We start from the raw sequence: 56152 nt of genomic DNA, 5'->3' as shown, positions 1-56152 counted from the left end.
CTACCGCGACCTGTTCCCGCAAGCCCCGCCAGCCGGACTCGTTCCTTCCTGCGCAGAAGCGGGCGTCATCGGCGCGCTGACCGGCGTGATGGGCACCTTGCAGGCAATGGAAGCGATAAAGCTCATCACCGGCATTGGTGAGCCTTTGGTCGGTCGCCTCCTGCTTTACGATGGCTTGGCAGCACGGTTCGAAACCGTGCGCTACGCGCGAAAAACCCCGAAATGACACTCCTTACGGATGAAGAGCGCGCAATCACGGCAGGAACAGACGGCGCGGCCATGGCTATGCGCATCGTCGGCGAAAGCGCCCGGCTTTTGGGCGCGCCGCATCTGATCCCGATTAAATCCGCCCATATCGACGGGGCGCTCTACCACGGCGATTCCGGCACGCTTTTCGCCGAAAAGCTGGTCGAAGGCGGCGCGAAGGTCGCGGTCCGCGCGACGCTCAATGTCGGCGCGCTCGATCTGACCGGCTGCTCCAAAACCCGTCTCGCGCCTGCGGAACGGGAAATGGCACGCCGCATGATGCAGGCCTATCGCGCGCTTGGCTGCGAGCCAAGCTGGACCTGCGCGCCCTATCAAGCCGGTCACAGGCCGGAGTTCGGCTCGGATGTTGCCTGGGGCGAATCCAACGCGGTCGTTTTCTGCAATTCAGTTCTTGGTGCACGGACCAATCGATATGGCGATTTTCTGGACATTGCCTGCGCGATTTCTGGAAAAGCGCCTGCCTTCGGGCTGCATTTATCGGAAAACAGGCGCGCAAAGCTGATTTTTGACGTCAGCATGTTGCCGGATGACTTTCTGAACTCCGAAATCGCCTGGCCGGTCCTAGGCAGCCTTTTCGGCCGCGAAACCGGCACAACGATTGGCGTCGTCACCGGTATTTCGAAACATCCGGGCGAGGATGCGCTGAAGGCATTCGGAGCCGCGGCGGCATCGTCCGGCGCTGTCGGGCTTTTTCACATCGCAGGCGTCACGCCCGAAGCGCCCGACATTGAAACGGCGCTTGGCGGCTTCGAACCCGAAATGACGATCCGCGTCACGCGCGAAATGGCCGCGGACGCGCAGGCGCGGCTTTCGACGGCTTCCGCGACTGACAGGCTCGATGCCGTCGCAATCGGCAGCCCGCATCTTTCACTGGCCGAATTCGAAGCTCTTCAAAGAGCCTTGGCCGGGAGAAAACTGCGCGTACCGATCTACGCATGTACCGGTCGCCACGTTCTGACCCGGCTGGACGAGACAGGCTTACGCAAGGCACTTGAGCAGCTTGGCGTCGTGGTCGTGGCCGATACTTGCGTGGTGGTGACACCGATCATGCCGGAATTGTCCGGCGGCGTCCTGATGACGAATTCGGGAAAATTCGCGCATTATGCGCCGGGAAACACCGGATATGCGGTTCTTTATGCCTCGCTCAGCGACTGCGTGGAAAGCGCGGTCGCAGGCAGACCTATATTCAAGGTGCTTGCCGCATGAAGATGTCGGCATCCATTCTCGTTGAAGGCGAAGGCGGCTTCGGTCCGGCGCTCGTTCTCAGCGCGCCGATCAGTTTCTGGGGCGGCGTCGATCCCAAGACCGGGCACATCAGCGATGTAAGGCATCCCCAACTCGGTGAAAATATCGCCGGAAAAGTGCTTTTCCTGCCCGGAACAATCGGTTCGTCGTCTGCCTCCGCCGTGCTTCTCGAACTCATCCACAGCGGCAACGCGCCCGCGGCAATCGTGCTTCACGAACCGGATGCGATCCTGCTGCTCGGCTTGATCGTGGCCCGCGAAATGGGCTGGCAAACGCCCGTTGCGCTTCAGCTCGACCGCAAAGAATTCGCCTCGCTGACAGGACAGGTCGAAATATCCGCCGCTGGCGAAATCCGAACGCTTTCCTAAAGCATCGGACCGAAAAGTGGGCACCGGTTTTCGGATTATTCCGATGCTCACTTAAAGTGTTAGATGCGGTTCGGCAGGACGCGGTCCGGCGGACGGTGGCCGTCGAAAAAGGTGCGGATGTTGATGATGACCTTCTCGCCCATGTCGATGCGGCCTTCCATCGTCGCCGAACCCATATGGGGCAGAAGGACGACCTTTCCCTTGCCAGCCAGCTTCACCAGCTTGGGATTGACGGATGGCTCATGCTGGAAAACATCCAGCCCCGCACCCGCCAGCTTGTTGTCCTGCAACAGCTTAATCAGTGCGTCCTCGTCGATGATGTCGCCGCGCGCAATGTTCACGATGTAAGCGGATGGCTGCATCAGAGCGAGACGGCGCGCCGAAAGCAGATGGAAGGTCGCGGGCGTCGAGGGGCAGTTCACGGAAATGATGTCCATGCGCGCCAGCATCTGGTCGAGGCTTTCCCAATAGGTCGCCTCCAGCTCATCCTCGACGGCACGCGATACACGGTGGCGGTTGTGATAGTGAATGGACAGGCCGAAAGCCTTCGCGCGCCGCGCCAGCGCAGTGCCGATCCGTCCCATGCCGACGATACCCAGTCGCTTGCCCCAAATGCGCCGGCCAAGCATCCATGTGGGTGACCAGCCGGACCATTTGCCATCCGTCTTCAGCACGTTCGCGCCTTCGGTGAGACGGCGCGGCACAGCAAGAAGCAGCGCCATCGTCATGTCGGCCGTGTCTTCCGTCAGCACATTGGGCGTGTTTGTGACGGTTATGCCCTTCTTTGCGGCTTCGACGACGTCGATATTGTCCACGCCATTGCCGAAATTGGCGATCAGCTTCAGATTTTCGCCAGCCTGCGCGATCAGGGCCGCATCGATCCGGTCGGTAATCGTCGGCACGAGCACATTGGCTTCCTTGACCGCTGCAACCAGTTCGGGCTGCGTCATCGGCAAATCGTCGATGTTGAGGCGCGTGTCGAAAAGCTCGCGCATGCGTGTTTCCACAGGGTCCGGCAATTTGCGGGTGATAACGACGAGAGGCTTTTTCCTGCCGGTCATAATTTCCTCGAATCCGGATCCTGTTGAGACCTCTTTAACCAAGACGCGCGAAAGTAAGAACAGGTCTCGGCATCACCGACTGTGTATCAAGCGCGGTGGGCGAAGACAAAGAAAAAGGGGACGATCGGTCCCTGTCCAATGCAAGGCAAACAGAGGAACGAACGTGTCTGGTTTCGTGTCGCTTCGTCGAACCGTAAGTGTGGTTGTGCTCGGACTGGCTTTCCTGTCGGCTGCGGTCGTCAATGGCGACACTCAGGCAGCCTCAACACAGGATACGATGATGCGCGGTGCAAGCGGCCTGCCCTTGCCGCGCTTTGTCAGCCTCAAATCGGGCCGCGTGAATTCGCGCATCGGTCCCGGCGTCAATTACGCCGTCGACTGGATGTATGTGAAGCCGGGCCTGCCGATGGAAATCATCCAGGAATATGACAATTGGCGCCGCGTTCGCGACGCCGATGGTGCCGAAGGCTGGATCAACCAGTCGCTGCTTTCGGGCCGCCGCACGGCAATCACCGCGCCGTGGCAGCGTGGCAAGGAATCGCAGATTTCACTGCTGGCACGTCCGACCAATGATGCGTCGCCCATTGCGATGATCGAACCCGGCGTCATCGGGACCATACGCGCCTGCAATGGCGACTGGTGCCAGATGAGCTTTGGCGAGCATACGGGCTGGCTCAGGCAGACCCTTGTCTGGGGCGCCTATCCCGGCGAGCAGGTCAAGGACTGATAAGGCCGGTTAGCTGCGCTTCGGGCGCAGCCGCACCACGATATCGACATTGGCGATTTCCATGCCCTCGGGTGGCTCAGGCAGGTTCAGAACCTGCACGCCATCCGTAATGTCGAATACCGTGTTTTCACCTTCGATGAAAAAGTGATGGTGATCGGAGGTGTTCGTGTCGAAATAGGTTTTTGCACCTTCGATGGCCAGAATGCGCAGCAGACCGGCTTCGGTGAACTGGTGCAGCGCATTGTAGACGGTTGCCAGCGACACCGGCACGCCGGCGGCAAGCGCTTCCTCGTGCAGTTCCTCGGCGGACAGGTGACGATCCCCCTTGGCGAACAGCAGGTCGGCAAGCGCCAGACGCTGACGCGTCGGCCTAAGCCCCGCGTCGCGAACACGCTTGTCTACCGGGATCATCTTTTCGTCACAGGTCGAAATCATTTATCGGCCCAAATCCTTTCGCGGTGGAGCCCGCGGAAGCCGTCGCTATGCTTTTGCGACAAAATCGTTCAATCCAGAGATATATTCGCTCACAGCCCTTCGATCAATAGGGGCACATTGACCCCGGAAGGCGAGCGGGTTAAGCGCAAGTGCGGTTTCCGGCGCGAAACAGACTGTGTTAGTAAGATCAGAGAGTGCCGGTTACAGGCACGAAGGCAACGGGGAAGGTTTTATGGCTGAACAGAAATCCAGCTACGATTACGAGGATCTGCTGGCTTGCGGCCGCGGCGAGCTTTTCGGCGCAGGCAACGCGCAGCTTCCCGCCCCTCCGATGCTGATGTTCGACCGAATCACGGAAATTTCGGAAACCGGCGGCGAATTCGGCAAGGGCTTCGTGCGCGCCGAACTGGACATCAAGCCTGACCTCTGGTTCTTCCCATGCCATTTCATCGGCAACCCGATCATGCCCGGCTGCCTCGGCCTCGACGCCATGTGGCAGTTGACCGGCTTCTTCCTCGGCTGGCTCGGCGAACCCGGCAAGGGCATGGCGCTGTCGACCGGCGAAGTGAAATTCAAGGGAATGGTCACGCCCAAGGTCAAAAAAGTCGAATACGGCATCGATTTCAAGCGCGTGATGCGCGGACGCCTCGTGCTCGGCACAGCCGATGGCTGGCTAAAGGCCGATGGCGAGACTATCTATTGGGCGACAGACCTGCGGGTCGGCCTTTCCAAGCAGGAAGCGGCCTGACCGCAAGTGCAATCTGAAAGGAATTCACGATGAGAAGGGTCGTCGTTACTGGCCTCGGAATCGTATCGTCCATCGGCAACAATGCCGAGGAGGTGCAAGCGTCCCTTCGTGATGCCCGCTCGGGCATCAGTTTCTCGGAGGATTTTGCGGAACACGGCTTCAAGTGCCAGGTTTGGGGAGCGCCAACGCTCGACCCGAGCGATCTTGTCGACCGCCGCGCCGCACGTTTCCTCTCGCAAGGCGGCATGTGGAACCACGTCGCCATGAAGCAGGCGATTGCCGACTCAGGGCTGGAAGAGACCGACATTTCCGGCAATGAGCGCACCGGCATCATCATGGGTTCGGGCGGGCCATCGACGAAAACCATCGTGGAAGCGTCGGAAATCACGCTGAAAAACAACAGCCCGAAGCGAATCGGACCGTTCGCGGTGCCGAAAGCGATGTCCTCGACGGCATCTGCCACGCTCGCCACCTGGTTCAAGATTCACGGCGTGAACTATTCGATCTCGTCGGCCTGCTCGACTTCTGCGCATTGCATCGGCAATGCTGCGGAAATGATCCAGTGGGGCAAGCAGGACATCATGTTCGCTGGCGGCCATGAGGATCTCGACTGGACGATGTCGAATTTGTTCGACGCGATGGGCGCCATGTCTTCCAAATACAATGACCGCCCGACAGTCGCTTCGCGTGCCTACGACGTAAACCGCGACGGCTTCGTCATTGCGGGCGGTGCTGGCGTTCTGGTTCTTGAAGAGCTGGAGCATGCCAAGGCGCGCGGCGCAAAGATTTACGGCGAACTCGTCGGCTACGGCGCTACCTCGGACGGTTACGACATGGTCGCTCCGTCTGGTGAAGGCGCAATCCGCTGCATGCGACAGGCGCTTTCGACCGTCGAAGGCTCGGTCGATTACATAAACACCCATGGCACATCGACGCCGGTCGGCGATTCGAAGGAAATGGGCGCGATCCGCGAAGTTTTCGCAGACAAGATGCCGAACATCACCTCGACGAAATCGCTTACAGGCCATTCGCTGGGTGCGGCGGGCGTTCAGGAAGCGATCTATTCGATCCTCCAGATGGAAGGCGGCTTCATCGGCGAAAGCGCGCATATCGAAGAACTCGATCCCGAATTCGAGGGCATGCCGATCGTGCGCAAGCGCATCGACAATGCCAAGATCGACACGGTTCTTTCGAATTCGTTCGGTTTCGGCGGCACGAATGCGACGCTCGTCTTCCAGCGCTACAACGGCTGAGGTTCATAATGTCAGGTTTGATGCAGGGCAAACGCGGCCTCGTCATGGGCGTCGCGAACGACCATTCCATTGCATGGGGCATTGCGCGCCGCCTTTCCGAACAGGGCGCGGAACTCGCCTTCACCTATCAGGGCGATGCCTTCGGCCGCCGTGTGAAGCCACTGGCCGACAAGGTGGATGCAAAGCTCGTACTGCCTTGCGATGTGGAAGACAGCGCTTCCGTCGCGTCGGTTTTCGAGACGCTCGGCAATGAGTGGGGCGGGCTGGACTTCATCGTCCACGCCATCGGCTTCTCCGACAAGAACGAGCTCAAAGGGCTTTACGCCGACACGACGCGCGACAATTTCGTCCGCACCATGGTCATCTCCTGCTACTCCTTCACGGAAGTTGCGCGCCACGCCGCCGCGTTGATGAACAATGGCGGGTCGATGATTACGCTGACCTATGCGGGTTCTGTGCGCGTTATGCCGAACTACAACGTCATGGGCGTTGCAAAGGCCGGCCTGGAAGCCAGCGTGCGCTATCTCGCCAATGATTACGGCCCGCGCGGCATTCGCGTGAACGGCATCTCCGCAGGCCCTGTGCGTACGCTCGCGGGCGCCGGCATTTCCGATGCGCGGCACATGTTCTCCTACCAGCAGCGCAACTCCCCGCTGCGCCGCACCGTGACCATCGATGAAGTCGGCGGCTCGGCGCTTTATCTGCTGTCGGATTTGTCGTCAGGCGTGACTGGTGAAATCCACTATGTGGATTCCGGTTATCACATCGTATCGATGCCGACGCTGGATGAGTTGAAGAAGACGGATAGCGAGTAGGGTTTGTTTCTGAGGTTGGGGTGCGTCCTTCGAGAGCTCCCCACCACCTACTTCTTTGCAGCAAACACCTTGAACGCGCCATTGCCGGCAATCTCGGCATGGCTTGAAAACACACCTGCCAGAACCCGCTCGTAAGGCAACCTGCGATTGGCGACCATGAAAAGCCTGCCGCCGGGCTTCAGCGCCGCAGACGCCGCTCCGATCATCGCCTGTCCGATATCCGGCTCTGCCGCCCTGCCCTGATGGAAGGGCGGATTCATGAGAATTACGTCGTATTTTTTGGCCGGTTTCTCCGAAATCAGGTCGAACCAATGGAAATTCGGCGCCGGTGTTTTGAGGTTTTCGAGATTTCGGCGCGATGCCTCGACGGCTTCGTAATCAGCCTCATAAAGATCGAGCGTATTTATCTTGCTCCAGCGCGCGGCGGCTTCCCTGGCAAGATAGCCCCAGCCTGAGCAGAAATCCGCCACAGCGCCCTTCACATCCAAAGGCAGGCTCTCGACCAGCATGCGCGACGCAGTGTCGATCTTGTCGTGCGAAAACATTCCAGGCTTGGTGAGATATTCGCCTTCGACAATGGCGTCGTCATTGCCCTCTTTGAGAGCGGGAATTGCTGCAGCGTCGGCCGGGCGGCGGAACCAGAAGGCGACGCCGTGATATTTCGGTAGCTGGTCTTCGATCTCGATCAGGCTTGCAACGCGCTTCTTCAGGCTGGCGATGCCGTCATCTTTCGATCCGGCAACGACGATCAATCCACCAACGCTGACGCGCTCCAGCGCTTCTGCGACGCGCAGTTCGTTCTGGCCGCGGTGACGGCCGCAGAGCACCAGGGCGGAATCATAGCCCTCGCCCTCGGCGCGCGGCTTTACGTCATGACCTGCCGATTGCAGCCCAATAAATGATGACCGGAACCCCTGCACCATCGAAACCGTCCCATCAAAGCCCTCGGGAAATCGAAAGCCGGGCTCGGCACCAAGAAACAATACGCGGGTGCCCTTTTCGGGTGCAGACAGCGTGTCGGTCTCGAAGGGGTAGAAAAGGGTTTTCAGGGCTTCTCGTGACATTAATTAATTGATCCGAAATTCAGAGGGTGGTGCTACAAAACAAACAAAAACGGGCGCAGCCTTTCGGTGCGCCCGCTTTCAATTCAACTAGCCAAAATCAGGCGGCGTTTTCTTCGTCGTCCTTTTTCTCGCGGACGATTTCCTTGCCGGTTTCCTGATCGACGACCTTCATCGAGAGACGGACCTTGCCGCGCTCGTCGAAGCCCATCAGCTTGACCCAGACCTTCTGGCCTTCCTTAACGACGTCCGAGGTCTTCGCGACGCGGTCGTTTGCGAGCTGCGAGATGTGGACGAGGCCGTCGCGCGGGCCGAAGAAGTTCACGAACGCGCCGAAATCGGCGGTCTTGACGACCGTGCCTTCGTAGATTTCGCCGACTTCCGGCTCTGCAACGATGGTGTGGATCCACTTCTTGGCAGCTTCGATCTCTTTCGCGTTCGACGAAGCGATTTTCACCGTGCCGTCGTCTTCGATGTTGATCTTCGCGCCGGTCTTTTCGACGATTTCGCGGATGACCTTGCCGCCGGAACCGATGACTTCACGGATCTTGTCGGTCGGGATCTGCATGACTTCGATGCGCGGAGCAAATTCGCCCAGCTCGGAGCGGCCTTCGGTGATGGCATTGGCCATTTCGCCGAGGATGTGCAGACGTCCGTCCTTGGCCTGACCGAGAGCGACCTTCATGATCTCTTCGGTGATGCCGTCGATCTTGATGTCCATCTGCAGGGCGGTGATGCCACCATCAGTGCCGGCCACTTTGAAGTCCATGTCGCCGAGGTGATCTTCGTCGCCGAGGATGTCGGAAAGAACTGCGAAACGCTCGCCTTCCTTGATGAGGCCCATTGCGATACCGGCAACGGACTTGGTCAGCGGAACGCCGGCATCCATCAGAGCAAGCGAGGTGCCGCAGACGGTTGCCATCGACGAGGAACCGTTGGATTCCGTGATCTCGGAAACGACGCGCAGCGTGTAGGGGAACTGCTCGGCAGCAGGCAGCATCGGACGGATAGCGCGCCACGCGAGCTTGCCGTGGCCGATTTCGCGACGGCCGGGCGAACCCATACGGCCGGTTTCACCAACCGAATAGGGAGGGAAGTTGTAGTGAAGGAGGAACTTCTCCTTGTACATGCCGGTCAGGCTGTCGACATACTGCTCGTCCTCTCCGGTGCCGAGCGTGGCAACGACGATTGCCTGCGTCTCGCCGCGCGTGAAGAGCGCCGAGCCGTGGGTGCGCGGCAGAAGGCCGACTTCCGAAACGATCTTGCGGACCGTCGAGAGATCGCGGCCATCGATGCGTGAACCGGTGTCGAGGATGTTCCAGCGAACGATCTTCGCCTGAAGTTCCTTGAACACGGTGCCAACCTGCTCGGAAGACCACTTTGGAGCTTCGTCGCCTTCGGCTGCAAACGCTGCCTTGACCTTGGCCTTGACGGCGTCGACGGCGACGTAGCGTGCCTGCTTGTCGGTGATCTTGTAAGCGTCGCGAAGTTCGTTCTCGACGATCTTCAGCATTTCGCCTTCGAGCGCGGAGAGATCGACCGGGTTGTGAGCGCGGGGTTCCTTGGCGGCGAGTTCTGCGAGCTGGATGACAGCGTCGATGACCGGCTGGAAGCCCTTGTGGCCGAACATGACGGCGCCGAGCATGATGTCTTCGGAAAGTTCCTTGGCTTCGGACTCGACCATGAGAACGGCGTCGTTCGTGCCTGCAACGACGAGATCGAGCTTGGACTCCTGCATCTCATCGATATGCGGGTTCAGGACGTATTCGCCATTGATGTAGCCGACGCGCGCGCCGCCGATCGGGCCCATGAAAGGCACGCCGGAAAGCGTCAGTGCTGCGGAGGTCGCAACAATCGACAGAATGTCCGGATCGTTTTCAAGGTCGTGCTGGACGACGGTGATGACGACCTGCGTGTCGTTCTTGTAGCCGGCTGCGAAGAGCGGGCGGATCGGGCGGTCGATGAGACGCGAAACCAGGGTTTCCTTCTCGCTCGGGCGGCCTTCACGCTTGAAATAACCGCCGGGGATCTTGCCCGCAGCGTAGGTCTTTTCCTGATAGTTCACGGTAAGCGGGAAGAAGTCGAAGCCCGGCTTCGGCTCTTTCGCCGAAACGACGGTGGCGAGAACGACGGTTTCGCCGTAGGTCGCGAGCACCGCGCCATCAGCCTGACGAGCGATCTTGCCGGTTTCCAGAATGAGCGGACGACCGGCCCATTCGATTTCGACTTTGTGATGATTGAACATATCTTGTCCTTCAAATACGGGAAAGCCCGCGCGTCCATAGTGCGCGGTTTACTTTCCCCGGCCTCTTTGGGACGAGCCACGGGCAAGACAACGGGAGGTCTGGAATTTCGCATCGAAAAGACGCACCAGGCATCCTGCAATCCTGCCCCATGACCTATCCACGGAGCGGTTCCGGTTGTTGCCCTGTGCATGTTCCGGAACCATGAAGGCCGCTTGTTCGAGCGGCCCGAAATAAGCGATCGGCGGGTCTTTTTGCAAAAACCCGCCGGTCAGATCGTTAACGACGCAGGCCGAGCTTTTCGATCAGCGTCTGGTAGCGTGCCTCGTCCTTACCCTTGAGATAATCAAGGAGGCTACGGCGCTGCGAAACCAGAGCAAGAAGACCACGGCGGGAATGGTTATCCTTTTTGTGGTCCTTGAAATGTTCGGTCAGGTTCTTGATCCGCTCTGACAGAATTGCAACCTGAACTTCCGGCGAACCGGTGTCGTTCTTGACGGTGGCGAATTCGTTGAGCAATTCCTTTTTGCGTTCGGCAGTAATCGACATCGTGTTTTTCCTTTCAATTTTGAGGAAACGGGACGCCCAGAGCCGGGATGTCGTCCAGCAAGGGCCACTGCACATGGCGCTAAAAGCGCGATGTTGGGGCGCATATAGTGCAAAACGTACGAAAACACCAGAGATATTAACGGGACGCCGAAACCGGCGCCTCCGCAGTTACAACCATTTCTTCCAACGAAAGAAGATGATCAAACCAACAGCCACCAGCACCATTGAACCCAGCGCAATCGGATAGCCGTAGTAGGAAAGCAGTTCCGGCATGTTCCATGGCGAGGCGACAGGATCGAAATTCATGCCCCATATGCCAGCCAGAAAGGTCAGCGGAATGAATATCGACGACATGATCGTCAGGAACCGGATGATCTCGTTTATGCGGGCCTGCGAGAGCGAAATATGCATGTCAATCAGGCTGGTCAGCATGTCGCGATGCGTTTCCACGATCTCGATCAGCCTGATGAGATGATCCTGTGTATCGTTCAGATAAACTCTGGTTTCGGCGCCGAGTATTGGCGTTTCAGCGCGTATCAAACCGGCAACTGCATCGCGCAGCGGCCATAAGGCCCGCTTCAGCACGCTCATGCCGCGGCGCAGTTCGTGCAATTGCCGTACCTGCTCCTTTCTGACCGAGCGGACCATATCATCTTCCGTATGGTCTATCTTGTCGCCTGCCCCTTCAAGCACCGGGAAGTAGCTGTCGACGACAGAGTCGATCAGCGCATAGGCGAGATAATCGGCCTTGCGTGAGCGCAAGCGGTTGGGAGACGACGATTTGATACGCTTTCTGACGGGATCGAACGGATCGCCCGGCCGCTCCTGAAAAGACACGACGAAGTTCTCGCCGAAAAACACGGAAATCTGCTCATACCGGCTCAATTTCATGTCGTCGATCATGCTTAAAACGACGAAAGCATGGTTTTCGAAGAAATCCACCTTCGGGCGCTGGCCGGTATTGACCGTATCTTCCAGAGCCAAGGGGTGAAGCTTGAACAGTTCGCCGATCTCGGCAATCAGATCGACGCTTTGCAGGCCGACGCAATCCAGCCATATGACAGGCCAATGCCCCTGATGTTTCTTCACATCCTTGAGGGTGGCTCCGTCGATGAACTCGCATTTTTCCGGCGAGATCAGCGTGAGGTTGAGTGTGGAAGGCAGGGCGTGCGGATCAGCCAGAAGCGTGCCGGGCGACGCGCCGACAGGTGAGCGTTTGGCGTGTCTGCGCTTCATCTCACCGTCAGCCTTCATCCCCGGCCCCCCATAAAATGCCAGTCAGCGCGCGGATTTACCCCGCGAAAACGCGTCTTGGCTTGAACATGCCTGCCTCGATCGCACCAATCGCCACGAGCTTGCCGCGTGCCGTGGCGCATGCTTCGTCGGCTTCCAATGGTGCATCCCGGCCACGTATGATGACCGGATTTCCGAGCCTGATCTTTGCCGCCGCATCGTCCGTCAGCGCCACTTGCGGCAAGCAATCGAGCGCTGCCGACGTATCGACGAGCAGTGCATCCATGGCTGCGTAAAGCTCGCTGCCGCCTTCGGCATCGCGCGGAGGCTGTACGGCCTCGAGCATGGCGATGGTGACGAAATCTTCCGGTGTGAAGGGTTCGACCTCGACACGGCGCAAATCGGCAATATGGCCGAAGCATTCCAGATCGCGACCCATATCGCGCGCCAGCGAGCGGACATATGTGCCTTTGCCGCATTCGATTTCGAAGATCGAATGGCCTTCTGCCGTCATTTCGACCAATTCGAGGCTGCCTATTTCGATTTCGCGGGCCGGAATATCCACCGTCTCGCCTTCGCGCGCCAGATCATAGGCCCGTTCGCCGGCAATCTTGATCGCGGAAAACTGCGGCGGAACCTGCATGATCACGCCGGTATATTTCGGCAGGAGAGCGCGAATTTCGGCTTCGCTCGGGCGCTTTTCGGAGGTTTTTGTCACCGGGCCTTCGAGATCGTCCGTCGAACGTTCCTGCCCCCACGCAACCGTGAAACGATAAATCTTCGCGCCATCCATGACGTAAGGCACGGTCTTGGTCGCCTCGCCAAGGGCAATCGGCAACATGCCCGACGCCAAGGGATCGAGCGTGCCTGCATGACCGGCCTTGTCGGCCTGAAACAGCCACTTCACCTTGGACACGGCCTCGGTCGAACCCATGCCGACAGGCTTGTCCAGAACCACCCAACCGGAAATTGGACGGCCTTTTTTCTTACCGCGACGTCCCACTATTCTTCCCCGTCTTTTTCGGCGAGCCCGTCTTTTTCAGCAAGATCGCGTGAGACTTCAGGCGAACGCAGAAGATCGTCGATCTTCGACATATTGTCATAGCTCGTATCAGCCTTGAACCGGAATTCAGGCATGTATTTCATCTGGCGAAGCGCATTCGATGCGCGACCGCGAATGTATTTCGCATTCAGGTTCAAAGCATCGATGACCGCGCTGTCGTCCTTGGCGCCCAAAGGCGCGACAAAGGCCGTTGCGATCTTGAGATCGGGCGACATGCGCACTTCGGACACGGAGATAACCGTCGTCTCGATGAGGGGGTCGCGCACTTCGCCGCGCTGGAGCACTTCGGCCAGCGCATGGCGGACTTGCTCGCCTATGCGTAGCTGGCGCTGCGAAGGCCCCTTGGCTGAATGTGCTGACATGTTCTTCTTCCCGGATTGGTCGTTGAGGCTTTTATACCGCAGGCGATGCGGCCTGTGCCAAATTTTCGGTTTTTGCGAATTTCCGCTCCCTGACGCCGAATGCATATGACTGCATCTCGCCAATGTCGTGGAATGCGGAGAGCGGAATAATCAAAGGTCCGCCGTTGAAATCGATGAAGACGTGTCCTGGCGATAAAACGACCGCGCCGAGCTTCGGGAACGGTATTTCCTTCGACAGTCCATCGCTGCTGATCTGCAGTGTAGTGCCCTGGTCTTCGACATCCACCGGCCCGGCGGGAAGCGCTCTTGCCGCCGCATTGCGCCGAACCTGAATGTTGGTTCCGACGATTGCAAGCACTGCCCATATTGCCAGAATGAACCCGGCAACGGCCCACCACCAGTTTCCTGCCAGACTGTCCGGCAGGGCCATGACGAGAAGTCCGCCGCAGCCGATCCAAACCAGAAGCCAGAATTTCGTCTTGAAGCTCAACCTGCCCGGCAGCATCTCGTAGGCGAGATTGTCTGCCGGGGTCAGGCTGTATCTAAGCGTGCGGAGAGGCACGTGCGCATCAGAGCCCATTGCCACCCTTGATAGACGGGGGCGCTGTGAAAAATCACAGCGTCCTTGTCACCATCTCCACGCGGAAGCACTCGATGACATCGCCAACGCGCATGTCTTCGTAGTTCGTGAAGGCCATGCCGCACTCCTGGCCGCCCGGAACCTCGGCAACTTCGTCCTTGAAGCGCTTGAGGGTCTTGAGCGTGCCTTCGTGGATCACGACGTCGTCGCGGATCAGGCGTACGCCTGCGCCACGTTCGACCTTGCCTTCGGTAACGCGGCAACCTGCGACCTTGCCGGTCTTCGTGATGTTGAAGACCTCGAGGATTTCCGCATTGCCGATGAAGGTTTCGCGACGTTCCGGCGAAAGCAGACCCGACATCGCCGCCTTCACATCGTCCACAAGGCTGTAGATGATGTTGTAGTAGCGAATTTCGATGCCAGCCTGCGCTGCCGCCTGCTTGGCCTGTGCATTTGCACGAACGTTGAAGCCAATGATGGCCGCACCGGACGTCTCGGCAAGCGAGATGTCGCTTTCCGTGATGCCGCCGGCACCGGAATGAACGATGCGCGCGCGCACTTCATCCGTACCGAGTTTGTCGAGCGCACCGATGATGGCTTCGACCGAACCCTGCACATCGCCCTTGATGACGAGCGGGAATTCTTTCAGCCCGCTGGTCTGCAACTGCGACATCATCTGCTCGAGCGAACCGCGCTGGCCTGCATGCTTTGCGACTGCCTTGTCGCGTGCAAGACGCTGACGATACTCGGTGATCTCACGAGCACGAGCCTCATCATTGACCACTGCGAAGCGGTCGCCCGCCTGCGGCGTGCCCTGAAGGCCGAGCACCTCGACCGGGGTCGAAGGCAGAGCCTGCTTGAGCTGGGCGCCCTTCTCGTTGACCACTGCACGCACACGGCCCCACTCATTGCCGGCAACGAGAATGTCACCGGGAAGAAGCGTGCCTGTCTGCACGAGAACGGTCGCAACCGGGCCGCGGCCCTTGTCGAGCTTGGCTTCGATAACGACGCCTTCGGCAGTACGGTTCGGGTTGGCACGAAGGTCGAGAAGCTCCGCCTGAAGCAGGATCGCTTCAAGAAGCTTGTCGAGATTGGCGCCGGTCTTGGCGGAAACCTCGACGTCGAGCACTTCACCGCCCATCGATTCCACGAACACTTCGTGCTGCAGAAGCTGGGTACGAACCTTCTGCGCATCGGCAGATGGCTTATCGATCTTGTTGATCGCAACGATGATCGGCACACCTGCCGCCTTCGCATGGCTGATCGACTCGATCGTCTGCGGCATCACCGAATCGTCGGCTGCAACAACCAGAATGGCAATATCGGTCGCCTGCGCACCACGGGCACGCATCGCGGTAAAGGCTGCGTGGCCAGGCGTGTCGATGAAGGTGATCTTCTGACCGTTCTTCTCGACCTGATAGGCGCCGATATGCTGCGTGATGCCACCGGCTTCACCGGACACGACCTTGGCACTGCGGATCGCGTCGAGCAGCGAGGTCTTGCCGTGATCGACGTGACCCATGATCGTTACGACCGGCGGACGCGATTCCATATCTTCATCGCGGTCGGCAATGTCGAACAAGCCTTCCTCGATGTCGGATTCTGCGACGCGGCGAACCGTGTGGCCGAATTCCGATGCGATGAGTTCTGCCGTATCGGCATCGATAACGTCGCCGGGCTTCATGATCTGGCCCTGCTTCATGAAGAACTTTACGACGTCCACGGCGCGCTCGGACATACGTCCGGCGAGTTCCTGGATCGTGATGGTTTCAGGAACGGTCACTTCGCGCACGATCTTCTCGCGCGGCTCCTGATGCATCGCACGCTTGAATTTTTCCTGGCGACGGCGCATTGCCGACAGCGAACGCGAACGCGCATCGCCATCGTCCGAAAGTGCAGTGTTCAGCGTCAGCTTGCCGCGACGACGATCTTCTTCGCTCTTCGGCTTGACCGGGCGGGCAACTTCCGGGGTCGCGATGCGACGGATCGGAGTGGCGCCAACCTTGGCCTTTGGCTTTTCGCCTGCATCGTCGTCCTCGGCAACAGCCTTATCGGCCATCGGCGTACGGCGACGTGCTTCTTCTTCGGCGCGACGGCGCGATTCAGCCTCGGTCTGAAGCCGTGCTTCCTCTTCCGCCTGACGGCGCGCGGATTCATCACGCTCGCGCTTGCGGCGTTCTTCTTCCTCGGCACGGCGCTTGGATTCGTCTGCAGCGCGTTGGCGATCTTCGACTTCGCGCGACATCGCACCTTCGAGAGCGCGACGACGAGCGTCCATTTCGCCGGAAGAAAGCACGTTCAAAACCATGCCCGAACGCTCTGGTGCGGGAGCCGGCCTTGGCGTTTCCTTTGCGACAACAGGCGCGGGCGGCGCGACAGGTGCTGCCGGGGCCGCTACCGGCGCTTCCTTTGCAACGACAGGCGCGGCGGGCGCTGCAACCGGAGGCGCTGCGACCGGCTGAGAAGGCTTGGGCGCAAAAACAGACGCTGCCGTCTCGGTCTTTTCACCGGGCATCGAAAATTTGCGCTTCTTTGTCTCTACGACGACCGACTTGGTACGCCCATGCGAGAAGTTCTGGCGCACGGTTCCCTGCTCTACGCCGGGACGCTTCAGCGTCAGCGTCTTCTTCGGGTTGACGCTCAACGTATTGTCGTCACCTGATTTCGTATCCGTCATTCCATATCCTCTGCGACATCATCTAGGTCGTCAGCAATCGCCGCAAACATTGCCCGGTCGTCCGAGGAACCGCCCCGGTATCGGTCAAGCGCAACCATGCGCTTTTGAACCGCCTTGCCCGCGTCTTCGGCGAGAATGGCTGCATGTATCACATTTGTACCACCTAATGCCAAACTCAATTCCGATTCAGAAAAAAGTTTATATGCATAGATTTGCGGTCCTTCGGCGTAGGCCGTAGCACGTCGAGCTTGGGTGATCTTGCGGAGACCATCCTCTGACGCTTCGGCGGCATGGAGCACGAACAACGCCTTGCCGCTGCGCACTGCGGCTTCTACTTTGGCTGCGCCCAGCGCGACTGCGCCGGCTTTTCGCGCAAGGCCAAGTGCACCCAGCGCGGATTTCGTCATCAGTCTATCGACAACCGCACCGAGGTCGGGGGCGGCTTTTACCTGACGTTTGAAGGCGCGGGAAAACAGATCCTTTCCCGCTGCCTTGTCCACATGAACGCGATCTGAGGTTACCCAGCAACCGCGCCCCGGCAGATTTCTTTTGAGGTCGGCGACAACCGATTCGTTCGGGTCGACGACAAAGCGGATCAGCTCATCCGACGCGGCTTGTTTCCGCGTGACGATGCAGGTGCGATCGTTCATTTCGTCCGATAACGCCATCAAGCCGATCCGTGGACACCTTAGTTCTCGGCGGTTTCAGAAACCGCTTCCTCTTCGCTCGCAAGATCGTCTTCGCTTATCCAGCCTGCCTTGAGGCGGGCGGCAACGACCATCTGTTCCGCGTCTGCGCGGCTTACGCCGAAATCTGCCAGAACGCCGGGGAAGTGCTTGGTTTCACCATCCTTGCGCTCTTTCCAGCCGACCAGATCGTCGATCGCGTAGCCTGCGAAATCTTCGATCGTCTTCACGCCGTCTTCGCCGACCGTCACGAGCATTGCAGTCGTGATGCCCGGAATCTCGCGGAGTTCATCTGCAACGCCCAGTTCGCGGCGCTTCGCATCATGCTCACCTTCGATGCGTTCGATGTATTCCTTGGCGCGAGACTGGATCTCGTTTGCCGTGTCTTCATCGAAACCATCGATCGACGAAATCTCGTCGAGTTCGACATAGGCGACTTCTTCGACGCTCGTGAAGCCTTCGGACGCCAGAACCTGGCCGACCATCTCATCGACGTCCAGCGATTCCATGAACAGCGTCGAACGCTCGACGAATTCCTTCTGGCGACGCTCGGACTCTTCCTGCTCGGTCAGAATGTCGATGTCCCAGCCGGTCAACTGAGAGGCGAGACGGACATTCTGGCCGCGACGGCCGATCGCAAGAGACAATTGGTCATCGGGAACCACAACTTCAATACGCTCGGCGTCTTCATCGAGAACAACCTTGGCCACTTCGGCAGGCTGAAGTGCATTGACGATGAACGACGCGGCCGATGGCGACCACGGAATGATGTCGATCTTTTCGCCCTGCAATTCGCCGACGACAGCCTGAACGCGGCTGCCGCGCATACCGACGCAGGCGCCGACAGGATCGATCGAGGAGTCACGCGAGATAACCGCAATCTTGGCGCGCGAACCCGGATCGCGGGCCACCGACTTGATTTCGATAATGCCGTCGTAGATTTCCGGCACTTCCATGGTGAAGAGCTTCGCCATGAACTGCGGATGCGTACGCGACAGGAAAATCTGCGGGCCGCGCTGTTCGCGGCGCACGTCGTAGACGTAAGCGCGAACACGGTCGCCATATTTGTAGTTTTCGCGGGGGATCAGCTCGTCGCGACGGATAATCGCTTCGCCACGACCCAGATCGACAATGACATTGCCATATTCGACGCGCTTGACCGTGCCGTTGACGATCTCGCCAATGCGATCCTTGTATTCGTCATACTGGCGGTCGCGCTCGGCTTCGCGCACTTTCTGCACGATGACCTGCTTGGCGGACTGCGCAGCGATACGGCCGAAATCCATCGGCGGAAGCTGTTCTGCGATGAAATCGCCGATCTGAGCATCGGGATTGCGTTCGCGAGCCGTGGAAAGCGCGATCTGCGTCGCATAATCATCGACGGCCTCGACCACTTCCATCAGGCGCTGCAGCTTCATCTCGCCCGTCTGGGCGTTGATGTCGGCGCGGATGTTGGTTTCCTGGCCGTAGCGCGAGCGCGCAGCCTTCTGAATGGCATCGGCCATCGCGGCGAGCACGATCGATTTATCGATCGATTTCTCACGCGCTACCGCATCCGCAATCTGCAACAGCTCTAGCCTGTTGGCACTAACTACCATCTTCGTCTCCCTGAACATCGGCTCCGGGCGTCACGCCCGCCGGTTGCTCAATTCTCAGTTTCGGTTTCGTCTTCTGCATCTTCGGGCAGCCCGCGATGCTTTCTTGCTTCCTTGCGCGCCCTGTTGTCTTTGCTCAAGGCGTCTTTAATGAGGTCGTCTGTCAGAATGAGACGGGCTTCCGCAATCGTGTCGTAAGGCACCTTCACCGTAGGCGCTTCGCCATAGGCGAGCTTGTCGCTGTCGATCAGCACACCTTCGTCATCAACGCCAGTGATCTTGCCGCGGAAACGCTTGCGGTCGGCGACCATGATGGAGGTTTCCAACTTGATCAGATGCCCGGCCCAAAGCGCGAAATCCGACTTGCGCACCAATGGGCGATCGATGCCCGGCGACGAGACTTCCAGATGATACGCCTTATCGACCGGATCGTCGACGTCGAGCGCCGGCGAAATCGCCCGGCTGACCTCTTCGCAATCCTCGACGGTCATCGTGCCGTCTTCGCGCTCGGCCATGATCTGAAGTGTCAAACCGTTCTGGCCGAACAAGCGCACACGAACAAGTCGAAAACCGGCACCACGCAGGACGGGCGCAACGATTTGCGCAACACGAGCATCCACTCCGGTTTCCCGGATAATGCGGTCATCCTCAAAGGTGGCTTCTGGTTCTGTCGTCATTCTCTCTCCGGCAGGCCGTATTTAACAAAAAAGAGCGGGACCGGTCGGACCCACCCTTCGCCTTAACGACCAAGAATTTGAGGCTGATATAAAGGAAGATACGCGAAGTTTCAAGTGCCGGAGCGACTTGCCCACCGAAGCCTGCCGCAAACTCGAAAACGAATTTTTTTAGCTATAGTGTCGGATCGAGGATCGGTTGAACGTCTTTCATTCGGGCTACCCACAAGAGGAGAATGAAATGTCTTATGTCGATGGTTATGTGATCGCAGTGCCGAAGGACAGGCTGGACGACTATAAGAAGTTGGCACGATTGGGCGCCGAAGTATGGACCGAGTATGGCGCGGTTTCCTGTGTCGAATGCATAGGCGATGACGTACCCTATGGCGAACTGACATCTTTTCCGCGCGCCGTTCAGGCAACGGACGATGAAGTCGTCATTTTTTCCTGGGTCACCTTCAAATCCCGCGAAGACCGCGATGCGATCAATGCCAAAGTGATGAAGGATCCACGCTTCGGGGAGACCATGAGTGACATGCCTTTCGATGGCAAGCGCATGATCTTCGGCGGCTTCAAACCGTTCGTCGAAAAGTAAGCGTCGGTAAAGCGGCAGGCGCGGCCGTTCGAATAGCCGCGCCGCCAGCCCTGCATCTGGAGCATGGCTTGCATGCAAGATCCCTTCTTTAAACAGAAGGAGAAAATCACTACTTATGTTGCAACGCAGCAAAGAATTTTGCAGCGCACATATAGGAGTGAACCATGTCCAGACGTACGCTTTCCGCGATTGGTGGAATATTCGAGATTTTCGGTAGCGCGATTTCTGCATCCCGCGCCGTTGAAGGCCGCCGCAATCCCAATGCACGCGACCTCAAGAATCTTGGTATCGACCCCGCCCAGTTCCGCGCCATCAACAAATTCTAAGGCCTATTCCGGTCTTAGAAAAATCTACTGAGACAGGACTTAGTCCTCGTCCGTGCCAAGCTGTGCCAGCATCTTGCCTTTTCCGCGTGCTCGCAAGATCAGCGGAACGGCAACGGCGGCAATCGCAAGCGCGATCAGCACCACCGATATCCATGAGTGCACGAGCACTGATGGATCGCCCTGGCTGATTTGCAAAGCCTGACGCAGGCTCTTTTCAGCCATCGGCCCGAGAATAAGCCCGACGACCACGGGCGCTATCGGATAGCCGAAGCGACGCAGCACATATCCCAATATACCGAAAAGCATAAGCAGACCGAGTTCGAAAGACGTCGGGATGGGGCCTAGCATGAAGGTCGAAGCGCTTGCGCCGATGGTGCCGAGCGTCGCAAACACCAGAATGCCGCCATAGAGCCAAGGCCGCGGGATGGTGAGCAACTTCACCCAGATGCCGATCAGCGGCAGATTCAGCACGAGCAGCATCATGTTCGCGACGAGCAAGCTGGCGATAAGACCCCAAACGAGCGGCGCATTCGTGAGAAACAGCAATGGTCCCGGCTGAAGGCCGAATTGCTGGAAGCCTGCAAGCATGATGGCCGCGGTCGCAGTCGTCGGAAGACCAAGCGTCAACAACGGCACGAGCGTACCGGCAGCCGATGCGTTATTCGCGGCCTCCGGCCCGGCAACGCCTTCGATGGCGCCATTTCCGAATTCTTCCGGGTGTTTCGAGAACTGACGTTCCGTCGAATAGGACAGGAAGCTGGAGACATCCGCACCGCCCGCAGGCATTGCGCCGATGGGGAAGCCGATCGCCGTACCGCGTAGCCATGGCATCCATGAGCGCTTCCAGTCTTCGCGACTCATCCAGACCGAACCTTTGACCGCCTCGATCTTCTCATCCATCGCGATTTTGCTGGAGACGACGGCAAGCGTTTCACCGATTGCGAAGAGCGCAACCGCCAGCGTCGTCACCTGAATTCCATCGAAAAGATTGGGCGTTCCGAACGCCAGGCGCGTTTGACCGGTTAGCTGGTCGATGCCGATAAGCCCCAAGCCAAGCCCGATGAAAAGCGATGTGAGACCGCGCAGCGTGGAATCGCCGAACGCTGCCGAAACGGTCATGAAAGCCAGCAGCATCAGCGCGAAATATTCAGCAGGGCCAAAGGAAAGCGCGAATTTGACGACCCATGGCGCAATGAACGCCAGACCGAGCGTCGCAATCAGGCCCGCAACGAATGAGCCGATGGCAGCGGTCGCAAGTGCCGGACCGCCCCTGCCCTTGCGCGCCATCTTGTTTCCCTCAAGCGCGGTGACGATCGAGGCGCTTTCGCCCGGCGTGTTGAGCAGGATCGACGTCGTCGAACCGCCATACATGCCGCCGTAATAGATACCGGCGAACATGATGAGTGAGCCTGCCGGATCGAGCTTGTACGTGACCGGCAAAAGCAGCGCGACGGTCAAGGCCGGACCGATGCCCGGCAAGACGCCGACTGCGGTGCCAAGCGTGACGCCTATCAGCGCATAGACCAGATTTTGCCATTGGAGGGCAATGACGAGGCCTTGCCCGAGAAGTTCAAACGTATTCATGGCCGCTTTTCCGCGCCTTTAAAACAATCGTTCCAGCGGTCCGGCCGGCAAGGACAATTGAAGGCCCTTGGCGAAGATGAACCAGATCACGAATGAAAATACGATACCAACCGGGATGGTGAACCAGAATTTATCGCGACCGAACCCGCGCGCCGTGGCCGCAAACAAAAGGCCAGTGGCGATAGAAAAGCCGACCGATTTTATCAGAAGCATCTGGACCGCAAGGCCGCCGATGATCCACAGCATGGGCGACAAATTCTGCGGTTCGCGCTTCGGGAAATCACCCCGAAACGCTTCGAAAGCAGTCCAGATCGACAGGATGAAAAGACCGCCCGCGACTATGAACGGCACGGTCTTAGGCCCGACGGGAGCATAGGCAGCGGTGCCGCCCGCATTGTAGGTGCTCCATGCCATACCGATGGAGAATGCCGCCATGATGGCGGCAATAACCAACCCCGCACGATCTGTGCGGGATTGGTCAGCAGGCCGATTGTCGGGTGTCATTGGACGAGGCCGATGTCCTTGAGAATGGCAGATGTAGCTTCGGTATCTTTCGCCAACTGAGCCTTGAACTCATCGCCCGCGAGATAGGTGTTCGCCCAGCCCTTGGATTTCAGCGCTTCCTGCCAGCCCGCAGAATTCACCATCTTGTCGATGTCTGCGGTGATCGCGGCCTTCTGCTCATCGCTGATGCCGGGTGCCGCCGAAATCATGCGCCAGTTCTGGATCGAGACATCCGTCCCGCCTTCCTTGAAAGTCGGTGCATCGATGCCTTCGAGGCGCTCGTCGCTCGAAATGCCAATGATGCGCAGCGCGCCAGCCTTGATCTGCGGCTCGAACTCGCTGTAGCCGGAAATGCCGACCGTCACCTGATTGCCGAGGATTGCGGCAAGCGCTTCGCCGCCGCCGGAAAACGCGATGTAGTTGACCTTGGTCGGATCGACCCCGGAAGCCTTGGCGATAAGACCTGCCGTGATGTGGTCCGTGCCGCCAGCCGAGCCGCCGCCCCATGAAACGGAGCCGGGATCGGCCTTCAGCTTGGCGACCAGATCGGCCATCGTCTTGATTTCCGAGCCGGTCGGCACGACGATCGCTTCATATTCGCCGGTGAGGCGCGCAATCGGCGTTACCTGATCGAGCGTGACGGGCGATTTATTGGTGAGAATTGCGCCAACCATCACGTAGCCGCCGACGATAAGCTGCGTCGCGTCGCCGCTCGACTGATTGACGAACTGCGCAAGGCCGATCGTGCCGCCAGCGCCAGGAACATTGATCACCTGAACGCTGTCGGAAATCTTTTCATCCTGAAGAACGCTCTGGATCGTGCGGGCCGTCTGGTCCCAGCCGCCGCCCGGTGCGGCAGGTGCGAGTATCTTATAGTCGGTGGCCGATGCCTGACCTGCCATCAACAAAGCAAGGCCTGCTGCGGCCAACATCAAACGACGCATGAAATACTCCTCCCTCATGCATAGCGGGCATACGCCCTATCCACACAGATAAGCGTTCAAGAAACCAACTTGTCAACGCGTTATTGCAGGCGGTCTTATCGACTACTGCATCGGCCCGAAAACCGGAATCGGTTGAGGAAAGCACGATGCAGCAGAGTCAAAGGTTAGAGCGTCCTTTGTGCGTCCAATAGGACGCACGGCGCTCTAGCTGCGCAGGAAGGTGAGGTAGGCTGGCGTGCGCATTTCCCGCAACGCTTTTGCCTCGTAGCGTGTGCCGGGCCACGCCTCATAAGGCGTGTGCCAATCGCTGGAAACCGCAGCCTGCCACTCGAAATCAGCGTGGGAACGGCAATGCAGCAGCGTCCAGTTCACATAGGTATCGATGTCGGAGGCGAAGCGGAAAATCCCGCCGGGCTTCAGAACCCGCGCAAAGCGATTAAGGTTCTGCTCATTCACGAAGCGCCGTTTCCAGTGCTTCTTCTTCGGCCAGGGATCTGGATAGAACAAATCGATACCTGCCAGCGACGCTTCGGGCAGCCAGTCCAGAAGCCGTGTCGCGTCGTCGTCATAGACCCGAAGATTGGAAAGCGGCTGCTGTTCCACAACGTTCATCAGCTTCGCCATGCCGTTGACGAAGGGCTCGACGCCAATGAAGCCCAATTCAGGCTGGCGGCCTGCCGCATGAAGCAGATGCTCACCGCCGCCAAAACCGATCTCCAGCTTTACCGACGCGACATCAGCCGCGAAAAGAGTGGCCAGATCTGCCGGAGCAGCAACGGAAAGATCCAGATTGTGGCGCGCCAACCCATCGGCCAGCGCATCCGCCTGCCGCGGCCTGATGTATTTGCCTTTGCGGCGGCCATAAAAGGCCTCTGTCGCGCGCGTGCGGCGGCTTTCCGAAGTCATGATGTTACCTGTAGTGGCGAGCAGGCGGCGCGAACCGCCTGCTCTATATCTCAGCCAGCGACGGCGTCCTTGAGGGCTTTGGCAAGATCGGTCTTCTCCCAGGAGAACGAGCCGTCTCTTCCCGGCTTGCGCCCGAAATGGCCATAAGCGGAAGTCTTCGCGTAGACCGGCTTGTTCAAATCCAGATGACGACGGATGCCTGACGGCGAAAGGTCCATGACCTTGCGCAGCGCTTCTTCGAGCTTTGCCTCATCAACAGTGCCTGTACCGTACAGATCGACATATACCGACAGCGGCTGAGCAACACCGATCGCATAGGCAAGCTGGATCGTGCAGCGGTCGGCCAGCTTGGCCGCAACGACATTCTTCGCCAGATAGCGCGCTGCATAAGCGGCGGAGCGATCGACCTTCGTCGTGTCCTTGCCGGAGAATGCACCGCCGCCATGCGGAGCCGCGCCACCGTAAGTATCCACGATGATCTTGCGGCCTGTCAGGCCAGCATCACCATCGGGACCGCCAATCACGAATTTACCGGTCGGATTGATGTACCAGTTGCAATCATCGGCAATTGCGAGATCGCCAAGCGCTTCGCGGATGTAAGGCTCAACGACCTTACGGACTTTCTTGGAATCCCAGCTACCGTCGAGATGCTGCGTCGAAAGCACGATCTGGGTCGCTTCCCAGGGCTTGCCATCCTTGTAGCGGACAGTCACCTGGCTCTTGGCGTCGGGACCAAGCTTGCCCACATCGCCTTCGCCCTTGTGGCGGGCAGCAGCGAGAAGCTCCAGAATCTTGTGGCTGTAATAGATAGGCGCCGGCATGAGGTCCGGCGTTTCGCGGCAGGCATAACCGAACATGATGCCCTGATCGCCAGCACCTTCTTCGCCCTGACGGTCCGATGCATTGTCGACGCCCTGTCCGATATCGGGCGACTGGCCGTGCAGAAGCACGTCGATCTTTGCGGTTTTCCAGTGAAACCCGTCCTGCTCGTAGCCGATCTCGCGAATGGCCTTGCGCGCAACGGATTTGAATTTCGAGGGATTGACCAGCGGATGCCCGGCACCATCGGTCAGGATTTTCCCGGCCTTGTCCTTCTTGAGAAGAGTTTCGGGAACGCGAACTTCACCCGCGATCACAACGCGGTTGGTCGTCGCCAGGGTTTCGCAGGCGACGCGGACCTTCCACGGGTCCATTCCTGCTTTCTTGGCTTCACGGTAAACGAGATCGACGATCTCATCGGAGATCCGGTCGCATACTTTGTCCGGATGGCCTTCTGATACGGATTCTGACGTGAACAGGTAGTTCTGACGCGACACGGGCAATCCCCTCTCGAAAAAACAAGGGGAAGTTCCCTTGCCGCCTTCTGTTAGACAAGGACGGCACAGATCGTCAAGCTGGCGTTTTATCCAGCGTCATGCATCCTTCGATCGGCAGATGGAAATCTAATCCTCGGTCTCGTCGCCAAGCGTTTTGACGAGGTCCAGGATCTTTTTGCGTACTTTCGGGTCCGATATCTTCACGAATGCCCGATTGAGCTGAAGCCCTTCGGTGCTACTCATGAAATCGACGACGTAATTGCCGGAGCCATCCTCCGAAAGACCACGGGCCGGCTGGCCATCCTGGCCCGGCCCATCCTCGAAAAAGAAGGAGACCGGTGCTTCGAGAATCGTAGATATGGCCTGCAATCGGCTTGCGCCGACGCGATTCGTGCCCTTCTCGTATTTCTGGATCTGCTGAAAAGTGATGCCGAGGTGTTCGCCAAGTTTTTCCTGGCTCATACCCATCATGTTTCGCCGAAGCCGAATGCGACTTCCTACATGGATGTCGGTCGGGTTAGGCTTCTTTTTGTTTTCCACGGTAGTTCTCTTGTCGGTTCCAACAGCCTAGCCGGCTGCAGGCTTAAACGCGTATGCTTTCAATCAAGCAAGATTGTGCCAAATCTGAGCCTTTTATGGAAAATACACTCATACCATGATTTGCTAATATGCTGTGTCAATTCGGCCGGAACTTACGCCGAATAAATGTAAACGTCGATACCAAACAAAAAACCAACAGGATAACGACACCGATTATACGCTGCTGGTGATATTCCGTCACATTGGCAGGCCGGATCGGCACCTCGGCGTCTATAACGCCGCGCGCATTTATCGCCAGTGCATCGATGATGCGGCCACGCTCGTCAACAATTCCGGAAATCCCGTTATTTGCGGCTCTTACCAAGGGTTTTCCGGTCTCGACCGCGCGAATTTGCGCCTGGCGGAAGTGCTGGTAAGGCCCCGGCGTATCGCCGAACCAGGCGTCGTTAGTGACATTTAGCAACAGGTCCGAACTGGCTGCATGCTCGGCCACGAGTGCCGGGAAGATGATCTCATAACAGATGAATGGAAGAGCCCCGACGCCCCCCGGAAGCATTAGAGCATGGCGCTCGCTACCAGCCGAAAGGTCCATCGGCCCTGCCACTATCTGGGTAAGACCTATACGCGCCAGCCAATCCGAAAGCGGTAGATACTCCCCGAAAGGGACGAGATGCACCTTGTCGACCGCATCGACGATTTCTCCCTTGTCATCGATTGCAACCACCGAATTGTAGTAGCGCGCGGCTGCATTTGCCCCCCGGCCGCCTTCTTCGCGAATCGTTCCGGTAATCAGCATCTGGCCGTCCTGGAGCAATTCGCCCAGTGCCACGAGCGCATCCGGCCTGTCGGTGAACAGGAAAGGCACCGCCGTTTCGGGCCAGAGAATCAGTTGCGGCTTGGCCGCATCCGCTTCAGCGGGCTGGCTCGACAGCTCCAGCATGGTTCGGAAGATGCGATCACGAACCGCGCCGTCCCATTTTTCATTGAGATCGATCGAGGGCTGGACGATCCGCAAGGCGAGGGTCTTTTCGGCCGGAGCCATTTCGCCCGAAAGCCGCCAATAGCCATATCCGACATGAGCCGCGATGAGCAGCACCGCGAGCGCCATTCCGGTCCGCAAATGCTTACGCGCGGCCAGCAATGCGGGCATCGCGAATACGAAAACGGCAAGCGCATTCATTGCCGTCATGGAGACTACCGACACGCTTTGCATGAGCAGCGGTATCGGCATTGCCGCATAGCCGATCGCATTCCAGGGAAAGCCAGTCAGAACGAAGGTGCGCAGCCACTCGGCAATGCCGAATGCAAATGCGAGCGCGAAGATGCGGCCGATCCCATCCGTCCACAAAAGGCGGGCAAGTGCAGCGGCAAAGCCGTAGAAAAAGGCCATCATCAGCGGCACGCCAAGTATGGCGAATGGCAGCGCCCAGGCAAAATCTTCGGCCTCGACCAGAACCGCTCCGCCAATCCACCAGAGACCCGCCAGAAAATAACCGAAGCCGAACCACCAGCCGATGGAAAAGGCCGGCAATATTTTACGGAATAAGCCCGGGCGATGAGAAGAAGTCGCGCCATCCAAGAGCCAGACAAGCACCGGAAACGAGACGAAACACACGGCGATAAAGTCGTAAGGCGCCTGCGCCAGAACGGCGAACGCACCAGCGAGAAACGCTACCAGTGTCCGCCGCCAACCCCACAGTAGGATTACCCACCCCGCCAGGCGCTCCATATGCTTACCCGTCCCGTTAGAATCACGATGACAGGTCTAGCAGTATGCGATTGCGCCCTCAAATGGGCTGAGGCAATCTGGCGGCTACTCAGCCGGCCCTTGCGGCTGTTGTTCTGCTCTGGCAGCGGCAGTCCGGCGTCTCGCGGCCTTCTGGCTGTGCACGATACGAACGCGTTTTACGCGGCGTGGATCGGCATCCAGTACATGGAATTCGAAATGCGGGATGGCCTGCACGACTTCGCCACGCGCCGGGACACGGCCCAGCGTGTTGAAGATCATGCCACCGATGGTGTCGACATAATCGCCATGCTCACCGGTAACGAATTCGTCGCCGATCATCTTGGCGACATCGTCGATTTCGGCCTTGCCGTCGACCAGATAGACGCCATCGGCGGCCTGCGTAATCAGCGGTTCTTCGTCGTCATGTTCGTCTTCGATGTTGCCGACAACCATTTCAACGATGTCTTCGAGCGACGCCAGACCATCAGTGCCGCCATATTCATCAATGACGAGTGCCATCTGCGTGCGGGCTGCCTGCATGCGCGCCATCAGATCGGAGGCAAGCATGGATGGCGGCACGAACAGAACGGTGCGGATGAGATTGAGTTCGCCGATGGTGCGGGTCAGATCGACATTGGCAAGATCGAGCGCGGAAGGCTGCGGCGTGGTTTTGCTGCGCGCGCCGCGCGTTTTCTTGACCTTGGCCGAGCGCGTTATATGCGCCAGCACGTCGCGGATGTGGACCATGCCGCGCGGATCGTCGAGCGTTTCGGAATAGACGGGCATGCGTGAATGGCCCGATTGCTCGAAAACGGCCAACAGATCGGCAAGCGTCGTGCCGATTTCCACGGCCTCGATATCGGCGCGCGGCACCATGACGTCTTCGACGCGCACTTCGCGCAAACGCAATATGTTGTTGAGCATTGCCCGCTCGCCGGGCGAAAAGGTTTCCGCATCTTCATGCGTAACGGCCAGAGCGTCGGCGATTTCTTCGCGAAGGCTTGAACCGTTTCTGTGCCTGAAAAGGCCTATGAGCCTATCCAGCAGTCGAGGCCTTTCGGCCGAAACATCTACAGTCGCGCTGACTGTGGCGGTACTCGGACTCGGCCCTTCGTCGGCCTTGTCGGAAGCTTGGCGTTCACTGCCCGTATCTATTCGTACGGCAGTTTCCTGTTTTTCGTTCATCATCGTCCGGTCGGTTGCCATTTCCTGTTACGCGTAAGGATCGGGAATGGCAAGTCTTGCCAGCGCACCGCGCTCAAGCCCTTCCATTTCCTCAGCATCCTCTTCAGTCTCATGATCATAGCCCAGAAGATGCAAAAGGCCATGGACCACGAGATGGGTGATATGATGCTCGAGCGGCTTATTTTCCAGTGCCGCCTCGGCGGCGACCGTCTCCGAAGCCAAAACGATGTCGCCCAACATGGGCGGTAGCGCGTCTCCGGGTGCTATCGGAAAGGCAGGAAACGACAGGACATTGGTCGGTTTGTCCTTGCCCCGCCAGCCCGCATTCAATTCCTTGATATGCGCATCATCGGTAAAAACGAGGCTGAGTTCGGGCTTTTCGCCTGAATCCGCCTCCAATTCCTCGAAAGTGGCCGAGACCGCGCGGGAAACGAGCGCTTCCAGCGTGCTTTCTTCCGGCCATGCGCCTGCTTCAACCAGAATATCGGCATCGACGGGAGATATGCTCTCCCGTCCGGTTTCAATTGCGTTCATGGTCGGCAGATCACATTTCCGAGACGCCGAGGCCGCGCGCCTTTTGCGACTCGCGGTCGTAGGCCCGTACGATTTCGGCCACCAACGGGTGACGCACGACATCGCCATCGCCAAAGCGCACCGTCACCAGCCCCGGAACGTCGTCCAGAACGCGCAATGCCTCGACAAGACCGGATTTCGTGTTCGGCGGAAGGTCGATCTGCGTCGGATCGCCCGTCACGATCATCCGCGAATTCTCGCCAAGACGCGTCAGGAACATCTTCATCTGCATCGGCGTGGTGTTCTGCGCCTCGTCCAGAATGACGGCAGCATGCGCCAGCGTACGTCCGCGCATGAAGGCCAGCGGCGCGATTTCGATGACTTCGGCGGCAATCGCGCGCTCGACCTTGTCGGCGGGCATCATGTCGTAAAGCGCATCGTAAAGCGGGCGCAGATAGGGATCGACCTTTTCCTTCATGTCGCCGGGCAGAAAGCCCAAACGCTCGCCCGCCTCAACGGCGGGACGGGAAAGCACGATGCGTTCGACCATGCCGCGCTCCAGAAGCATCGCCGCATGCGCGACCGCCAGATAGGTCTTGCCGGTACCGGCAGGCCCTATGCCGAACACAAGCTCGGAACGCTCCAGCGCGCGCATATAGGCGTCCTGGTTGGACGAGCGCGCATAGATCGTCTTCTTGCGCGTTGCGATCTGTGCGGCAGCCATGCGTCCCTTGCGTTCCAGCGTCGGTAAAGTCAGTTGATCGTCGGCGGCAATCGACATGCGCACCGCGCCATCGACATCCGAAGCGGCGATATCAACGCCTTTTTGCAGAATGCCATAGAGATTATCCAGGGCGCGCCTCGCTTGCTCGGCGGCGGTCGCACTGCCCTTGATGGTAAGCTGATTGCCGCGCGAGCGTATCTCTACGCCGAGTTTCTGCTCCACTCTGGCCAGATTCTCATCGAACTGCCCGTAAAGCGCGCTGGCCAGCTTGTTGTTGTCGAAAGTCAGGACGATATGTGCCATGTCAGAGGCACCGGAAGGTGCATTCTTCAGTTCTGTCGCGGCGGTCAAACGTCTCTCCTTGTTGTGAGCGCTAAAGTAAGTTTCGATTCAGATCAGAACGTACCGAAAATGATGGTCCGCGAGAACCGGCGCGCAGCGTACATATAGGTACGTGAGCACCGGAAGCGCAGAGGACCGTCATTTGCAGGTCGTTCTCATCTGAATCCAAACTTACTTAAACCGGCTCGGCGAACAGGCTGTTCCTGCCCACGCTGATGATTCGCACATTTATAATGTCACCGATTTCGCCGGCCTTTTCATCAACAATAACGGGCTGGAGCCAAGGAGATCGTCCAATACGCTGTCCGACCTCTTTTCCGGGCTTCTCGATCAGCGCGTCTATCGTCTTTCCCAGCATGGAAGCGGTGAATTCCGTCTGCTGTTCGCCAAGCAAAGCCTGCAGGCGCTGAAGACGTTCATCCTTCACGTTTTCAGGCAGATGGCCCTTCATGTCCGCACCCGGCGTGCCGGGACGCGGTGAATATTTGAACGAGAACGCCTGCGCATAATTGACCGATTTGATCAGCGACATGGTCGCGTCGAAATCCGCATCCGTCTCGCCGGGGAAGCCGACGATAAAGTCGCCCGACAGCGCGATGTCGGGGCGAACGTTACGAATCTTGTCGATCAGCCGCAGATAATCTTGCGCCGTGTGCTTGCGGTTCATCGCCTTCAGGATGCGGTCCGACCCGGACTGCACCGGCAGATGCAGGTACGGCATCAAAGCGCCCAAATCCCGGTGCGCCGCAATCAGTTCGTCATCCATGTCGCGCGGGTGGCTGGTCGTGTAGCGCAGACGGCTGAGGCCCGGAATTTCGGCCAGCCGGTAAAGCAGCCGTCCCAGACCCCATTCGGTCCCGTCCGGACCTTCGCCATGCCAGGCGTTCACATTCTGGCCAAGCAGCGTCACTTCGCGGACGCCGCCAGAGGCCAGCCTTTCGGCCTCCGCCACGATCTGAGACACCGGGCGTGAGACTTCCGAGCCACGCGTATAGGGCACGACGCAGAAGGTGCAGAATTTATCGCAGCCTTCCTGAACAGTCAGGAACGCAGTCACGCCGCGTCTTGCAACTTCGGCTTTTTTTGGCTGCGGCAGATGCTCGAACTTGTCTTCAAGCGCATATTCAGTATCGACGACCTTTTCGCCATTGCGCGCCCGCTTCACCACATCCGGCAGGCGGTGGTAGGTCTGCGGACCGATGACCAGATCGACGGCGCTTTCACGGCGCAGGATTTCGCGGCCTTCGGCTTGTGCCACGCAGCCGGTCACGCCGATGACCATGCGCTTGCCATCAAGCGCGCGTTCAGCCTTCAGCACGCGAATGCGGCCAAGCTCGGAATAGACTTTTTCGGCTGCCTTTTCGCGAATATGGCAGGTGTTCAGCAAGACGAGATCGGCGTCGTCCATGATTTCGGTCGCGACGTAACCATCCGCGGCCAGCGCATCGGACATGCGCTGCGAATCGTAGACGTTCATCTGGCAGCCATAGGTCTTGAGGAAGACCTTCTTGATCTGGCCGCCCGGAACATCCGGCTGCGTTTCTGATTTTGAAATTTCGTGTAGGCTCATAAACGGGCTTCTAACCCTTTTTGGTGGCAAAAAACAGACGATTCCGTTGCTGCCGCTTTTAGCTATGCGGAAGCGGATTTCGCAGCGCCTTCTGCATCATCTCGCGCACCTGACCTTCCATGGCCTGAGATGCCTCCTTGCGACGGCTTTCCGCCGAAAACGCGATCGGCTCGCCGAAGTGCAATTCGACATCTATCGCGCCTTCGGCAAGCAGGATTTTGATATGCGGCCAGAGATCCATGTCGCCGATCCACGAGGCGATGCCGCGCTGCCTGCGCCCCATCGCCATGCCGTGCAGCCGCGTATAGGCGATCGCCAGCGGCTGGATGTAAACCGTTTCGGCCACGCCTTCGTCCAGAGCGAGCTTGGCCGCGCCGAACAGCGTGCTTTTGAAAGGCATGAGCTGGTTTCCGTCGCCGGTGCTGCCTTCCGCGAACAGAACCATTGCCGACCCGCTCGACAGGCGCTCGGCGATCTCGCTTGCCTGCTGGCCGGATTCGCGCTTGCGTTCGCGCGCCACGAAAACCGTGCGCTGCAGTTTTGACAGCCAGCCCACAACCGGCCAACCGGCGAGTTCGGCTTTGGCGATGAAACTGACATCAGCCACCGCGCCGATGGCCATGATGTCCGTCCACGAAACATGGTTCGCGGCGACGAGAAGCGGCCGTTTTTGCGACAGCGTGCCAACCGCGCGAACCCGGATGCCGAGCGCTTTCAGGATCAGCCGGTGCCAAAGACGCAGGATTATCGTCTCGCGATAGAGCCCGGTTTTCATGGAAACCATCTGCAACGGCACCAGAACGACGGAACCCGCGGCGATCATCAACAGCCCCAGGGCGATACGCAATTTTCGCATTGCTATCGCAATTCGCGGCGCATGATGAGCGCGCCCGTCCGGCCTCTGCCGGGGTGTTCGTAATAGCCCGGCCTCTTGCCGACTTCGTGAAAGCCGAGCTTGCGGTAAAGCGCGATTGCAGAGGCGTTGATTTCATCCACTTCGAGAAAAAGCGTTTCGGCGCGATGACGGTGCAGGTCACGCAGGACAGCATCCATCAATTGACGTCCGAGCCCCTGCCTGCGATGCGCGCGGGACACTGCGACCGTCAGGATTTCGGCCTCGCCCGCTGCCAGACGCGCAAGCACAAAGCCAACGGTGGCGGAAGGTTTGCGGCCGGTTTCGCGCACGACATGGCCGAAAACTGTGTTTTGACGAATGAGCGACAGAAACTCTTCCTCGCTCCACGGCCTGCTGAAATCTTCCCGGTGAAGCTCCGAAATCGCAGCACTGTGCCTGATCGTCAGCGGTTCAAGCGCATATTCCCGGCGGTTGCCAAAAAACGGGAGCCGCATCAGCCCTGCTCCCTCGGCAAAACGAAGCCAGCCTGCGGCTTCGCATCCGGCTCGCGCAGATAAAGCGGCGCAGGCTTTTCGGACGACCCGCCCTTTGCCGCGGCAAGCCGGGCATAGATTGCGATATCGACGGTGGCGGCAAGAGTGCCGATTTCGAATCCGCCGCCCGCGCTTTCAGCGATTTTTTCCGCTGCCGTACCGGCAAGAACCGGACGATGATGGCGCGCCAATTCAACCGCACGTTCCATCCCGATAATGGCGGGCGCTTCCAAAATCGCCCCGGTCGAATCGTAAAGTGCTGCCTGAAGATCGTCTTTCGCTGAAGAAAGTGCTGCAAAAACCGCGCGATTCGGATGCTCGATGCGGCTTGCGGCGGCAAGCGCTTCCAGCGTGTTCACGCCGATTGCCGGAATTTTCAGCGCAAGCGCATAACCGCGCGCGGCTGACACGCCGACCCTGACGCCGGTGAACGAACCGGGGCCTATCGAGACGGCAATCGCATCCAGATCAGCAAATGCCGCGCGGCTTTGCGCAATCGCCTCATCAACGACTTTCATCAGATGCTCGGCGTGGCCCTTGCCCAGATCGAGCACGGAGCGACCGAGTTCCCGGTCTTCCGTTGCATCGTAGATGCAGGCTGCGCAAAGGCTTGCGGCGCAATCTATGGCGAGGATTTTCATGAGACGGAAGCCTGAGACTTTACGTCAAAAGTAGCGCCTAAATTGGCACCCCCCTCTGCCCTGCCGGGCATCTCCCCCTCAAGGGGGGAGATCAATCTCTTCATCGCTTCATCATAACGAGCGCGGGTCGTTGTGCCGTCCAATCTCCCCCCTTGAGGGGGAGATGCCCGGCAGGGCAGAGGGGGGTGATTGAAAGCTGCTTCCATCAAAGATTATGCCCGATCCCGAGCCTTCAGCTCGAGACGACGTGCATGCAGCACCGGCTCGGTGTAGCCATTCGGCTGTGCACGGCCTTTGAACACCAGATCGCAGGCCGCCTGGAACGCAATGGAAGTTTCGAAATTCGGCGCCATCTTGCGGTAAAGCGGATCGCCCGCATTCTGCTGGTCGACGATACCCGCCATGCGCTTCATCGTTTCCATCACCTGCGTCTCGGTGCACACGCCGTGATGCAGCCAATTGGCGATGTGCTGCGAGGAAATACGCAGCGTGGCGCGGTCTTCCATCAGGCCGACATTGTTGATGTCCGGCACTTTCGAGCAGCCGACGCCCTGATCGATCCAGCGCACGACATAGCCCAGAATGCCCTGCGCATTGTTGTCGAGTTCGTGCTGGATGTCTTCCGGCGACCAGTTCGGGCGAACCGCGACGGGGATCGACAAAATGTCGTTCAGCTTTGCCTTTTCGCGGTTGCGCAAGCCCGCCTGCACATCCTGAACATTGACCTTGTGATAGTGGGTCGCGTGCAGGGTCGCGGCGGTCGGAGACGGCACCCATGCCGTATTCGCACCAGCTTTCGGATGGCCGATCTTCTGCTCCAGCATCGCGGCCATCAGATCAGGCATTGCCCACATGCCCTTGCCGATCTGCGCGCGGCCCGAAAGCCCGCATTCCAATCCGACATCGACATTCCATGCCTCATAGGCCGCAATCCAGGTCGACTGCTTCATGTCGCCCTTGCGGATCATCGGGCCTGCTTCCATCGAGGTGTGGATTTCGTCACCGGTGCGGTCGAGGAAGCCGGTGTTGATGAACACGACGCGCTCTTTGGCGGCGCGGATGCACTCCTTGAGGTTGACCGTCGTGCGGCGCTCCTCGTCCATGATGCCCATCTTGATCGTGTTGCGCTTCATGCCAAGCAAATCTTCGACGCGGTCGAAAATCTCGACGGCGAAGGCGACTTCCTCCGGCCCGTGCATCTTCGGCTTGACCACATACATCGAACCGGCGCGGCTGTTTGCGCGGCGGCCATTGGGGCCGACATCGTGCAGCGCGATAAGAGCCGTGATCGCCGCATCCATGATGCCTTCCGGCACCTCATTGCCGTCGCGGTCGAGGATCGCCGGATTGGTCATCAGGTGACCGACATTGCGGATCAGCATCAGCGAGCGGCAGACGAGCGAAAAGGTCGAGCCGTCCGGCGCATTGTAATCGAGATCGGGATTGAGCTTGCGGGTGAAGGTCTTGCCGCCCTTCGTCACCTCTTCCTGAAGGTCGCCCCTCATCAGGCCCAGCCAGTTGCGATAGACCGCAACCTTGTCTTCGGCGTCGACCGCCGCGACCGAATCCTCGCAATCCTGAATCGTCGTAAGTGCGGCTTCCAGCCAGACATCGGAAATGTGTGCCGGATCGTTCTTGCCGATCTCAGACGTCGCATCGATCAGCACTTCGATATGGATGCCGTTGTTCACGAACAATATCTGCTCAGGCGCTGCCGGGTCGGTCAGGTAGCCTGCGAATTGCTCAGGCTTTGCCAGCCCAGTCTCCTTGCCATCCGCAAGCTTCACGGAAAGCGCACCATTGGCTACGGAAAACGTTTTTGCGTCGTTCCATTTCGCATCTTTCAGCGGCACGGTATCGTTCAGAAAATCGCGAACCCAGGCGATAACCTTCTCGCCACGCTTCGGATTGTAGCCAGCGCCTTTGTCGGCGCCGTCAGTCTCTGGAATCGCATCGGTGCCGTAAAGCGCGTCATAGAGCGAGCCCCAGCGCGCATTGGCGGCATTGAGCGCATAGCGTGCATTCATCACCGGCACGACGAGCTGCGGACCGGCCGTCTTTGCGATTTCGGGATCGACATTATCGGTCTCGACCTGAAAAGCGGGGCCTTCCGGCACAAGATAATTGATCTCTTTCAGGAACGCTTTGTAAGCTTCGAGATCGTTCGGCGCGCCGTTTTCGCGGTGCCAATGGTCGATCTTTTCCTGAATTTCATCGCGTTTTTTAAGCAAAGCGCGGTTTTTCGGCGTGAGATCGTGGACGATTTCGGAAAAACCGGCCCAGAATTTCGCAACATCAACGCCGGTTCCGTTGGCGGCCTCCGAAACGAAGTCATGCAGCTCGCGAGCAACCTGCAATCCAGCGATTTCGATAAGGTCTGCCATTCGTAGTCTCCAATTCAAAAACTCTTGCCTTGCCGAGGGCTTTGCCATGCCGGGCCATGATGGTCAATTGATCGAAGGTCGCGCTGCTAAGCGGCAATGCGCGGGCGACCCGCTGCGGTGGCAACGATCCGCGCATCGATGAACATGCGCTGGCCTTCGACTGTCGATGTGTTGAGATGCCGGACGAGTTCGACTTCCGCAGTGTCGGCACCGGCCATCTCGGCGCGCTCGGCCACGCGTTGACGCACATCTGCCTCCGCGGCGTTCAGCGCTTCATCCTCGCTGGTGAAATCACGCAAATTTTCAGCGGTCGCCAGCCGGAACAAACCTTCCTTCGGCTGACTGACGGTCGCTTCCGCCGAGACGCGGACCTGCCCGACGACTGCTCCCAAAGCATTCGCGACATCCGTATCGACCGGCACGATGCACTCATTGCCGATCAGGGCGCCAAGCCCGGCATAATGCAGCGGGGCGGATGCGCCAAGCCCGATCACCGGGCGGTCGAGCGACACGCTGAGGCGCGCAATTCCGGGGCGACCGTCAACGGCGCGCTGTACGAGTTGATGCGCGACGGTCGATGCGCCATCGAGCCCGTCTTCGGCAAATGCCGTCTCGAAGATCACTTCCGCCGAATTGCGCGTTAACGCCAGAAGAACGCGCTCGCTGAGCGCTTCCGGCGTGGCGGCAATAGGCTGGCCGCGCCCATCGCGGCGGCGCGCGAACAGTTCGGCACCGAGCCTTGCAGCTTGCTCATCCCAGTTGGATTGCTTGCCCAGCACATGGGCGGCATCGGACGGCGTGAAGCCTGAAATATGGACAAGGCCCCGCGCCACCAACCGCTGCAGCGTCGCGTTCTGCGCCATGGACGTCAAAAGCCGGTCGAGCGGCTGAGGGCTGCTGGTGATCGCCTCGTAAAGCCGCGCCTCCGGCGCTGTAAGTCCAGCCGCAAGACGTTCAGGAACGCCGGTGCGCACGGCGAAGCGCCCATCCATGCGGCCTGGATTGGAATTGCGCAGTTGCCGTTCAAGCTCCTCATGAACCAGTTTTCCATGCGCCAGACCAGAAAGCGCCAGCGGTACAAGGCGGCGCGGCCCAAGCAGAAGTTTCGGCTGAAGCCCGCCATCCTCAAGCGTCACTTCCGAGTCGCCGCCTAGGCCGAAGGTCCGCATCGCGACCGCCTCGACCATGGTGCGAAATCCGCCAACCGTCGCGCCTTCCGGATCGAGCCGCGGCCGGCCTTTGTCGAGAACTGCAACATCCGTCGTCGTGCCGCCAATATCCGAGATGACAGCGTTGTCCAGGCCCGTCATGTGCCGCGCACCGACTAGGCTGGCGGCAGGCCCGGACAGGATAGTCTCGATTGGGCGCTGCCGCGCGAAGGCAGCGGAAACCAGCGCGCCATCGCCGCGCACGACCATCAATGGTGCTTGAATGCCGCGTTTCTCGAGAAACCCTTCGGTGGCCGCGACCAGCCGGTCTATCATGGAAATCAGCCTTGCATTGAGCAGCGTCGTCAGCGCGCGGCGCGGGCCGCCGAGCTTCGCGGAAAGTTCGTGGCTTGCCGTGACCGGCAGGCCGGTGCGCTCTCGGATCAGGTCGCGCACGGTGATTTCATGGGCAGGATTGCGGGTCGCGAAATAGGCGCAAACGGCAAAGCCGGAAACCGAGCCGCCCAGTTCCGGCAGGGCTTGTTCGAGCTTTTCCAGTTCAAGCGGCTTGGCGTTGCCGTGAACGTCATGGCCGCCACCGCAAAATACAACGGGATCACTGCCGAGCGCCGTTCCAAGACCATCGCGTGCAAGATCGGCCTCGCTGAAGCCGATCATGATGAGCGCGACGCGCCCGCCCTGCCCTTCCACCAACGCGTTGGTGGCAAGCGTCGTCGACATGGAAACCAGCTTGATCGCCTTGGGATCTATGCGCGCCTGCTCGATGACGGCATCGACGGCACCGGAAATGCCGATCGCCAGATCATGCCGCGTGGTCAGCGATTTGGCTTTTGCAACGACGCCCGTCGCTTCCGACCACAGCACCGCATCCGTGTAGGTGCCGCCGGTATCGATACCCAGAAAAAGCGGCTGCGCCTTGCTTGTCGCGTTCATGCTGGAATCCGGTTGCGCTGCTTTCCTGCCAGTATCGCAAAGACACGGCAAATGAAATCAGGCCAGCATGCCGTTTTTACTTGGCAGGCTTGTAAGGGTCGGCCAGCGCGGCATCTGGGCGGCTGACCGGGACGGATGTGTGCGACGTTTTCTTGGAGAAGGTCTTCGCGCCATTTTTCTGAAGCACCGAACGGAAGCTCTTATGCATGCCGCCATCCGAGTAAGCATAGGTCATCAAGGCAGTTCCGCTGGCGACCGCCGCTTCCATGGCGCGGGAATCCTTTTCCCAGCGCGCGGCGACTTCGGGGTTCGCCTGGCTTATTGCGGGCGGGCATGCGGCCAGCGGGTCAGTCGGCTCACCGCCCTCGAATTCGGTGTCGAACACATAGCGCCCGCCACAGGCCGAAACTTTCGGCTGACGGCGCGTGACTTCGAAACTGTCATAGCCGCGCTTCAAATCGCTCCAGAAGGTGAAACTAGGATCGTTGCGATTGCGCGCCATGTTGGCAGCCGTCATGCGGAACGGGAATGCCTGGACCTGAAATGCGGTCTGGCCGCCTTTCAGCGCATCGCGCGCAACCGCGTAAATTTCGGCCACGCCTTCGTCGGTCATCGCGTAACAGCCGGAAGACGAGCATGCGCCATGCACCATCAAGGCTTCGCCGGTATAGCCGAGCGCCGACTCAAGCCGGTTCGGGAAGCCGAGGTTGAACGACAGGTAATATTGCGAATTCGGGTTCAGCATGTTCGCGCTGACGTGATAAAAACCCTCCGGTGCCTGACGGTCACCCGCCTGCATCTTGGGGCCGAGTTTCCCCGACCAGCGGCACATCGGATAGGTCTTCAGCAGAGCGTAGCGGCCCGATGCGTTGCGCTTCCAGATTTCCAGTTCGCTTTCCTGCTTGAAGATGCGCACGAGAACCGGGCTGGAAGGCGTCATGCCCTTGGCGCGCATGTCGGCGACGAGCTTTGCCGGAATTGGCTGGATCGGCTTCTGCGAGACGTCGAGAACCGACGAGACGCACCCCGACAGGGATACCGCCGCAGCCGCCACAACCAAAAGTCCAAAGATCTTACGCATCAACAAATACCAGCCGTCCCATTCTGAACTGACAATCGGCGCGAGGATCGCAAATAAATCGAGGAAATCGACACCGCGCCTACTTTATCATTGCGGCCATTGTTGGTCAGCATCGTTAATGAAAGCTTGACGAAGCACGCGGCGAAAGAGCCGCACGGCAGAAATCGCCCTCACAATATTGTGCTTATCCGGTGATCTGCCTGTCCTGTTCGACAGTCAGCGGTGTCACCCCATCGGGCAATGGCTGCGGCTGCTCGACAACAGGCGCGCGCGGCACCGGCATGCGCGATGTCGTGCATGCCGCGAGAGGGATTAGGGCCAGAACAAGCAGTATCGGAGCGTTTTTAAACATCAACTAAACGCCCGAAAAAGCTTAAAACATGTGGTTGCTTGCAGCAAAATGACTGAGGCAAGCTACCTTATGCAGCCTTGGTCAAAACATTGGATGGGAGATGCGAGCGAGCATCCATGATTTCCATACCTACGATATGGCCCTGATTATCGTAATCCAAAACTATCCCCGCAGAGACTTCTTCGCTCTCCAGAATCGCTTCTGATGAAAAGCGGATGTAAGCCGCATTGGCTTCCGGGTCATATTCAACTTTTAACGTCATGTTGGCTTTCTCGCACGACGATCGAAAAACGCAGAAAGTATACGTATCTCGTTGGAATTTTCCACCAAAACCACACGAAGAACACGGTTGCCTCGCTCAGGCACTACTCCGAACCTGCGCTGAACTTCCGCATTGAAGGGTCAGCCTCAGACCAATCGGGTGCCCATACTGATCTCTCAATCCAGGCCTTTTCAAGGTTACGTTCTCGAATGGCTACTTCCGCATGCACGGTATATCTGATCGTCGCATTTTTGGACATTACACAGTCGATACCAAAGACATCGGCGACAAATCCGGAAGATCCTAATTATCACCCATCTTGAGCGCCTGGATGAAGGCTTCCTGCGGAATGTCGACCTTGCCGAACTGCCGCATGCGCTTTTTGCCTTCCTTCTGCTTTTCCAGAAGTTTGCGCTTGCGGCTGACGTCGCCGCCATAGCACTTGGCGGTCACGTCCTTGCGCAGTGCCGAGATCGTTTCGCGCGCGATGACGTTTCCGCCAATCGCCGCCTGAATCGGGATCTTGAACATGTGCTTGGGGATCAGATCCTTGAGCTTTTCGCACAGATCGCGCCCGCGCTTTTCGGCAGCCGCACGGTGCACCATCATGGATAACGCATCGACCGGCTCGCTGTTGACCAGCACCGACATCTTGACGAGGTTGCCCTCGCGGTAATCCGACAGATGATAATCGAACGAGGCATAACCCTTCGAAATCGACTTCAAGCGGTCATAGAAATCGAAGACCACTTCGTTGAGCGGCAGATCGTAGGTCAGCATGGCGCGCTTGCCGACATAGGACAGATCGACCTGAATGCCGCGGCGGTCCTGGCAGAGCTTGAGGATCGAACCGAGGTAGTCATCAGGTGTCAGGATCGTGGCGCGAATCCACGGCTCCTCGATCGAAACGATCTTGATGACGTCGGGCATGTCGGCTGGATTGTGCAATTCCTGCACCGAACCGTCGAGCATGTTGAGCTTGTAGACCACGGAAGGCGCAGTCGCGATCAAATCGAGATCGAACTCGCGCTCAAGCCGTTCCTGAATGATTTCGAGATGCAGCAGCCCAAGGAAGCCGCAGCGGAAGCCGAAGCCGAGAGCCGCAGACGTTTCCATCTCAAAAGAGAAACTCGCATCGTTCAGGCGAAGCTTGCCCATCGCGGCGCGCAAATCTTCGAAATCGGCAGCATCGACCGGGAACAATCCGCAGAACACGACAGGCTGCGCGGGCTTGAAGCCGGGCAGCGCCGATGTCGTCGGGCGACGGTCTTCGGTGATCGTATCGCCAACGCGCGTATCGGCCACTTCCTTGATTGAAGCGGTGATGAAGCCGAATTCGCCGGGGCCGAGTTCATCCATCTGGACCATCTTCGGCGTAAACACGCCGACGCGCTCGACCGGATAGCGCGCATTCGTTTCCATCATACGGATGGTCTGGCCCTTCTTGAGCACGCCATCGATGATGCGCACCAGAACGATGACGCCGAGATAGGTATCATACCAGCTATCGACCAGCATCGCCTTCAGCGGCGCATCGCGGTCACCTTCACGCGGCGGCGGAAGCTGGTTGACGATGGCTTCCAGCACATCGGGAATGCCGAGGCCGGTCTTGGCCGAAATCATGACGGCCTGAGAGGCGTCGATGCCGATGACTTCCTCGACCTGTTCGCGGATGCGCTCCGGCTCGGCGGCGGGCAGATCGACCTTGTTCAGCACCACGACGATCTCGTGATTGTTGTCGATGGCCTGATAGACATTGGCCAGCGTCTGCGCCTCGACGCCCTGGCTGGCATCGACCACGAGAAGCGAGCCTTCGCAAGCCGACAGCGACCGCGAGACTTCGTAGGCGAAGTCGACATGGCCGGGCGTGTCGATGAGGTTCAGAACATAGCTTTCGCCATTGTTGGCCTTGTAGTGCAGACGCACGGTCTGGGCCTTGATGGTGATGCCGCGCTCGCGCTCGATATCCATCGAGTCGAGCACCTGTTCCTTCATGTCGCGCAATTCCAGCCCGCCTGTGGACTGGATAAGCCGGTCGGCAAGCGTCGACTTGCCGTGGTCGATATGAGCGACGATGGAAAAATTTCGGATGTGGTCGAGTGGTGTGGTCATGAGCGGCGTTTAGCAGGGGCGTTAACCTTCGACAAGATCATCCGCACCCGCAAAACAAAACGGGGCGCAAGAAGCGCCCCGTTTGCATGGATTATAAGCAGATTTACTGCTTTTTCAGCGCATAGGCGACGATGTAATCGCCCCGATCCGGCGATTGACGCGCGCCGCCTGCCGAGATCACCACGAACTGACGTCCGCTTTCGGGCGAAATATAGGTCAGCGGGGTGGCCTGGGCACCGACCGGAAGACGGCCTTTCCAGAGCTCCTCGCCGGTCTTCACATTCAGCGCGCGCAGATAATAATCCTGCGTGCCCGCGTAGAAGACGAGACCGCCGGCTGTCGTTGCCGGACCGCCGAGCGTCGGCATGCCGATCGGAATAGGCAGACCCGTCTTCATGCCGAGCGGACCCGTATCCTGCAAGGTTCCAGCCGGAACCTGCCAGACGAGCTGGTGCGATTTCAGATCGATACCGGAAATCGTGCCATAAGGCGGCTGGTGACAAGGAACGCCGAGCGGCGACATGAAGCCGTTCTTCAATGCACCGTAAGGCGTGCCGAGCTGTGTGCCCAGACCGTCATGGGCCGCGGACGGACCGTAATTGTCCGCCTCTTCACGCGGCAGCAGGATCAGGAACTGCGGCATGCGGATGTCGTTGACGATCAGCAGGCCGTTTGCTTCGTCGATCGAGGCGCTGCCCCAGTTCATCCCGCCATAATAGCCCGGATAGATAAGCGACATGGTCGTTCCGGGAGGCGTGAATTCGCCCTCATAGCGCATCTTCTTGAATTCGATGCGGCAATAGAGCTGATCGTAAGGCGTAGCACCCCACATGCGCGCTTCGGTGAACGGCTCCGTGCCGATGGAAGGCATGCCGACCGAATAAGGCTGGGTCGGCGAAAGCGTTTCCTCCGGAATGCCGCCTTCCTGCGGTACGGGGCGTTCCTCGACCTCGGTGATCGGCTTGCCGTCGCGACGGTCGAGCACGAAGATCTGCCCGCGCTTGGTGACTTGGACAAGGGCCGGAACCGTTTCGCCGCCTTCGCCGGGCATATTGTAGAGCGCCGGCTGGGAGGGAACGTCATAGTCCCATACGTCGTGATGCACGGTCTGGAACTTCCAGCGTTCGCGGCCGGTCATTGCGTCGAGCGCGACGACTGACGAGCTGTACTCATTGGCCTCCTTGCTGCGATGCACGCCATAGAAATCGGGCGTCGCATTGCCTGTCGGCAGGTAGACCAGACCTAGTTCGTCGTCATAGGCAGGCGTTGACCAGACGTTCGGCGTACCGCGCGTATAGCTTTCGCCTGCCGGTGGCTCCTTGGTGATCGCCGGATTGCCGAGATCCCACGCCCAGACCAGCTCGCCGGTGCGGGCGCTGAAGGCACGAACCGCACCGGAAGGCTCGCCGGTTTCGACATTGTCCCAGACCCAGCCGCCGACCATGATGAGATCGCGCATGACGGTGGGAGCGGACGTCTGGAAGTAGAAGCCGTCCTTGACGTCGCCCATGCCCTGCTTGAGATCGACCGTGCCGCCATTGCCGAAATCCTGGCAAAGTTCACCGGTCTTGGCATCGATCTGGATCAAACGCGCATCGATCGTGGTGAGGACGATGCGGGCAGTACAAGCCATCGTCGGAGCGGGAGCAGCGGCAGGCGGAACCACCACCGGCTCATAATAGCTGACACCACGGCAACGCTGCCAAAGCGGCGACTTTGCCTGCGGATCGAACTTCCAGCGCAATTCGCCGGTCTCGGCATTCAGCGCATGAACGATGTTGTGCGAGGTGCAGGCATAGACCGTATCGCCGACCTGAAGCGGCGTGTTCTGGTCCTCTGAGCCCTTGATCGCCGGATCGCCGGTCCTGAACGTCCAGGCGACTTCGAGATCCTTGACGTTTTCGACATTGATCTGATCGATCGGCGCATAGCGCGTGCCATGCGGGGTACGGCCATAATGGCGCCAGTCCGTGCCTTGATCGGCAACATCCGCCACGGCAGCCGCCGTACCGCCCGCAAATGCATTGCGGGTGACTTCATGCGGCGAGAAGGCAAACACGCCGGTCGCGATCAGCCCGATCACCAGCAAGGCTGCCAGCGCGAAAGGCCCGCCTTTAGCGGGGCGCGTGATGCCCTGGCTTGGGAAGTACGGAGAAATCAACAGAACGATGATCGCCAGCACCGCCGGTGCGACGAGGCGCGGGATAAGCGGCCAGAAGGAAAAACCTGCTTCCCATATTGCCCAGATAATCGTCGCCAGGAAAATCGCTAGATACAGCCAGACGCCGATCCGGCTGCGGAAGAAAAACAGAATGCCGGTGAAGCCGAGGCCGATGCCCGCAATCACGTAATACCAGGAACCGCCCAGCATCGCGAGCTGCACACCGCCCCAGATCAGGGGAAGCGCGAACAGGATGAAAAGCACGCCGACAACAGGAATAAGCCAGCCGCCGGATCTACGGGAGCCTCTTGCAGACAGTCGATTTGACATTGGTATCCTCATGAAACCATGGCTCTTGCCGGCCGGATAGGTGGGCGGAGCACAACCAGGGGACGATTTTCATCAGAAAACAAAGCACTTTGGCAAGGGCATTCGGCCAAAGCTCAGGCCTGCGATAAAAATCGATTGCATATTATTAGATTGCAGACAAACAATTGGCAATGAGCCAAAACAACGGGGAACGCGCAATAATCGGCCATCTTCTCGTAGGCGTGGCGCGCCTCTGGCGTCGTGCGGCCGATCAGGCGCTGGACGATTGCGGCCTCTCGCATGCAACCGCGATGCCCCTCCTCGCTCTCTCACGTCTCGGCGGCAGCGCACGGCAAGGCGTCGTCGCGGATTATGCCGGGCTGGAAGGCCCGTCGATCGTGCGGATAGCTGATCGCTTGCTGGCGGAGGGTCTGGTCGAGCGAAACGAAGACCCTGAGGATCGGCGCGCGAAGCTGCTGACGCTAACCGAAAAGGGCAGCAAGCGCGTCGGCGAAATCGAAGACATTTTGCGGGATCTGAGGCAGCGCCTTTTGAAAGACCTCGACGATGACGATCTACACGCGACAGCGCGTGTGCTGCGCGCGCTGGAAGCCTCGCTTATCGGCTCAGAAATCCAGCGCTGAGGCAGATATCAAGAAATCGACTAGTACAGGTCGCAAGGACAGCTTGACGGTCGTTCGGGTTGAGATCAGGAAAGCTTCAGACACTTTTCCTTGAGAGGACATGCGCTTTGAGCATTTCGGGACTGCTGCAGCTTGCGGCCTCTACGATCATATTCCTGCTGGCCGCAACCGCCGCAAAGTCATGGGCGCTTCAGCCGGGAATGGGAAAGCTCGTTCTGACGCTGTTTCTTTATTCTGCCGGCAATCTCATCATGCTCAGGCTGGTGCGCGAATTCGGCATGGCCGCAGCTTTCAGCCTCTCTGCGGTGATCCAGCTTATCGCGATAAATGTCATCGCGATTCTTGTGTTCAACGAGCATTTGAACGCCTATCAAAGCGGCGGCATCGTGCTGGCTATTTTTGCAGTGGGCCTGATCACCTTCGGACCCTATTTGTCGGGACGATAATTAAATTTCCGCGGCAAGAGGCATAGTTTTGGAGAAATTTCGTATTCTTTCCGGCAAAATCGAATTTCCGGTTCTGCTGGCATGCCTCATCATCGCATTGGGCGTGTGGGGTTTCGTGGAACTCATCGATGTCGCCCGCGAGACGACCCCGCACAGCTTCGACACGGAAATCCTGCTGGCATTCCGCACGCCGGGCCAGCCCGACAATCCCATCGGGCCATTCTGGATGGAAGAGGCGGTGCGCGACATAACCAGCCTCGGCAGCGTTAGCGTGCTGCTGGTCATCACGCTCTCGACCATTTTCTACCTGCTCATCCAGCGCAAATTCGCTGCTTCGCTGTTCATCGCCGTCGCCGTCATCGGCGGGCAGTTGCTGAGCAGCCTTTTGAAGCTCGGCGTCGACCGCCCGCGCCCCGACCTCGTGCCGAAATTGATGGAGGTTCACACACTGAGCTTTCCGAGCGGCCACGCGATGCTTTCGGCGGTGATCTACATCACGCTGGGTTCGCAACTCGCCAATCTGATGCCGGACCGCATGAGCAAGATTTACGTTCTGTCGGTCGCGCTTCTCGTCACGGTGATGGTCGGCATCAGCCGCATCTATCTCGGCGTTCATTGGCCATCCGACGTGCTGGCCGGATGGTGTGCGGGCCTTGCCTGGGCGATGCTGTGCTGGCTGATTGCACGTTATCTGATCGGGCAGAAGCCGGGTTCGCATAAAAACACCAAAGGTTAGAGTCCTTCACTTTCTCTGGATAGAAACGCTGGCGGGACAGCGCCCCCCTCTGTCCTGCCGGACATCTCCCCCACAGGTGGGGAGATTGGCTTACACAAATTTTGGCTTTCATTCTGCGAGGTTAGCGATTGGTGCCGAGCGCTAATGAAGGAGTAATCTCCCCACCCGTGGGGGAGATGTCCGGCAGGACAGAGGGGGGCGCCTCGTGATTCCGTCAAAAAAAGGACTGCTTTAGCGTTCTCACATCAGGCGCAATTCCCCTCCACTTCGTCCTTCTTGACTTTAATCAATCGATTGATTAAATTTAGGGGATGAGCAAGCGAACCACCACTTCAAAGCCACCACGAGGTGCCGCCGCTGAAGCCACGCGCACGGCCCTCACCCTGACCGGCCTTTCGCTGTTCGGGCGCCAGGGCTTCGAAGGTACTTCGACCCGCGAGATAGCCGCCGCGGCAAACGCCAATATTGGCAGCATCGCCTATCATTTCGGCGGCAAGGACGGGCTTCGCGAGGCGGTGGCCGACCATATCGTCGCGACTATCCAGATGATTGCCGCGCAGGCTCTGGAGGCCGCACCCAAACCGCCCGAAGACGCGGCAGGTGCACAGGAACAACTGACCTCGGCCATCCACAATATGGTGGATTTCGTCGTCGTGCAGCCCGAAGCGGGCGACATCGTGCAATTCATCCTGCGCGAGATGGCGCAGCCCTCGCCCGCACTCGACCGCATCTATAATGGCGTGTTCGATCCCGTTCATCGGCGGCTCTGCGCCATATGGGAACTCGCAACCGGCGAGCCTGCCGAAAGCGACCGCACGAAGCTCACCGTTTTCACGATGCTCGGCCAAATCATCTATTTCCGCATTGGCAAGGAAGCTGTGCTGCGCCGCATGGGCTGGACCGACATCGGCAAGCGCGAGGCAGGTATGATCACCGAGGCCGCGCGCGACAATCTCAACGCGATCATAGCAAGCCGGACTGGAGGAAAATCATGAGCCTGATTTGCGCAATCCCGCTTGTCGCATCCTTTTTTTCGGCCTGCGCACCGGCAGCGCCTTTGGCGGTCGGCTATGTCGAGGGCGATTTCGTGCAGCTTGCGCCGATCGAGGTTGCGCAGGTGCAGGCCGTCTCCGTGCGCAGGGGCGAACGGATCGAGACAGGGCAAAAGCTTGTCATTCTTGAAGATTCAGACGCAAAGATCGCCGTTTCGCAAAGTGAGGCAGCACTCGATCAGGCAAAGGCGCAACTGGCCGATCTTCAGGTCGGCAGACGACCGGAAGAGATCGCCGTTCTCGACGCCGCACTTGCCTCGGCTGAGGCGCAGGCAGAAGAGGCAAGGCGCGTGGTCGCCCGCACGAACGATCTTCGCGGGCGCGGCGTCGCCGCACAGGCAAATCTCGATCAGGCGCAGACCTCGCTTGAAACTGCGCAGGCGCAGGTTGGCGAAGCCCGCGCGAATCTCAATGTCGCAAAGCTTCCCGCCCGCGAGGAAACGATCAAGGCTGCGGAAAATCAGGTGAAGCAGGCTGAAGCCGCGCTCGAACAGGCAAGGTGGCGTCTGTCGAAGCGCGTGCTCAATGCGCCTTCCGCTGGCCGTGTCGACGATGTCGTGCGCAATCCCGGCGATACGGCAGGACCATCCGCGCCGGTGCTTTCGCTTCTGCCGGATGGGGCCGTACGGCTGAAACTCTATCTGCCGGAAACGCGGTTTTCCTCGATCAAGGTCGGCTCGGTGCTCGACGTGCGCTGCGATGGCTGCCCGGAAGGGCTGAAGGCGCGCGTCAGCTATGTTTCGCCCGATCCCGAATTCACCCCGCCGGTGATCTACTCGCTCGAAACACGCCAGAAGCTCGTCTACCTCATCGAAGCGCTACCGGAAGGCGAGGCCAGCCCGCTGCAGCCGGGGCAGATCGTCGATGTGTCGCTTGCCGAAGGCGCTGAGTGATGAATGTCATCGAGGTCAACAATCTCGTCAAACGCTTCGGCGAAAAGACCGTTGTGGACCATGTGTCCATGCAGGTCGCGGAAGGCGAGATCGTCGGCTTCCTCGGCCCAAACGGATCAGGCAAGACGACGACCATCCGCATGATGTGCGGGTTGCTCACCCCCGATGAAGGTGACGGGCGCGTGCTCGGCTTCGACCTTCGGCACGAAGGCTATAAGATCAAGCGCGAAGTCGGCTACATGACCCAGAAATTCTCGTTCTACGAGGATTTGACGATTGCCGAAAACCTTCAATTCGTCGCGCGGCTCTACGGGTTGAAGCCCGTTTCCAAATATATCGATGAAACGCTTGCTGATCTCGGCATGGAAAGCCGGCGCGACCAGTTGGCGGGCACGCTTTCGGGCGGCTGGAAGCAGCGGCTGGCGCTGGCCGCCTGCATCATGCACAAGCCGAAACTTCTCCTGCTCGACGAGCCGACCGCAGGCGTCGATCCGAAAGCGCGGCGCGAGTTCTGGGATGAAATCCACCGGCTGGCGCGCGGCGGGCTGACCGTTCTGGTTTCCACCCACTATATGGACGAGGCGGAGCGCTGCCATCGCATCAGCTATATTTCCTACGGCAAGATGCTGGCCACCGGCACGGTGGACGAGGTGGTGAAGAATGCGGGCCTGACGACCTTCATCGTCAGCGGGCCGCGCCTCAATGAAGTGGCGTCGAGCCTCGAAGGCAAACCCGGCATCGATCAGGTCGCCCCCTTCGGCGCGACGCTGCATGTCGTCGGCTCCGACGCCGCAAAGCTGGAAGCCTCGCTGGAAGACGTGCGCAAGCTGGACGGCATCACCGTTACGCCCGGCGAAACCAGTCTTGAAGACGTGTTCATTCAGTTCATGGCCGGGTCGAAGGACAATATGTCATGAACCGCATGTTCTCATTCGGCCGTCTCGGCGCGCTGCTCGCGAAAGAATTCATCCAGATGCGCCGCGACCGCGTGACGTTTGCAATGATGCTCGGCGTGCCGCTCATGCTGCTTATCCTGTTCGGCTTCGCGATCAACAATGATCCGAAGGGCTTGCCCGCAGCACTGGTCGCGACCAGCAACGACAATTACACGCGCGCCATGGTCTCCGCACTTCAGACCACCGGCTACTACCGTTTCGACCATGTGGTGGGGAGCGCCGCTGAGGCGGAATTGCTGATGGCGCGCGGCGATGTCGTCTTCGTCGTCACCATACCGTCCGACTTTGCGCGGCGCATCGCGCGCGGCGACAATCCGCAAATCCTGATCGAAGCGGACGCGACCGATCCATCGGTTGCCAGCGGCGCGATCTCGACGCTCAGCACCGTGGCGCGGCAGGCATTGCTGCGTGAAAAAGGCACCAGTGCCGAAGAGGCCGACGCCGAAAAAGCGCAACTCGAAGTCGTCGTGCACCGGCGCTACAATCCCGAAGGCATATCGCAATACAACATCGTGCCGGGCCTGCTCGGCGTCATATTGCAGATGACCATGGTGATGATGACTTCCATGGCGCTGACGCGCGAAACCGAACGCGGCACGATGGAAAATCTGCTTGCCATGCCAGCCAGCCCGGCAGAAATCATGCTCGGCAAGGTGTTGCCCTATGCCTGCGTTGGCGCGGTGCAGGTGGTCGTTGTTCTGGTCGCCGCAAAGCTTCTGTTTTCGGTGCCGTTCTTCGGCAGCCTGCCGCTTCTTCTCTTCGCGATCCTCGTCTTCGTGCTTTCGCTCGTGCTGCTCGGCTACACGATTTCCACCGTCTCGCGCACGCAGATGCAGGCGATGCAGCTAACCTTCTTTTTCTTCCTCCCCTCGATCCTGCTTTCGGGCTTCATGTTTCCCTATCTCGGAATGCCTGGATGGGCGCAGATGCTGGGCGAGATTTTCCCGCTGACGCATTTCCTGCGCATCATCCGCGCCGTCATGCTGAAAGGCGCCGAGTTTCCGGCAGTCGCTGGCGAGATCGGCGCATTGGCGATATTCGTCGCCATATTCGCATGTTTCGCGCTGCTGCGCTTCCGGCGGACATTGGATTAACCGAGCAGGACCTTCTTGCGCTTGTCGCCACCGGCCTTTCGCCAGGCATTGAGACGATGCGTGGCCGCCGCGAAGGAAATCTTCATGGCGCGGGCGACCGAATAGCGGCTGCTGCCCTTGTCAAACATGCGGTAGCAGGTTTCCACGCCTTCGGGCGTCAGCTTGCCATCGCCGGTCTTGTTGCGCGGATCGGCAGGGTCGAACTCGCCAACCGGCGGCTGGAGCATGCCTTTCAGCCTTTCGAGATCGGCCTCGATGCTGGCGATCAGATCGAGCACTGGTTGCGGGTCGAATGCGGGGGCCTGCTTCTTTGCCTGCATCGGGAGCGTCCTTCATGAGCGGTGAACTGCAATTCATATAGACTAAGATTTACCTATAATAAGATGCGATCCCGCGAAAAAATCATTCGACACGCATCCTCACGAAACAATTGACTGCCGCCGCTCGAAATCCTACTTTAGAATTATTCTAAACTAGGATTTTTCAGTCATGCTTTCGCGGATGCTCGGCTTCGGACGCCGGTCTTTTTCAACGCTTTCCGAACAGGAAATTCTGGCGCTCGCAATTTCATCCGAAGAGGATGACGGGCGCATCTATCGCTCCTACGCGGACGGAATCCGGGAACAGTTTCCACAATCGGCGAAGATTTTCGATGAAATGGCCGAGGAAGAAGACGGCCATCGCGCAGCGCTTATTGATCTGCACCGCAAAAGGTTCGGCGAGCGGATACCGCTCATCCGGCGCGAGCATGTTCGCGGTTATTATGAGCGCAAACCGGATTGGCTGGTGCGACCGCTCGGCATCGATCATGTGCGCAACCAGGCCGAAGAGATGGAGCGACAGGCGCGGCTCTTCTACAGCGAAGCAGCCAAGCAAACGCCGGATGCGGCGACGCGCAAATTGCTGGGCGACCTGGAAGCTGCGGAAAGCTCGCATGAGACGCTCGCGCACAAGCTGGGCCTCACCCATGTCAACGAGGACGTGAAGGCCGAGGAAGGCGAGACCGAGCGCAAGCAGTTTATCCTGACCTATGTCCAGCCAGGATTGGCAGGGTTGATGGACGGCTCGGTATCGACGCTCGCGCCGATCTTCGCCGCCGCCTTTGCCACGCATGACACGTGGCAGACATTTCTGGTCGGCCTCGCGGCATCGATCGGTGCGGGCATCTCGATGGGCTTCACCGAAGTCGCATCCGATGACGGCAGGCTTTCAGGCCGGGGTTCGCCCATCAAACGCGGCCTGACCACAGGCATAATGACGGCGCTCGGCGGGCTGGGACACGCTTTGCCCTATCTGATCCCGCATTTCTGGACCGCGACTATTTTGGCTGGCTTCATTGTCTTCGTGGAGTTGTGGACCATCGCCTACATCCAGAAACGCTATATGGAAACGCCGTTTATGCGGGCGGCATTTCAGGTGGTGCTTGGCGGCGCGCTGGTGCTTGCGGCGGGTATTTTGATCGGGAATGCGTAACAAGAGCCCCCACTCCGTCCGCTTCGCGGCCACCTCTCCCCCGAAACGGGGGAGAGGAAAGCAATGGAACTGATGGTGTTACTTGGCTCCCTTCCTCTCCCTCACGAAGTGGGGGAGAGGTGGCCGCGAAGCGGACGGAGTGGGGGCACTTTGCAACGTCTCCGCCACCTACCCCGTATGCACCTCAAGACTATCCGCCGGCACTTCGTCCCGCCGAAACATGCCATAATCGCGAACGACATGGGCGATGCGGAGCCGGTAGTCTTTGAACACGCCGCCGCGTCCTGCCGCCTGCGCATGACGATGCTCTTCCGTGTTGCGCCACGCCTTCACCGCTTCCTCATCGCGCCAGAAGGACAGCGAGAGAACGCGGTTCGGGTCGGACAGGCTCTGAAACCGCTCGATCGACAGAAAGCCATCCATTCCATCGAGCAGCGGCCTGAGATCGGCGGCGATGCCAAGATAGGCGTCGCGCTTTCCATCAGCTGGAGTCACTTCAAAAATTACGGCAATCATGTCCCGCTTCCTCCCGAAATCAATGGCGCGTGCGGAGCCGATGCGAGCTTGAGGAAAATCCGGTCCTCACGATGGATGAATTTCCGCTCCTTCGCAAAAGCATAGTTCGCCTTGCCCAGAGGATCGGCTGAAAGACGCGCGCGATAGGCCTCATAGGCTGCGAGATTTTCGATGTTGTAAACCCCGTAGGCTGTCGTCGCGGACCCCTCATGCGGCGCGAAATAGCCGATCAGATCGGCCCCGCAGCGCGGTATCGCCTCACCCCAGTTGCGGGCATATTCCTCGAAATCAGCTTTGCCGAACGGATCGATTTCGTAGCGGATGAAGCAGGTGATGCTCATTTTTCGTCTCCTGTGATGTTGCCGGAAACTACCGCACTCACCCGCCGCGACGTTTCGATCCGCGTCGAAGCATCGGCGTGCCGATCTGCCGTAGATTGAGAATACCAGAACGGTTTTGCGCATTCGCGATCCGCCTCCGCTTGTGAAATGCCGATGTCGTTCAGCAAGTGTGTTTCGAGTTCGGCAAGGGTCTGTCTTTGAAGCCAACGGTCATAAAAGCGCGAGAGCGCTTTGAGGGCAGTCAGGAAAATGGCTTTCGGTCGATCCAGCATTTTCGGTCTCCTAAAGCACTATCGATAGACCTTGCCCGACGACAATGCTTCGATTACCATCGAACTATTCAGGAGATGCAAAAATGAAAGACGGACCGGACATTGCGCGCATTGCCAGCCTGATCGGCGACCCTGCCCGCGCCAACATGCTGACGGCACTCATGGGCGGCGCCTCGCTCACCGCGTCCGAACTGGCGCTTGAGGCGGGCGTCACGCTACCGACCGCGAGTTCGCATCTCGGCAAGCTGACTGATGGCGGCCTGCTCAAGCTATCGACGCAGGGGCGGCATCGCTATTTCAGCCTGTCGGGACCGCAAATCGCTTCGATGCTGGAGGTGATTATGGGTGTCGCCGCCGAAGTCGGCCCAAAGCGCGTGCGTCCCGGCCCGCGCGAGGCAACGATGCGCGAGGCGCGTGTCTGCTACGACCATCTGGCCGGTGAACATGCCGTGCGCATGCTGGACGGCTTCATCCAGCGCGGGATAATCGAGCGAAGCGGCGACAGGCTTTCAGTCGGAACTGCTGGTCAGGTGTTTTTCGACAAAGTCGGCATCAACGCGTCCGCCCTGACAGGGCAAAGGCGTCCCGCCTGCCGTGCCTGCCTCGACTGGAGTGTGCGGCGCTCTCATCTTGCCGGATCATTGGGAGCCGCGATCCTCGACAAGATATTGTCCGAGAAATGGGGGCGACGCGAGAAGGACAGCCGCATAGTGGCATTCACCCCGCCCGGCAAGCGTGCTTTCGAAGCCGCCTTTCTGCCGAAGCCATGAAAAAGGCCGGCATATGCCGGCCTTCTCGTGAGACTGCAGATATTATTCGGCTGCCTGCAGATTGATCTTGGCATTCGCCATTTCGGACAGCTTCTTGTCGGTCGCCTTCTCTTCCTTGAGGTTTTCCTCAAGAACGGCGGCGCAATCGTCACGGCCGAGCTGTCTTGCCCAGGCAACAAGGGTACCATAACGCGTCATCTCATAATGCTCGACCGCCTGAGCGGAAGCGATGAGTGCTGCATCCAGAACCTGCTTGTCGTCGATATCGCCGCTGACCTCGTCAGCCTCTTCCAGAATACCATCGATAGCCGGGCAGTTAACCGCCTTGGCCTTGACGCCGTGCATTTCGAACACCTGCTCGACACGCTGGATATGGCCCTTCGTTTCCTGAAGATGCTTCTGGAAACCGGCCTTCAAAGATGCGTCAGTCGCCTTTTCCATCATTTTTGGCAAGGCTTTTTCGATCTGCTTTTCAGCATAATAGATATCCTGCAGCGTATGCACGAAGAGGTCGTCGAGTGTCTTAATATCTTTCGAAAAGAATCCCATGGCTTGCGCCTTTCCTGTCCTGTTTATGGTTGATTTTGGCAGGTGCGCCGCACCCTCGTTGGGGCACTCTGTCGGGTCGGGATGATCTCCCGGCTCGCTAAGGCAACGCGGCGACATGGGGCCGGTTCCGTCACTTTTGACAGATTGATCGCGGAATTTAGAATCTCCTTCGAGAGGGCAACTCAGAACGCTGCTTTCGCTCAGCCTCACCACCTCAAAAAACTGTGGCGCATAAGCAACAGAAACGAGTTCTTTATTTCTGCTCCGGAGAGCGTACGAATCTACCGCAATTCCGCCATTGTGGAGCGCATTTTAGGTGAAAGATTAATTTCGTGTTCACCAACTATTCATGCGTGGCCGGTATGGTCGAACACGAAGTCGGAAGGGACATCCGAGGACAGGAATTGGAAGATGTTTGTTTTGAGTAGTTTCATGCGTTTTGCATCGACGATCCGTGAATTCGTCGCGCCGACCTATCGGCCGGAACGCCACTATATGCGCGGCCCAGGTCCTGCCTGTGCGCGTCGCGGCGCGCGCCTTATTCAGGGCCAGATGCAGCTCGGCTAAAAGCGCCGGCACACGCCAGCGTGATCGCGCGGCGCTTTTCTCTCCTCTCACGCAATCCTATGTTGGTTCCGGTAACAATCGGAACCGTAGCGTGAGCGAAACAGACGACCTTTCGAAAAATCCCCAATCACTGATCGTCTTCGATGGCGCGTGCATCATGTGCTCGGCCTTCGCGGATTTCATCGTCCGGCATGATCACAAGAAGCAGTTCCTGTTCACCACTGCGCAGTCGCCCTTGGGCTTGAGCCTTTACACGCAATACGGACTTCGTACCGACATTTACGAGACCAACATCGTCATCATCGACGGTGTGGCGCATCAGAAGATGGGCAGTTTGATTGCCGCGCTCGATGCGCTGGGCTGGCCGTGGCGCGCCGTCAGCGTGTTGAAGCTGCTGCCGAAGCCTCTGCGCAATACGCTCTACGATTTCATCGCGCGAAACCGGCACCGGTTTTTCGGGAAAAAGGACAATTGCGATATTCCATCCGCAGCGTTGCGCGCAAGGATTGTCGAGTAGGGGCGTTCATTTTAGATAGAAACGATGGCGGGACAGCGCCCCCCTCTGTCCTGCCGGACATCTCCCCCACGGGTGGGGAGATCAGCTTTCATCTAAGATTTCGCAACCCTTCC

Annotated in this window: 59 protein-coding genes (1 of these 59 only partly in view); 20 read left to right on the top strand and 39 right to left on the bottom strand. The window is 59.0% G+C overall.

What is annotated here, in order from left to right; genetic code table 11:
- The 3 genes in view from ABFT80_RS19485 to ABFT80_RS19475 are tightly spaced (each overlapping or abutting the next) and all read left to right on the top strand, a layout consistent with a single transcriptional unit that may run on beyond the window.
- Window positions 1-226: the 3' portion of a molybdopterin-synthase adenylyltransferase MoeB gene (locus tag ABFT80_RS19485; protein WP_347973594.1), read on the top strand. It extends 527 nt beyond the left edge of the window; the window shows 226 of its 753 coding nt (coding positions 528-753); the start codon falls outside the window, past its left edge; its stop codon occupies window positions 224-226.
- Window positions 223-1473, top strand: coding sequence for an aconitase X catalytic domain-containing protein (locus ABFT80_RS19480; RefSeq protein WP_347973593.1), 1251 nt, complete (start codon window positions 223-225; stop codon window positions 1471-1473). Before ABFT80_RS19485 ends, ABFT80_RS19480 begins: the two co-directional genes overlap by 4 nt.
- The gene (locus tag ABFT80_RS19475; RefSeq protein ID WP_455189967.1) at window positions 1470-1880 is read left to right on the top strand and encodes an aconitase X swivel domain-containing protein; all 411 of its coding nucleotides are present in this window, start codon (window positions 1470-1472) and stop codon (window positions 1878-1880) included. The genes ABFT80_RS19480 and ABFT80_RS19475 overlap by 4 nt, the downstream gene beginning before the upstream one ends.
- Before the next feature lie 59 nt (window positions 1881-1939).
- Here the strand turns inward: ABFT80_RS19475 and ABFT80_RS19470 are convergent, their stop codons facing one another.
- Window positions 1940-2941 (bottom strand): 2-hydroxyacid dehydrogenase, encoded by a 1002-nt coding sequence (locus ABFT80_RS19470; RefSeq protein ID WP_347973592.1) that lies wholly within the window; start codon window positions 2939-2941, stop codon window positions 1940-1942.
- Between the two features lie 163 nt (window positions 2942-3104).
- Between ABFT80_RS19470 and ABFT80_RS19465 the strand changes: the two genes are divergently transcribed.
- On the top strand, window positions 3105-3668 hold the full coding sequence (locus ABFT80_RS19465) for an SH3 domain-containing protein (protein WP_347973591.1): 564 nt from the start codon (window positions 3105-3107) through the stop codon (window positions 3666-3668).
- A gap of 9 nt (window positions 3669-3677) precedes the next feature.
- Here ABFT80_RS19465 and irrA read toward each other — a convergent pair whose 3' ends face one another.
- Window positions 3678-4103: an iron response transcriptional regulator IrrA gene (gene irrA, locus ABFT80_RS19460; RefSeq protein ID WP_347973590.1), complete on the bottom strand. Its 426-nt coding sequence runs from the start codon at window positions 4101-4103 to the stop codon at window positions 3678-3680.
- Between the two features lie 232 nt (window positions 4104-4335).
- Between irrA and fabA the strand changes: the two genes are divergently transcribed.
- From fabA to fabI, 3 genes are read left to right on the top strand one after another with little or no spacing between them, the layout of a single operon-like run.
- Window positions 4336-4851 carry a 3-hydroxyacyl-[acyl-carrier-protein] dehydratase FabA gene (fabA, locus tag ABFT80_RS19455; protein WP_347973589.1) on the top strand — a complete coding sequence of 172 codons (516 nt, stop codon included), beginning with the start codon at window positions 4336-4338 and terminating at the stop codon, window positions 4849-4851.
- Window positions 4852-4880: 29 nt separating this feature from the next.
- Window positions 4881-6104 (top strand): beta-ketoacyl-ACP synthase I, encoded by a 1224-nt coding sequence (gene fabB / locus ABFT80_RS19450; protein ID WP_347973588.1) that lies wholly within the window; start codon window positions 4881-4883, stop codon window positions 6102-6104.
- A gap of 8 nt (window positions 6105-6112) precedes the next feature.
- Window positions 6113-6919 carry an enoyl-ACP reductase FabI gene (fabI, locus tag ABFT80_RS19445; RefSeq protein ID WP_347973587.1) on the top strand — a complete coding sequence of 269 codons (807 nt, stop codon included), beginning with the start codon at window positions 6113-6115 and terminating at the stop codon, window positions 6917-6919.
- Between the two features lie 47 nt (window positions 6920-6966).
- On the opposite strand, the gene ABFT80_RS19440 is transcribed toward fabI, so the two are convergent.
- The 11 genes from ABFT80_RS19440 to rimP form a co-directional block, all read right to left on the bottom strand.
- Entirely contained in the window at window positions 6967-7983 is a 1017-nt protein-coding gene (locus tag ABFT80_RS19440) for a class I SAM-dependent methyltransferase (protein WP_347973586.1), read from the bottom strand.
- A gap of 97 nt (window positions 7984-8080) precedes the next feature.
- The gene (gene pnp, locus ABFT80_RS19435) at window positions 8081-10225 is read right to left on the bottom strand and encodes a polyribonucleotide nucleotidyltransferase (RefSeq protein WP_347973585.1); all 2145 of its coding nucleotides are present in this window, start codon (window positions 10223-10225) and stop codon (window positions 8081-8083) included.
- Window positions 10226-10502: 277 nt separating this feature from the next.
- Window positions 10503-10772, bottom strand: a complete 270-nt coding sequence (gene rpsO / locus ABFT80_RS19430; RefSeq protein WP_347973584.1) for a 30S ribosomal protein S15 — start codon at window positions 10770-10772, stop codon at window positions 10503-10505.
- Between the two features lie 168 nt (window positions 10773-10940).
- Window positions 10941-12026 (bottom strand): magnesium/cobalt transporter CorA, encoded by a 1086-nt coding sequence (gene corA, locus ABFT80_RS19425; protein WP_347973583.1) that lies wholly within the window; start codon window positions 12024-12026, stop codon window positions 10941-10943.
- A gap of 37 nt (window positions 12027-12063) precedes the next feature.
- The gene (gene truB / locus ABFT80_RS19420) at window positions 12064-13008 is read right to left on the bottom strand and encodes a tRNA pseudouridine(55) synthase TruB (RefSeq protein WP_347973582.1); all 945 of its coding nucleotides are present in this window, start codon (window positions 13006-13008) and stop codon (window positions 12064-12066) included.
- Window positions 13008-13430, bottom strand: a complete 423-nt coding sequence (gene rbfA, locus ABFT80_RS19415) for a 30S ribosome-binding factor RbfA (protein WP_347973581.1) — start codon at window positions 13428-13430, stop codon at window positions 13008-13010. The genes truB and rbfA overlap by 1 nt, the downstream gene beginning before the upstream one ends.
- A gap of 31 nt (window positions 13431-13461) precedes the next feature.
- Window positions 13462-14010 (bottom strand): hypothetical protein, encoded by a 549-nt coding sequence (locus tag ABFT80_RS19410; RefSeq protein WP_347973580.1) that lies wholly within the window; start codon window positions 14008-14010, stop codon window positions 13462-13464.
- A 34-nt stretch (window positions 14011-14044) separates the two neighbouring features.
- On the bottom strand, window positions 14045-16687 hold the full coding sequence (gene infB, locus ABFT80_RS19405; protein ID WP_347973579.1) for a translation initiation factor IF-2: 2643 nt from the start codon (window positions 16685-16687) through the stop codon (window positions 14045-14047).
- On the bottom strand, window positions 16684-17337 hold the full coding sequence (locus ABFT80_RS19400) for an RNA-binding protein (protein WP_347973578.1): 654 nt from the start codon (window positions 17335-17337) through the stop codon (window positions 16684-16686). The genes infB and ABFT80_RS19400 overlap by 4 nt, the downstream gene beginning before the upstream one ends.
- A 38-nt stretch (window positions 17338-17375) precedes the next feature.
- Window positions 17376-18971 carry a transcription termination factor NusA gene (nusA, locus tag ABFT80_RS19395; protein ID WP_347973577.1) on the bottom strand — a complete coding sequence of 532 codons (1596 nt, stop codon included), beginning with the start codon at window positions 18969-18971 and terminating at the stop codon, window positions 17376-17378.
- A 47-nt stretch (window positions 18972-19018) separates the two neighbouring features.
- A complete protein-coding gene (rimP, locus tag ABFT80_RS19390) occupies window positions 19019-19645 on the bottom strand; it encodes a ribosome maturation factor RimP (RefSeq protein ID WP_347973576.1) in 627 nt (208 codons plus the stop codon).
- 238 nt (window positions 19646-19883) lie between these two features.
- On the opposite strand from rimP, the gene ABFT80_RS19385 reads away from it, so the two are divergent.
- On the top strand, window positions 19884-20237 hold the full coding sequence (locus ABFT80_RS19385) for a DUF1428 domain-containing protein (protein ID WP_347973575.1): 354 nt from the start codon (window positions 19884-19886) through the stop codon (window positions 20235-20237).
- A 164-nt stretch (window positions 20238-20401) separates the two neighbouring features.
- Complete coding sequence (locus tag ABFT80_RS19380) at window positions 20402-20563, top strand: hypothetical protein (protein WP_347973574.1); 162 nt, start codon at window positions 20402-20404, stop codon at window positions 20561-20563.
- 39 nt (window positions 20564-20602) lie between these two features.
- Here the strand turns inward: ABFT80_RS19380 and ABFT80_RS19375 are convergent, their stop codons facing one another.
- The 21 genes from ABFT80_RS19375 to ABFT80_RS19275 all read right to left on the bottom strand — a co-directional run bounded on the left by ABFT80_RS19375 (window position 20603) and on the right by ABFT80_RS19275 (window position 45234).
- On the bottom strand, window positions 20603-22147 hold the full coding sequence (locus tag ABFT80_RS19375; RefSeq protein ID WP_347973573.1) for a tripartite tricarboxylate transporter permease: 1545 nt from the start codon (window positions 22145-22147) through the stop codon (window positions 20603-20605).
- Window positions 22148-22165: 18 nt separating this feature from the next.
- The gene (locus tag ABFT80_RS19370; RefSeq protein WP_347973572.1) at window positions 22166-22651 is read right to left on the bottom strand and encodes a tripartite tricarboxylate transporter TctB family protein; all 486 of its coding nucleotides are present in this window, start codon (window positions 22649-22651) and stop codon (window positions 22166-22168) included.
- Window positions 22648-23595, bottom strand: a complete 948-nt coding sequence (locus tag ABFT80_RS19365) for a Bug family tripartite tricarboxylate transporter substrate binding protein (protein ID WP_347973571.1) — start codon at window positions 23593-23595, stop codon at window positions 22648-22650. The genes ABFT80_RS19370 and ABFT80_RS19365 overlap by 4 nt, the downstream gene beginning before the upstream one ends.
- A gap of 204 nt (window positions 23596-23799) precedes the next feature.
- Window positions 23800-24501 carry a tRNA (guanosine(46)-N7)-methyltransferase TrmB gene (gene trmB / locus ABFT80_RS19360; RefSeq protein WP_347973570.1) on the bottom strand — a complete coding sequence of 234 codons (702 nt, stop codon included), beginning with the start codon at window positions 24499-24501 and terminating at the stop codon, window positions 23800-23802.
- Between the two features lie 50 nt (window positions 24502-24551).
- Window positions 24552-25817: a methionine adenosyltransferase gene (gene metK, locus ABFT80_RS19355; protein WP_347973569.1), complete on the bottom strand. Its 1266-nt coding sequence runs from the start codon at window positions 25815-25817 to the stop codon at window positions 24552-24554.
- A gap of 126 nt (window positions 25818-25943) precedes the next feature.
- Window positions 25944-26357, bottom strand: a complete 414-nt coding sequence (locus ABFT80_RS19350; protein ID WP_347973568.1) for a helix-turn-helix domain-containing protein — start codon at window positions 26355-26357, stop codon at window positions 25944-25946.
- 136 nt (window positions 26358-26493) lie between these two features.
- Window positions 26494-28086, bottom strand: a complete 1593-nt coding sequence (gene lnt, locus ABFT80_RS19345) for an apolipoprotein N-acyltransferase (RefSeq protein ID WP_347973567.1) — start codon at window positions 28084-28086, stop codon at window positions 26494-26496.
- 84 nt (window positions 28087-28170) lie between these two features.
- A complete protein-coding gene (locus tag ABFT80_RS19340; protein ID WP_347973626.1) occupies window positions 28171-29271 on the bottom strand; it encodes a hemolysin family protein in 1101 nt (366 codons plus the stop codon).
- 27 nt (window positions 29272-29298) lie between these two features.
- Entirely contained in the window at window positions 29299-29805 is a 507-nt protein-coding gene (gene ybeY / locus ABFT80_RS19335) for an rRNA maturation RNase YbeY (RefSeq protein ID WP_347973566.1), read from the bottom strand.
- Between the two features lie 10 nt (window positions 29806-29815).
- Window positions 29816-30811, bottom strand: coding sequence for a PhoH family protein (locus ABFT80_RS19330; protein ID WP_347973625.1), 996 nt, complete (start codon window positions 30809-30811; stop codon window positions 29816-29818).
- A gap of 214 nt (window positions 30812-31025) precedes the next feature.
- Complete coding sequence (gene miaB, locus ABFT80_RS19325; protein ID WP_347973565.1) at window positions 31026-32420, bottom strand: tRNA (N6-isopentenyl adenosine(37)-C2)-methylthiotransferase MiaB; 1395 nt, start codon at window positions 32418-32420, stop codon at window positions 31026-31028.
- A gap of 58 nt (window positions 32421-32478) precedes the next feature.
- Window positions 32479-33243, bottom strand: a complete 765-nt coding sequence (locus ABFT80_RS19320; protein WP_347973564.1) for a lysophospholipid acyltransferase family protein — start codon at window positions 33241-33243, stop codon at window positions 32479-32481.
- A gap of 35 nt (window positions 33244-33278) precedes the next feature.
- Complete coding sequence (gene rimI, locus ABFT80_RS19315) at window positions 33279-33770, bottom strand: ribosomal protein S18-alanine N-acetyltransferase (RefSeq protein ID WP_347973563.1); 492 nt, start codon at window positions 33768-33770, stop codon at window positions 33279-33281.
- Window positions 33770-34450, bottom strand: a complete 681-nt coding sequence (gene tsaB / locus ABFT80_RS19310; RefSeq protein WP_347973562.1) for a tRNA (adenosine(37)-N6)-threonylcarbamoyltransferase complex dimerization subunit type 1 TsaB — start codon at window positions 34448-34450, stop codon at window positions 33770-33772. Before tsaB ends, rimI begins: the two co-directional genes overlap by 1 nt.
- A 212-nt stretch (window positions 34451-34662) precedes the next feature.
- A complete protein-coding gene (locus ABFT80_RS19305) occupies window positions 34663-36834 on the bottom strand; it encodes a malate synthase G (RefSeq protein ID WP_347973561.1) in 2172 nt (723 codons plus the stop codon).
- An 86-nt stretch (window positions 36835-36920) separates the two neighbouring features.
- Entirely contained in the window at window positions 36921-38936 is a 2016-nt protein-coding gene (locus ABFT80_RS19300) for a hydantoinase/oxoprolinase family protein (RefSeq protein WP_347973560.1), read from the bottom strand.
- A 76-nt stretch (window positions 38937-39012) separates the two neighbouring features.
- Window positions 39013-40017 (bottom strand): murein L,D-transpeptidase family protein, encoded by a 1005-nt coding sequence (locus ABFT80_RS19295; protein ID WP_347973559.1) that lies wholly within the window; start codon window positions 40015-40017, stop codon window positions 39013-39015.
- Window positions 40018-40201: 184 nt separating this feature from the next.
- Window positions 40202-40369 carry a hypothetical protein gene (locus ABFT80_RS19290; protein WP_347973558.1) on the bottom strand — a complete coding sequence of 56 codons (168 nt, stop codon included), beginning with the start codon at window positions 40367-40369 and terminating at the stop codon, window positions 40202-40204.
- Between the two features lie 67 nt (window positions 40370-40436).
- Window positions 40437-40631: a DUF2283 domain-containing protein gene (locus tag ABFT80_RS19285; RefSeq protein ID WP_347973557.1), complete on the bottom strand. Its 195-nt coding sequence runs from the start codon at window positions 40629-40631 to the stop codon at window positions 40437-40439.
- Window positions 40632-40934: 303 nt separating this feature from the next.
- Complete coding sequence (gene lepA / locus ABFT80_RS19280) at window positions 40935-42743, bottom strand: translation elongation factor 4 (protein WP_347973556.1); 1809 nt, start codon at window positions 42741-42743, stop codon at window positions 40935-40937.
- Between the two features lie 103 nt (window positions 42744-42846).
- Window positions 42847-45234 (bottom strand): membrane-bound PQQ-dependent dehydrogenase, glucose/quinate/shikimate family, encoded by a 2388-nt coding sequence (locus tag ABFT80_RS19275; RefSeq protein ID WP_347973555.1) that lies wholly within the window; start codon window positions 45232-45234, stop codon window positions 42847-42849.
- 170 nt (window positions 45235-45404) lie between these two features.
- On the opposite strand from ABFT80_RS19275, the gene ABFT80_RS19270 reads away from it, so the two are divergent.
- The 7 genes from ABFT80_RS19270 to ABFT80_RS19240 all read left to right on the top strand — a co-directional run bounded on the left by ABFT80_RS19270 (window position 45405) and on the right by ABFT80_RS19240 (window position 51034).
- Entirely contained in the window at window positions 45405-45857 is a 453-nt protein-coding gene (locus ABFT80_RS19270) for a MarR family winged helix-turn-helix transcriptional regulator (protein ID WP_347973554.1), read from the top strand.
- A 107-nt stretch (window positions 45858-45964) separates the two neighbouring features.
- Entirely contained in the window at window positions 45965-46303 is a 339-nt protein-coding gene (locus ABFT80_RS19265; protein ID WP_347973553.1) for a hypothetical protein, read from the top strand.
- A 28-nt stretch (window positions 46304-46331) separates the two neighbouring features.
- Window positions 46332-47039, top strand: a complete 708-nt coding sequence (locus ABFT80_RS19260; RefSeq protein WP_347973552.1) for a phosphatase PAP2 family protein — start codon at window positions 46332-46334, stop codon at window positions 47037-47039.
- 311 nt (window positions 47040-47350) lie between these two features.
- Entirely contained in the window at window positions 47351-48034 is a 684-nt protein-coding gene (locus ABFT80_RS19255) for a CerR family C-terminal domain-containing protein (protein WP_347973551.1), read from the top strand.
- Window positions 48031-48984 (top strand): HlyD family secretion protein, encoded by a 954-nt coding sequence (locus ABFT80_RS19250; protein WP_347973550.1) that lies wholly within the window; start codon window positions 48031-48033, stop codon window positions 48982-48984. The genes ABFT80_RS19255 and ABFT80_RS19250 overlap by 4 nt, the downstream gene beginning before the upstream one ends.
- A complete protein-coding gene (locus ABFT80_RS19245) occupies window positions 48984-49901 on the top strand; it encodes an ABC transporter ATP-binding protein (RefSeq protein ID WP_347973624.1) in 918 nt (305 codons plus the stop codon). Before ABFT80_RS19250 ends, ABFT80_RS19245 begins: the two co-directional genes overlap by 1 nt.
- The gene (locus tag ABFT80_RS19240; protein ID WP_347973549.1) at window positions 49898-51034 is read left to right on the top strand and encodes an ABC transporter permease; all 1137 of its coding nucleotides are present in this window, start codon (window positions 49898-49900) and stop codon (window positions 51032-51034) included. Before ABFT80_RS19245 ends, ABFT80_RS19240 begins: the two co-directional genes overlap by 4 nt.
- On the opposite strand, the gene ABFT80_RS19235 is transcribed toward ABFT80_RS19240, so the two are convergent.
- The gene (locus ABFT80_RS19235) at window positions 51031-51354 is read right to left on the bottom strand and encodes a hypothetical protein (protein WP_347973548.1); all 324 of its coding nucleotides are present in this window, start codon (window positions 51352-51354) and stop codon (window positions 51031-51033) included. The two genes, ABFT80_RS19240 and ABFT80_RS19235, sit on opposite strands and share 4 nt — an antisense overlap.
- A 169-nt stretch (window positions 51355-51523) precedes the next feature.
- Between ABFT80_RS19235 and mbfA the strand changes: the two genes are divergently transcribed.
- Window positions 51524-52507 (top strand): iron exporter MbfA, encoded by a 984-nt coding sequence (gene mbfA / locus ABFT80_RS19230; protein ID WP_347973547.1) that lies wholly within the window; start codon window positions 51524-51526, stop codon window positions 52505-52507.
- Window positions 52508-52675: 168 nt separating this feature from the next.
- Here mbfA and ABFT80_RS19225 read toward each other — a convergent pair whose 3' ends face one another.
- Genes ABFT80_RS19225 through ABFT80_RS19215 form a run of 3 tightly spaced genes read right to left on the bottom strand, consistent with a single transcriptional unit; the run spans window position 52676 to window position 53636 of the window.
- Complete coding sequence (locus ABFT80_RS19225; protein WP_347973546.1) at window positions 52676-53023, bottom strand: antibiotic biosynthesis monooxygenase family protein; 348 nt, start codon at window positions 53021-53023, stop codon at window positions 52676-52678.
- Window positions 53020-53364 carry an NIPSNAP family protein gene (locus tag ABFT80_RS19220; protein ID WP_347973545.1) on the bottom strand — a complete coding sequence of 115 codons (345 nt, stop codon included), beginning with the start codon at window positions 53362-53364 and terminating at the stop codon, window positions 53020-53022. The genes ABFT80_RS19225 and ABFT80_RS19220 overlap by 4 nt, the downstream gene beginning before the upstream one ends.
- The gene (locus tag ABFT80_RS19215; RefSeq protein ID WP_347973544.1) at window positions 53361-53636 is read right to left on the bottom strand and encodes a DUF1127 domain-containing protein; all 276 of its coding nucleotides are present in this window, start codon (window positions 53634-53636) and stop codon (window positions 53361-53363) included. Before ABFT80_RS19215 ends, ABFT80_RS19220 begins: the two co-directional genes overlap by 4 nt.
- An 83-nt stretch (window positions 53637-53719) precedes the next feature.
- Between ABFT80_RS19215 and ABFT80_RS19210 the strand changes: the two genes are divergently transcribed.
- Window positions 53720-54406 (top strand): ArsR/SmtB family transcription factor, encoded by a 687-nt coding sequence (locus ABFT80_RS19210; RefSeq protein WP_347973543.1) that lies wholly within the window; start codon window positions 53720-53722, stop codon window positions 54404-54406.
- 42 nt (window positions 54407-54448) lie between these two features.
- Here the strand turns inward: ABFT80_RS19210 and ABFT80_RS19205 are convergent, their stop codons facing one another.
- A complete protein-coding gene (locus tag ABFT80_RS19205) occupies window positions 54449-54955 on the bottom strand; it encodes a YciE/YciF ferroxidase family protein (protein WP_347973542.1) in 507 nt (168 codons plus the stop codon).
- Between the two features lie 432 nt (window positions 54956-55387).
- Between ABFT80_RS19205 and ABFT80_RS19200 the strand changes: the two genes are divergently transcribed.
- The gene (locus tag ABFT80_RS19200) at window positions 55388-55522 is read left to right on the top strand and encodes a hypothetical protein (RefSeq protein WP_347973630.1); all 135 of its coding nucleotides are present in this window, start codon (window positions 55388-55390) and stop codon (window positions 55520-55522) included.
- 91 nt (window positions 55523-55613) lie between these two features.
- Window positions 55614-56039, top strand: a complete 426-nt coding sequence (locus ABFT80_RS19195; protein WP_347973541.1) for a thiol-disulfide oxidoreductase DCC family protein — start codon at window positions 55614-55616, stop codon at window positions 56037-56039.
- Window positions 56040-56152: the final 113 nt, after the last annotated feature.

Source organism: Foliimonas ilicis, assembly GCF_039939195.1.
GTDB lineage: Bacteria > Pseudomonadota > Alphaproteobacteria > Rhizobiales > Rhizobiaceae > Foliimonas > Foliimonas ilicis.
This window is presented reverse-complemented; position numbering and strand designations above follow the sequence as displayed.

Coding starts and splice junctions, on each gene's coding strand:
- ABFT80_RS19480 (WP_347973593.1), top strand. CDS start 223: ATGACACTCCTTACGGATGAAGAGCGCGCAATCACGGCAGGAACAGAC.
- ABFT80_RS19475 (WP_455189967.1), top strand. CDS start 1,470: ATGAAGATGTCGGCATCCATTCTCGTTGAAGGCGAAGGCGGCTTCGGT.
- ABFT80_RS19470 (WP_347973592.1), bottom strand. CDS start 2,941: ATGACCGGCAGGAAAAAGCCTCTCGTCGTTATCACCCGCAAATTGCCG.
- irrA (WP_347973590.1), bottom strand. CDS start 4,103: ATGATTTCGACCTGTGACGAAAAGATGATCCCGGTAGACAAGCGTGTT.
- fabA (WP_347973589.1), top strand. CDS start 4,336: ATGGCTGAACAGAAATCCAGCTACGATTACGAGGATCTGCTGGCTTGC.
- fabB (WP_347973588.1), top strand. CDS start 4,881: ATGAGAAGGGTCGTCGTTACTGGCCTCGGAATCGTATCGTCCATCGGC.
- fabI (WP_347973587.1), top strand. CDS start 6,113: ATGTCAGGTTTGATGCAGGGCAAACGCGGCCTCGTCATGGGCGTCGCG.
- ABFT80_RS19440 (WP_347973586.1), bottom strand. CDS start 7,983: ATGTCACGAGAAGCCCTGAAAACCCTTTTCTACCCCTTCGAGACCGAC.
- pnp (WP_347973585.1), bottom strand. CDS start 10,225: ATGTTCAATCATCACAAAGTCGAAATCGAATGGGCCGGTCGTCCGCTC.
- rpsO (WP_347973584.1), bottom strand. CDS start 10,772: ATGTCGATTACTGCCGAACGCAAAAAGGAATTGCTCAACGAATTCGCC.
- corA (WP_347973583.1), bottom strand. CDS start 12,026: ATGAAGGCTGACGGTGAGATGAAGCGCAGACACGCCAAACGCTCACCT.
- rbfA (WP_347973581.1), bottom strand. CDS start 13,430: ATGTCAGCACATTCAGCCAAGGGGCCTTCGCAGCGCCAGCTACGCATA.
- ABFT80_RS19410 (WP_347973580.1), bottom strand. CDS start 14,010: ATGGGCTCTGATGCGCACGTGCCTCTCCGCACGCTTAGATACAGCCTG.
- infB (WP_347973579.1), bottom strand. CDS start 16,687: ATGACGGATACGAAATCAGGTGACGACAATACGTTGAGCGTCAACCCG.
- ABFT80_RS19400 (WP_347973578.1), bottom strand. CDS start 17,337: ATGAACGATCGCACCTGCATCGTCACGCGGAAACAAGCCGCGTCGGAT.
- nusA (WP_347973577.1), bottom strand. CDS start 18,971: ATGGTAGTTAGTGCCAACAGGCTAGAGCTGTTGCAGATTGCGGATGCG.
- rimP (WP_347973576.1), bottom strand. CDS start 19,645: ATGACGACAGAACCAGAAGCCACCTTTGAGGATGACCGCATTATCCGG.
- ABFT80_RS19385 (WP_347973575.1), top strand. CDS start 19,884: ATGTCTTATGTCGATGGTTATGTGATCGCAGTGCCGAAGGACAGGCTG.
- ABFT80_RS19380 (WP_347973574.1), top strand. CDS start 20,402: ATGTCCAGACGTACGCTTTCCGCGATTGGTGGAATATTCGAGATTTTC.
- ABFT80_RS19375 (WP_347973573.1), bottom strand. CDS start 22,147: ATGAATACGTTTGAACTTCTCGGGCAAGGCCTCGTCATTGCCCTCCAA.
- ABFT80_RS19370 (WP_347973572.1), bottom strand. CDS start 22,651: ATGACACCCGACAATCGGCCTGCTGACCAATCCCGCACAGATCGTGCG.
- ABFT80_RS19365 (WP_347973571.1), bottom strand. CDS start 23,595: ATGCGTCGTTTGATGTTGGCCGCAGCAGGCCTTGCTTTGTTGATGGCA.
- trmB (WP_347973570.1), bottom strand. CDS start 24,501: ATGACTTCGGAAAGCCGCCGCACGCGCGCGACAGAGGCCTTTTATGGC.
- lnt (WP_347973567.1), bottom strand. CDS start 28,086: ATGGAGCGCCTGGCGGGGTGGGTAATCCTACTGTGGGGTTGGCGGCGG.
- ABFT80_RS19340 (WP_347973626.1), bottom strand. CDS start 29,271: ATGAACGAAAAACAGGAAACTGCCGTACGAATAGATACGGGCAGTGAA.
- ybeY (WP_347973566.1), bottom strand. CDS start 29,805: ATGAACGCAATTGAAACCGGACGGGAGAGCATATCTCCCGTCGATGCC.
- ABFT80_RS19330 (WP_347973625.1), bottom strand. CDS start 30,811: ATGGCACATATCGTCCTGACTTTCGACAACAACAAGCTGGCCAGCGCG.
- miaB (WP_347973565.1), bottom strand. CDS start 32,420: ATGAGCCTACACGAAATTTCAAAATCAGAAACGCAGCCGGATGTTCCG.
- ABFT80_RS19320 (WP_347973564.1), bottom strand. CDS start 33,243: ATGATCGCCGCGGGTTCCGTCGTTCTGGTGCCGTTGCAGATGGTTTCC.
- rimI (WP_347973563.1), bottom strand. CDS start 33,770: ATGCGGCTCCCGTTTTTTGGCAACCGCCGGGAATATGCGCTTGAACCG.
- tsaB (WP_347973562.1), bottom strand. CDS start 34,450: ATGAAAATCCTCGCCATAGATTGCGCCGCAAGCCTTTGCGCAGCCTGC.
- ABFT80_RS19305 (WP_347973561.1), bottom strand. CDS start 36,834: ATGGCAGACCTTATCGAAATCGCTGGATTGCAGGTTGCTCGCGAGCTG.
- ABFT80_RS19300 (WP_347973560.1), bottom strand. CDS start 38,936: ATGAACGCGACAAGCAAGGCGCAGCCGCTTTTTCTGGGTATCGATACC.
- ABFT80_RS19295 (WP_347973559.1), bottom strand. CDS start 40,017: ATGCGTAAGATCTTTGGACTTTTGGTTGTGGCGGCTGCGGCGGTATCC.
- ABFT80_RS19290 (WP_347973558.1), bottom strand. CDS start 40,369: ATGTTTAAAAACGCTCCGATACTGCTTGTTCTGGCCCTAATCCCTCTC.
- ABFT80_RS19285 (WP_347973557.1), bottom strand. CDS start 40,631: ATGACGTTAAAAGTTGAATATGACCCGGAAGCCAATGCGGCTTACATC.
- lepA (WP_347973556.1), bottom strand. CDS start 42,743: ATGACCACACCACTCGACCACATCCGAAATTTTTCCATCGTCGCTCAT.
- ABFT80_RS19275 (WP_347973555.1), bottom strand. CDS start 45,234: ATGTCAAATCGACTGTCTGCAAGAGGCTCCCGTAGATCCGGCGGCTGG.
- ABFT80_RS19270 (WP_347973554.1), top strand. CDS start 45,405: ATGAGCCAAAACAACGGGGAACGCGCAATAATCGGCCATCTTCTCGTA.
- ABFT80_RS19255 (WP_347973551.1), top strand. CDS start 47,351: ATGAGCAAGCGAACCACCACTTCAAAGCCACCACGAGGTGCCGCCGCT.
- ABFT80_RS19250 (WP_347973550.1), top strand. CDS start 48,031: ATGAGCCTGATTTGCGCAATCCCGCTTGTCGCATCCTTTTTTTCGGCC.
- ABFT80_RS19245 (WP_347973624.1), top strand. CDS start 48,984: ATGAATGTCATCGAGGTCAACAATCTCGTCAAACGCTTCGGCGAAAAG.
- ABFT80_RS19240 (WP_347973549.1), top strand. CDS start 49,898: ATGAACCGCATGTTCTCATTCGGCCGTCTCGGCGCGCTGCTCGCGAAA.
- ABFT80_RS19235 (WP_347973548.1), bottom strand. CDS start 51,354: ATGCAGGCAAAGAAGCAGGCCCCCGCATTCGACCCGCAACCAGTGCTC.
- mbfA (WP_347973547.1), top strand. CDS start 51,524: ATGCTTTCGCGGATGCTCGGCTTCGGACGCCGGTCTTTTTCAACGCTT.
- ABFT80_RS19225 (WP_347973546.1), bottom strand. CDS start 53,023: ATGATTGCCGTAATTTTTGAAGTGACTCCAGCTGATGGAAAGCGCGAC.
- ABFT80_RS19220 (WP_347973545.1), bottom strand. CDS start 53,364: ATGAGCATCACCTGCTTCATCCGCTACGAAATCGATCCGTTCGGCAAA.
- ABFT80_RS19215 (WP_347973544.1), bottom strand. CDS start 53,636: ATGCTGGATCGACCGAAAGCCATTTTCCTGACTGCCCTCAAAGCGCTC.
- ABFT80_RS19210 (WP_347973543.1), top strand. CDS start 53,720: ATGAAAGACGGACCGGACATTGCGCGCATTGCCAGCCTGATCGGCGAC.
- ABFT80_RS19205 (WP_347973542.1), bottom strand. CDS start 54,955: ATGGGATTCTTTTCGAAAGATATTAAGACACTCGACGACCTCTTCGTG.
- ABFT80_RS19200 (WP_347973630.1), top strand. CDS start 55,388: ATGCGTTTTGCATCGACGATCCGTGAATTCGTCGCGCCGACCTATCGG.